The sequence below is a fragment of the Levilactobacillus senmaizukei DSM 21775 = NBRC 103853 genome, from assembly GCF_001592085.1.
Classification (GTDB): Bacteria; Bacillota; Bacilli; order Lactobacillales; family Lactobacillaceae; genus Levilactobacillus; species Levilactobacillus senmaizukei.
This window is the reverse complement of record NZ_BCWD01000009.1, coordinates 1-57,671: the sequence shown is the minus strand read 5'-3', so window position 1 is coordinate 57,671 and position 57,671 is coordinate 1. Positions and strand designations below refer to the sequence as shown.

At 48.0% G+C, this 57,671-nt stretch carries 50 protein-coding genes and 2 tRNA genes (1 of these 52 running past the window's edge); 33 read left to right on the top strand and 19 right to left on the bottom strand.

Annotated features, from left to right (window positions below; translation table 11 throughout):
• Both LSE01S_RS05005 and LSE01S_RS05000 read left to right on the top strand, forming a co-directional pair.
• Positions 1-711 carry the final stretch of an MDR family MFS transporter gene (locus LSE01S_RS05005; RefSeq protein ID WP_061776530.1) on the top strand. 771 nt of this gene lie to the left of the window's left edge, so only the last 711 of its 1,482 coding nucleotides appear in the window; the start codon falls outside the window, past its left edge; it ends in the stop codon at positions 709-711.
• Positions 712-775: 64 nt separating this feature from the next.
• Positions 776-1,099 carry a DUF960 domain-containing protein gene (locus LSE01S_RS05000; protein ID WP_061776529.1) on the top strand — a complete coding sequence of 108 codons (324 nt, stop codon included), beginning with the start codon at positions 776-778 and terminating at the stop codon, positions 1,097-1,099.
• Positions 1,100-1,137: 38 nt separating this feature from the next.
• Here the strand turns inward: LSE01S_RS05000 and LSE01S_RS04995 are convergent, their stop codons facing one another.
• Positions 1,138-1,785, bottom strand: coding sequence for a deoxynucleoside kinase (locus LSE01S_RS04995; protein WP_061776528.1), 648 nt, complete (start codon positions 1,783-1,785; stop codon positions 1,138-1,140).
• Positions 1,786-1,942: 157 nt separating this feature from the next.
• On the opposite strand from LSE01S_RS04995, the gene LSE01S_RS04990 reads away from it, so the two are divergent.
• Positions 1,943-2,713: a Cof-type HAD-IIB family hydrolase gene (locus LSE01S_RS04990; protein ID WP_061776527.1), complete on the top strand. Its 771-nt coding sequence runs from the start codon at positions 1,943-1,945 to the stop codon at positions 2,711-2,713.
• Between the two features lie 57 nt (positions 2,714-2,770).
• Here the strand turns inward: LSE01S_RS04990 and pgmB are convergent, their stop codons facing one another.
• The 3 genes from pgmB to LSE01S_RS04975 form a co-directional block, all read right to left on the bottom strand.
• Entirely contained in the window at positions 2,771-3,445 is a 675-nt protein-coding gene (gene pgmB / locus LSE01S_RS04985; protein ID WP_061776526.1) for a beta-phosphoglucomutase, read from the bottom strand.
• A 13-nt stretch (positions 3,446-3,458) separates the two neighbouring features.
• On the bottom strand, positions 3,459-6,173 hold the full coding sequence (locus tag LSE01S_RS04980; RefSeq protein ID WP_061776525.1) for a glycoside hydrolase family 65 protein: 2,715 nt from the start codon (positions 6,171-6,173) through the stop codon (positions 3,459-3,461).
• A gap of 233 nt (positions 6,174-6,406) precedes the next feature.
• Positions 6,407-7,366, bottom strand: a complete 960-nt coding sequence (locus LSE01S_RS04975) for a 2-hydroxyacid dehydrogenase family protein (RefSeq protein WP_061776524.1) — start codon at positions 7,364-7,366, stop codon at positions 6,407-6,409.
• 149 nt (positions 7,367-7,515) lie between these two features.
• Here LSE01S_RS04975 and LSE01S_RS04970 point away from each other — a divergent pair, with 149 nt between their 5' ends.
• Together LSE01S_RS04970 and LSE01S_RS04965 are read left to right on the top strand one after the other, a co-directional pair.
• Positions 7,516-7,767 carry a hypothetical protein gene (locus LSE01S_RS04970; protein ID WP_061776523.1) on the top strand — a complete coding sequence of 84 codons (252 nt, stop codon included), beginning with the start codon at positions 7,516-7,518 and terminating at the stop codon, positions 7,765-7,767.
• A gap of 306 nt (positions 7,768-8,073) precedes the next feature.
• Positions 8,074-8,760, top strand: a complete 687-nt coding sequence (locus tag LSE01S_RS04965; protein WP_235808302.1) for a CPBP family intramembrane glutamic endopeptidase — start codon at positions 8,074-8,076, stop codon at positions 8,758-8,760.
• 85 nt (positions 8,761-8,845) lie between these two features.
• Here the strand turns inward: LSE01S_RS04965 and LSE01S_RS11125 are convergent, their stop codons facing one another.
• From LSE01S_RS11125 to LSE01S_RS04950, 4 genes are all read right to left on the bottom strand, one after another.
• Complete coding sequence (locus LSE01S_RS11125) at positions 8,846-9,085, bottom strand: integrase core domain-containing protein (RefSeq protein ID WP_235808301.1); 240 nt, start codon at positions 9,083-9,085, stop codon at positions 8,846-8,848.
• 7 nt (positions 9,086-9,092) lie between these two features.
• Entirely contained in the window at positions 9,093-9,743 is a 651-nt protein-coding gene (locus LSE01S_RS04960; RefSeq protein WP_235808300.1) for a hypothetical protein, read from the bottom strand.
• Positions 9,740-10,423 carry a helix-turn-helix domain-containing protein gene (locus tag LSE01S_RS04955; protein ID WP_061776522.1) on the bottom strand — a complete coding sequence of 228 codons (684 nt, stop codon included), beginning with the start codon at positions 10,421-10,423 and terminating at the stop codon, positions 9,740-9,742. Before LSE01S_RS04955 ends, LSE01S_RS04960 begins: the two co-directional genes overlap by 4 nt.
• A 103-nt stretch (positions 10,424-10,526) precedes the next feature.
• Positions 10,527-11,006, bottom strand: a complete 480-nt coding sequence (locus tag LSE01S_RS04950; protein WP_061776521.1) for a MarR family winged helix-turn-helix transcriptional regulator — start codon at positions 11,004-11,006, stop codon at positions 10,527-10,529.
• A 783-nt stretch (positions 11,007-11,789) separates the two neighbouring features.
• Here LSE01S_RS04950 and LSE01S_RS04945 point away from each other — a divergent pair.
• The 4 genes from LSE01S_RS04945 to LSE01S_RS04930 all read left to right on the top strand — a co-directional run bounded on the left by LSE01S_RS04945 (position 11,790) and on the right by LSE01S_RS04930 (position 15,037).
• A complete protein-coding gene (locus LSE01S_RS04945) occupies positions 11,790-13,961 on the top strand; it encodes a MucBP domain-containing protein (RefSeq protein WP_061776520.1) in 2,172 nt (723 codons plus the stop codon).
• 152 nt (positions 13,962-14,113) lie between these two features.
• A complete protein-coding gene (locus tag LSE01S_RS04940; protein ID WP_061776519.1) occupies positions 14,114-14,617 on the top strand; it encodes a VanZ family protein in 504 nt (167 codons plus the stop codon).
• Complete coding sequence (locus LSE01S_RS04935) at positions 14,608-14,901, top strand: heavy metal-binding domain-containing protein (RefSeq protein ID WP_061776518.1); 294 nt, start codon at positions 14,608-14,610, stop codon at positions 14,899-14,901. The genes LSE01S_RS04940 and LSE01S_RS04935 overlap by 10 nt, the downstream gene beginning before the upstream one ends.
• Positions 14,902-14,953: 52 nt before the next feature.
• Positions 14,954-15,037: transfer RNA gene (locus LSE01S_RS04930), tRNA-Leu, on the top strand.
• A 760-nt stretch (positions 15,038-15,797) separates the two neighbouring features.
• On the opposite strand, the gene LSE01S_RS04925 is transcribed toward LSE01S_RS04930, so the two are convergent.
• A complete protein-coding gene (locus tag LSE01S_RS04925) occupies positions 15,798-16,427 on the bottom strand; it encodes a hypothetical protein (RefSeq protein ID WP_061776517.1) in 630 nt (209 codons plus the stop codon).
• A gap of 268 nt (positions 16,428-16,695) precedes the next feature.
• Between LSE01S_RS04925 and LSE01S_RS04920 the strand changes: the two genes are divergently transcribed.
• A complete protein-coding gene (locus LSE01S_RS04920; RefSeq protein ID WP_061776516.1) occupies positions 16,696-19,197 on the top strand; it encodes an excinuclease ABC subunit UvrA in 2,502 nt (833 codons plus the stop codon).
• Positions 19,198-19,241: 44 nt separating this feature from the next.
• On the opposite strand, the gene LSE01S_RS04915 is transcribed toward LSE01S_RS04920, so the two are convergent.
• Both LSE01S_RS04915 and LSE01S_RS04910 read right to left on the bottom strand, forming a co-directional pair.
• Positions 19,242-19,478 (bottom strand): hypothetical protein, encoded by a 237-nt coding sequence (locus LSE01S_RS04915; protein WP_061776515.1) that lies wholly within the window; start codon positions 19,476-19,478, stop codon positions 19,242-19,244.
• 69 nt (positions 19,479-19,547) lie between these two features.
• Positions 19,548-20,957 carry a C69 family dipeptidase gene (locus LSE01S_RS04910; protein ID WP_061776514.1) on the bottom strand — a complete coding sequence of 470 codons (1,410 nt, stop codon included), beginning with the start codon at positions 20,955-20,957 and terminating at the stop codon, positions 19,548-19,550.
• A 133-nt stretch (positions 20,958-21,090) separates the two neighbouring features.
• Here LSE01S_RS04910 and LSE01S_RS04905 point away from each other — a divergent pair, with 133 nt between their 5' ends.
• The 4 genes from LSE01S_RS04905 to LSE01S_RS04890 all read left to right on the top strand — a co-directional run bounded on the left by LSE01S_RS04905 (position 21,091) and on the right by LSE01S_RS04890 (position 25,919).
• Positions 21,091-21,792: a Crp/Fnr family transcriptional regulator gene (locus tag LSE01S_RS04905; protein ID WP_061776513.1), complete on the top strand. Its 702-nt coding sequence runs from the start codon at positions 21,091-21,093 to the stop codon at positions 21,790-21,792.
• Between the two features lie 148 nt (positions 21,793-21,940).
• Entirely contained in the window at positions 21,941-23,821 is a 1,881-nt protein-coding gene (gene asnB / locus LSE01S_RS04900) for an asparagine synthase (glutamine-hydrolyzing) (protein ID WP_061776512.1), read from the top strand.
• A gap of 125 nt (positions 23,822-23,946) precedes the next feature.
• Entirely contained in the window at positions 23,947-25,203 is a 1,257-nt protein-coding gene (locus LSE01S_RS04895; protein ID WP_061776511.1) for a carboxylate--amine ligase, read from the top strand.
• A 5-nt stretch (positions 25,204-25,208) separates the two neighbouring features.
• Entirely contained in the window at positions 25,209-25,919 is a 711-nt protein-coding gene (locus tag LSE01S_RS04890; RefSeq protein ID WP_061776510.1) for an aspartate/glutamate racemase family protein, read from the top strand.
• Positions 25,920-25,962: 43 nt separating this feature from the next.
• On the opposite strand, the gene LSE01S_RS04885 is transcribed toward LSE01S_RS04890, so the two are convergent.
• From LSE01S_RS04885 to LSE01S_RS04875, 3 genes are all read right to left on the bottom strand, one after another.
• A complete protein-coding gene (locus tag LSE01S_RS04885; protein WP_061776509.1) occupies positions 25,963-26,304 on the bottom strand; it encodes a DUF1516 family protein in 342 nt (113 codons plus the stop codon).
• A gap of 70 nt (positions 26,305-26,374) precedes the next feature.
• Positions 26,375-26,899 carry a dihydrofolate reductase family protein gene (locus LSE01S_RS04880; RefSeq protein WP_061776508.1) on the bottom strand — a complete coding sequence of 175 codons (525 nt, stop codon included), beginning with the start codon at positions 26,897-26,899 and terminating at the stop codon, positions 26,375-26,377.
• A 67-nt stretch (positions 26,900-26,966) separates the two neighbouring features.
• On the bottom strand, positions 26,967-28,217 hold the full coding sequence (locus tag LSE01S_RS04875; protein ID WP_061776507.1) for a peptidoglycan recognition protein family protein: 1,251 nt from the start codon (positions 28,215-28,217) through the stop codon (positions 26,967-26,969).
• Between the two features lie 327 nt (positions 28,218-28,544).
• On the opposite strand from LSE01S_RS04875, the gene LSE01S_RS04870 reads away from it, so the two are divergent.
• The 9 genes from LSE01S_RS04870 to LSE01S_RS04830 all read left to right on the top strand — a co-directional run bounded on the left by LSE01S_RS04870 (position 28,545) and on the right by LSE01S_RS04830 (position 39,242).
• A complete protein-coding gene (locus LSE01S_RS04870; protein ID WP_061776506.1) occupies positions 28,545-28,772 on the top strand; it encodes a DUF2187 domain-containing protein in 228 nt (75 codons plus the stop codon).
• A gap of 79 nt (positions 28,773-28,851) precedes the next feature.
• Positions 28,852-28,922, top strand: a tRNA-Gly gene (locus LSE01S_RS04865).
• Positions 28,923-29,232: 310 nt separating this feature from the next.
• Entirely contained in the window at positions 29,233-30,924 is a 1,692-nt protein-coding gene (argS, locus tag LSE01S_RS04860; RefSeq protein WP_061776505.1) for an arginine--tRNA ligase, read from the top strand.
• A gap of 225 nt (positions 30,925-31,149) precedes the next feature.
• On the top strand, positions 31,150-31,617 hold the full coding sequence (locus tag LSE01S_RS04855; RefSeq protein ID WP_061776504.1) for an arginine repressor: 468 nt from the start codon (positions 31,150-31,152) through the stop codon (positions 31,615-31,617).
• A gap of 183 nt (positions 31,618-31,800) precedes the next feature.
• Positions 31,801-33,900, top strand: a complete 2,100-nt coding sequence (locus LSE01S_RS04850; protein ID WP_061776503.1) for a PBP1A family penicillin-binding protein — start codon at positions 31,801-31,803, stop codon at positions 33,898-33,900.
• A gap of 86 nt (positions 33,901-33,986) precedes the next feature.
• Positions 33,987-34,331, top strand: coding sequence for a YlbF family regulator (locus LSE01S_RS04845; protein WP_061776502.1), 345 nt, complete (start codon positions 33,987-33,989; stop codon positions 34,329-34,331).
• Positions 34,332-34,421: 90 nt separating this feature from the next.
• Positions 34,422-35,642 (top strand): metallophosphoesterase family protein, encoded by a 1,221-nt coding sequence (locus LSE01S_RS04840; RefSeq protein ID WP_061776501.1) that lies wholly within the window; start codon positions 34,422-34,424, stop codon positions 35,640-35,642.
• On the top strand, positions 35,632-38,259 hold the full coding sequence (locus LSE01S_RS04835) for an ATP-binding protein (RefSeq protein WP_061776500.1): 2,628 nt from the start codon (positions 35,632-35,634) through the stop codon (positions 38,257-38,259). Before LSE01S_RS04840 ends, LSE01S_RS04835 begins: the two co-directional genes overlap by 11 nt.
• 14 nt (positions 38,260-38,273) lie before the next feature.
• Positions 38,274-39,242 (top strand): 3'-5' exoribonuclease YhaM family protein, encoded by a 969-nt coding sequence (locus LSE01S_RS04830; RefSeq protein ID WP_061776499.1) that lies wholly within the window; start codon positions 38,274-38,276, stop codon positions 39,240-39,242.
• Positions 39,243-39,301: 59 nt separating this feature from the next.
• Here the strand turns inward: LSE01S_RS04830 and LSE01S_RS04825 are convergent, their stop codons facing one another.
• The 3 genes from LSE01S_RS04825 to LSE01S_RS04815 form a co-directional block, all read right to left on the bottom strand.
• Positions 39,302-40,225: a peptidylprolyl isomerase PrsA gene (locus tag LSE01S_RS04825; protein WP_061776498.1), complete on the bottom strand. Its 924-nt coding sequence runs from the start codon at positions 40,223-40,225 to the stop codon at positions 39,302-39,304.
• A 112-nt stretch (positions 40,226-40,337) separates the two neighbouring features.
• Positions 40,338-40,658, bottom strand: a complete 321-nt coding sequence (locus LSE01S_RS04820; protein ID WP_061776497.1) for a hypothetical protein — start codon at positions 40,656-40,658, stop codon at positions 40,338-40,340.
• 2 nt (positions 40,659-40,660) lie between these two features.
• Positions 40,661-41,119, bottom strand: a complete 459-nt coding sequence (locus LSE01S_RS04815; protein WP_156470473.1) for an HIT family protein — start codon at positions 41,117-41,119, stop codon at positions 40,661-40,663.
• 134 nt (positions 41,120-41,253) lie between these two features.
• Here LSE01S_RS04815 and LSE01S_RS04810 point away from each other — a divergent pair, with 134 nt between their 5' ends.
• The 6 genes from LSE01S_RS04810 (at position 41,254) to pepF (ending at position 47,782) form a co-directional block, all read left to right on the top strand.
• A complete protein-coding gene (locus tag LSE01S_RS04810; RefSeq protein WP_061776496.1) occupies positions 41,254-41,988 on the top strand; it encodes an ABC transporter ATP-binding protein in 735 nt (244 codons plus the stop codon).
• Positions 41,985-43,211 (top strand): ABC transporter permease, encoded by a 1,227-nt coding sequence (locus LSE01S_RS04805; RefSeq protein WP_061776495.1) that lies wholly within the window; start codon positions 41,985-41,987, stop codon positions 43,209-43,211. The genes LSE01S_RS04810 and LSE01S_RS04805 overlap by 4 nt, the downstream gene beginning before the upstream one ends.
• A 61-nt stretch (positions 43,212-43,272) precedes the next feature.
• Positions 43,273-44,064, top strand: coding sequence for a phosphotransferase family protein (locus LSE01S_RS04800; RefSeq protein WP_061776494.1), 792 nt, complete (start codon positions 43,273-43,275; stop codon positions 44,062-44,064).
• Positions 44,065-44,122: 58 nt separating this feature from the next.
• Positions 44,123-44,767 (top strand): tRNA (guanosine(46)-N7)-methyltransferase TrmB, encoded by a 645-nt coding sequence (gene trmB / locus LSE01S_RS04795; RefSeq protein WP_061776493.1) that lies wholly within the window; start codon positions 44,123-44,125, stop codon positions 44,765-44,767.
• Positions 44,768-44,852: 85 nt separating this feature from the next.
• Positions 44,853-45,929 carry a competence protein CoiA gene (locus tag LSE01S_RS04790; protein WP_061776492.1) on the top strand — a complete coding sequence of 359 codons (1,077 nt, stop codon included), beginning with the start codon at positions 44,853-44,855 and terminating at the stop codon, positions 45,927-45,929.
• 47 nt (positions 45,930-45,976) lie between these two features.
• Complete coding sequence (pepF, locus tag LSE01S_RS04785; RefSeq protein WP_061776491.1) at positions 45,977-47,782, top strand: oligoendopeptidase F; 1,806 nt, start codon at positions 45,977-45,979, stop codon at positions 47,780-47,782.
• A gap of 58 nt (positions 47,783-47,840) precedes the next feature.
• Here pepF and LSE01S_RS04780 read toward each other — a convergent pair whose 3' ends face one another.
• Positions 47,841-48,707, bottom strand: coding sequence for a DegV family protein (locus tag LSE01S_RS04780; RefSeq protein WP_061776490.1), 867 nt, complete (start codon positions 48,705-48,707; stop codon positions 47,841-47,843).
• 135 nt (positions 48,708-48,842) lie between these two features.
• Positions 48,843-49,490 carry a DsbA family protein gene (locus LSE01S_RS04775; RefSeq protein ID WP_061776489.1) on the bottom strand — a complete coding sequence of 216 codons (648 nt, stop codon included), beginning with the start codon at positions 49,488-49,490 and terminating at the stop codon, positions 48,843-48,845.
• Between the two features lie 322 nt (positions 49,491-49,812).
• Between LSE01S_RS04775 and yjbM the strand changes: the two genes are divergently transcribed.
• From yjbM to LSE01S_RS04755, 4 genes are all read left to right on the top strand, one after another.
• Complete coding sequence (gene yjbM / locus LSE01S_RS04770) at positions 49,813-50,466, top strand: GTP diphosphokinase (RefSeq protein ID WP_061776488.1); 654 nt, start codon at positions 49,813-49,815, stop codon at positions 50,464-50,466.
• A gap of 1 nt (position 50,467) precedes the next feature.
• A complete protein-coding gene (locus LSE01S_RS04765; RefSeq protein WP_061776487.1) occupies positions 50,468-51,271 on the top strand; it encodes an NAD kinase in 804 nt (267 codons plus the stop codon).
• Complete coding sequence (locus LSE01S_RS04760; RefSeq protein WP_061776486.1) at positions 51,268-52,167, top strand: RluA family pseudouridine synthase; 900 nt, start codon at positions 51,268-51,270, stop codon at positions 52,165-52,167. Before LSE01S_RS04765 ends, LSE01S_RS04760 begins: the two co-directional genes overlap by 4 nt.
• A gap of 786 nt (positions 52,168-52,953) precedes the next feature.
• A partial coding sequence (locus LSE01S_RS04755; protein WP_369690094.1) for a KxYKxGKxW signal peptide domain-containing protein occupies positions 52,954-57,671 on the top strand: 4,718 nt, incomplete at its 3' end.

The following is a 57,671-nucleotide window of genomic DNA, read 5'->3' as shown; positions in this document are numbered from 1 at the left end:
TTTACCGATCGCACCTTCGTTATCCAAAACTTGATTGCCGCACTGTTAAGTGGTTTTATCATGGGGTTTGAAGTGTACTTGCCGACTTGGACGCAAGGGTTGCTGGGCCTACCAGCTTCACAAGCGGGATTCGCGATTACGCCAAGTTCTTTGATGTGGATTGTGGGGTCGTTCGTCGCGGGAAAGTTGTTACTGAGTCGATCGCCGTATCAAATTGTGAATATTAGTTTGATACTAGTTACAGTTGGCGCTGTGGCCATGGCGGTTGCACCGGTTAGCACACCGTTCTGGACATTCTTCGTCATCGCCGCGATCTGTGGGACCGGTTTTGGGATCACCATCACCACGACGACAGTGACCGTTCAGAGCCAGGTAGACGTTGATGAAGTGGGGGTGGCTACCTCGTTTAACACGTTAGCCCGAACCCTGGGGCAGACGGTGATGGTCTCAATCTTTGGGATTATTATGAACGTGGCCATGACTCGTGGAGTGGCGGAACATTCCGGGACGACCATGGGGATGATGAATCAGTTGATTAATCCGCAGAAGGCTAAGTCGTTGCCGAGTCACTTATTACCTACGTTGCATGGCATTTTGTATCAAGGTCTGCATGCGATCTTTATCGCGGGAGTTATCCTGATTGCCATTTCCTTTATGGTGAACTGGTTTGATCGTAAGAGCGGCCGTGACCTGAATGAATCAACTGACTAATTTTATACATGGTGCATGTAGATACGTTATAATAGGTTCATGATGAGAAGTGGAGGCGATGGAAATGTTCGAAAGAAATCATGCTCGGTATGCTAGCTACGGAACGGTAGCTGCCTTACCAGGGGAGATGATCGATGCCGTTTGGCGGATCATTGACCATGACCTCCAAGGTTTCTTCCCGTTGAGTAATCTGTTAACCTTTGAGTTGCAGAATAAAGACGGTAAGGCCACTTATGAGTATGTTCAGGCTGACGAATCCGAAGGGACCTTGCGCATTGGGTTCGATACGGAGTTCGCTTTTACGACAACCTTACCGGAAAAGGTGTTGGCCTATGACGATGGTGACAGCCAAATTATCTTGCTACCGTCGGAAACTATTGATGAATAAAAAAATCGCTGGCCAACTGGTCAGCGATTTTTATTTGGTTAAACGGTAGCGTCAGAACGAATGTCCTTCAAGGCATCGTCGATTTGAGCCAAGACAAGTTCAGTGTTACCCGGAACGTCGAGGTCATATTTTTGCAAGTCAATCTTGATCTTAGGACTGATATCGAAGTTTTCGAACCACCCCTGGTAGGCCGTCCACATTTTTTTGTAGTAGGATTCCAATTCTGGATTATCATCGAATTGTTCGTAATCCCGACCACGTTTCTTAATCCGGTGAAGGATTGTATCAAAGTCAGCATCGGCATAAACCAATAAGTCCGGTGCCTTCTTTGGTAGTTCGTCGAGTTCGGTCATCATGTTGTCCAGAAGATTTAAGTAGACTTCCAGTTCGGTATCCGTGATGTTACCTTCGGCGTTGTTCTCACGAGTGAAGAGTGCATCTTCGTAGATGGAACGGTCTAAGACGTTGTTGTCGTCCGCTAGCGCTCGCTTAATCATACTAAAACGCTTGTTCAAAAAATAGATTTGAAGTAAGAATCCATATTGCTTTGGATCCCGGTAGTATAGCGGCAATACCGGGTTGTCACCAACGGGTTCAAAGAATGCTTGAGTACCCAAGTGCGATGCAATCTTTCCAGTTAAGGTCGTTTTACCGACACCGATCATTCCAGCTGTAATTATCACCATGATAGCCCCTCTTTTATTCAAAATACAAGATATAGTGTACCATAAAAAAACCAGCTACCACATCTACTTAGCAGAAAAATATCAGCCCATTTCGTTAACTTTGGCCATTGCGGTATAATGGAGCCATGAGAGACAACGGATTGGGAGGTTATTGCTTATGGAAAATGCAGTTGTTTTTTTTGATTTAGATGGCACGTTGTTCGACGATGAGAAACATGTTTTACCCGCGAGCATTGCGGCCATTCACGAGATGCAACAACATCATATTCTACCAGTTATTGCCACAGGAAGAAACATTTTTGAAATTCAGTATGTCCTCGATGCCACCAATATCGATGCGGTCGTCAGTGCCAATGGTAGCTACGTCCAGTATCAAGGGCAACGGTTATCGGCCGCAGTGCTCGACAAAGATGTCTTAACGGCCGTGACCAAATTCGCCAATGAACAGGGAGACCCGGTTGGCTATTTTAATAATCAAGGCTTTCGATTAAGTCAGGCGAACACTGACACGACCGATAACTTTAAGCTATTACGCTTGAATCCGGTCGTCGATCCGGATTGGTATCTCAACCACGACATTAACTTTTTAAATGTCTTTAATCGCAATAAGGAACAGTTATATCAAGAGAAATTTGCCGGATCGCTGAGCTTTGTTCGTAACAATCCGCGGGCATTGGACACGATGTTAACCGGGATTACTAAACAAACGGGTATTAGAACATTTTTGAAAGAGGCCGGCCTCAGCGGGGCAAAAACATACGCTTTCGGGGATGGCTTCAATGATTTGCAAATGTTTGACGAAGTTGACGTGCCGATCGCAATGGGGAATGGGGTCTTTCAGGCCAAGCATCAAGCGGCCTATGTCACGGGGACGAATACCACTGATGGCATTGTCACCGGTTTGCAGCACTTTGGATTAATTAAATAATTTTAGATATTAAAAAACTTCCGGCGTGCAAACCGGAAGTTTTTTTAGTAACCTGAATTAGTTATCTAACTTGGCCTTGATATTGGCTAGGGTAACGGCAGCGGTGTTACTGAAGACCATGTCAGCAGCGGCCAATTCCGTGGCATCTCCAATACCGACGGATGTTTCACCGGCGGCATTGATCGCAGCCACACCAGCAGCGGCATCTTCCACCCCAATGCATTGTTCCGGCTTCAGATTAAGCAGCGCAGCGCCTTTGGTGTAGATTTCTGGATCGGGCTTGCCATGAGTTAGGCTAGCCGGATCAACGACCTTCGGGAAGTAGTCGGCCAATTCTAGTTTATCCAAGACTCGCGGCGCATTCTTGGACGCAGAAGCCAATGAAAGTTGGTAACCATTGGCCCGCAGGCCGTCGAGAAAGTCTTTCATCCCGGGTAGAATGTTGGCGGGGGTCATTTTGTTCACTTCGGCAATGTAGTTCGTGTTCTTTTGGGTAGCCAGCTTTTCCTTTTCGGCATCGGAAAAGTCGTTTGCCTTACCACCGGCCTTAAGAATCATTTCAAGTGAATCCATGCGGCTAATGCCCTTCAAGGCATTGCCAAGTTTAGTACTCCAGGTAATGTCCAGGGAATCGGCTAATTGGTGCCAAGCATTTCCGTGAAGAATGGAGGTGTCAGTGATGACACCATCGAGGTCGAAAACGAATCCTTTAATATCAGCAAATTTTGTCATAAAAAGCACTCCTTTAATAAGTAATGGTGACGGGCTCATTGGGTTTTAAGTCGACGGATTTCGTCATAACTTTCAGCGTCGTCGCCTGGTCCGCAGTGACGGTGATTTGATGATGAGTGATTTCAAAGGTGTATCGGATTCCCCGGATCAACTGCTTGAAGGCAATTTGATTCCAGCCGTGGGGCAGGTGCGGGGTGATGGTTAACTTAGACGCCAGGCTATCGATCCCAGCGTAGTAGCGGGTGGCCAAGAACGTCACGGCTCCCATGACCCCCAGGTGAATTCCCTCGGCAGTGGTCCCGCCCTGAATGTCGTAATAATCCGACAGTAGGGCTTGGGAGAAGAATTGCCAGGATTGGTCCATGTTACCAGCCATCGCGGTTAGAGCGGCATATACGACCCGTGACAGGGTGGATCCGTGGGTGGTCCGATCAAGATAGAATTGCAGGTTCTTGAGCAGGGCGCCTTTTGGTAATGAATAGCCCAGCTGAGTCATAAGAGATTCAACCTCGGTAGCATCTAAGCTATAGAAAGCCATCAAGGCATCGGCTTGCTTGGCCACTTGATAGGCATCGGGGCTCTTGCCTTCGGCTTTTAAGATGCGGTCCATCCGTGAAATGTCGCCGTACTTTTGGCGATACTTTTGAAAATCAAGGGTTGGTAGCTTGAAGTAGCCCTCAAATTGTCCAATGATAGCATCATCGTTCAGGTCTAATTTAAGATGATGACTGATGTCGTGGACCTGTTTAATGTCGGCCGAGGTGAAGGTAGTCTTAGTATCAATAGCCTTCAGGGCAGCGGTTGGTTGCTGGTCGCGAATAGCTGTCAACTGATTAAATAGCCAGGTTACCATGAGATTGGTGTAGGCGTTGTTGGCGAGGCCCGTCGACGAGGCATTGGGATAGTTTTCATGAAATTCATCTGGTCCCATGACCTCGTCGATGGTGTAGCGCTTCGTCTTACCGTCGTACTTAGCTTTGCTAATCCAGAACTTGGTAATTTCTTGCAGCATTTCTAACCCATACTTTTGCATGAAGTCTTCATCGCCGGAGATTCGGCAATACATGATCACATTGTAGGCAATTGCCAGGGAAACGTGGCGTTGGAGAGAGGAGTAATCCGGGTCCCAGGTGTTGGTTAAGGGATTCAGGTGGACCGTTTGCGATTGTTCATCGCCGGTCGTTCCGGATTGCCACGGGTACATGGCGCCATCGTAGCCGGCGTCAGCCGCATTCTGCTTGGCTGCTGGTAGGCGTCGGTAACGATACAGTAGGAGTTGCCGAGTTAATTCGGGATCGTGAAGTGTGAACACGGGCAGATCAAACATTTCATCCCAGAACACGTGACCACGGTAAGCTTCGCCATCGAGTCCCCGAGCGTTGATCGAGGCATCAATCTTACCCGATGAAATGGCTTGAACCGCCGAGAAGAGATGGTATAAGTTGACCCGCATTAATTTTTGACTCGTCATATCCTGTTCAATTTGGATATCCATGTCAGCCCAGCGACTTTGCCAGTACTTGGTACTGCTGCGAAGCGTGTCTTCAAAACTGGCCAGTTGGCTTTCCTTAGCAGCATGTTCCAGTAGGTCGCCATGAGTTTCTCGGCTTGTGAATAGGACGACAATTTTTTCAAAGGTATAAGTTTGGTTGGCTTGAACGTCAATCGTTCGCATTTGTCGAGCTTGTTGATCGGCATGGGGGAATTGTGCGTCTGGTAGCGTGAGGGCCTGACCGGCACCCGTGAGACGGGAACCTAAGACTAGGTCAACCTTCGAAGACCGTGTTTGGCCTTCAAGAAAGATAGCATCGGCGTTTTGGCTGGTCCCGGTAACCTTGACATGGTGTTGATCGAAGGCCCGGTAGCGTTCGACGTTATCATTAATAACACTGCCATCGATGGCCGAATAGATTTGAACCGTCCCTGAGAAGTTTAATGGCGTGAGGCGGTATTGAATGCCGAGTCGGTGCCAGTGCTTAAAGTCAGCCAACTTTTTGGTTTCAATCTGTAGCGAATGGCCCGTTGAGAGTTGCACCAGCATAGTCGTGGTCAGAACCCCGGTGTGTAGGTCGAGGCTACGATAAATATCTTGAATATCGGCGGCTTTAATTTGAAATGGTGGTTGATGGTCGACACCGAACGACAAGGATTGAGCATTAGGCAAATTAACTAGATCTTCGTTCTTAACGTTGCGGCCGTTTAGATTGGTTGTGAGTTGGTCGTAGAGACCAGCGGTATACATGCCAGGATAGTTGTCCGCATCGGCATGAGCCTCAGTGTATGCACCCCGTAAACCAAAGAAACCGTTGCCAACCGTTAGCATTGCCTCTTGTCCGTAATTGCGTTTGCCGGTGTACTGACCGTAGTAGTCCAAGTGCCAGGTTAAATAGTCTCGCTTGGTATTCAGGGCAGCCTTAATGCCTGCTTTACCGATACTTTGACGACTGACCACGGGAATATTCAGCATATTAGCTATCGCTAGACCAATATCGATGCGTTGGTGATTAATCCCAACGACCGTATCGGAAAAGGGATAACTTAAGGCGTTATCCACGATCCCACCGTCGACATCAAGGCCGGCGAGTTTGGTGCGTAGGTTCTCGAGATTTTCACCAATTGTCTGTTCAGGGTTATACGTAATAATAAATTGCCGCTGCGTGGGACTGTCAGTCGGTTGATAATTAACCTCGAGTGAATCGTCTAAAACATGTAGCGTGATTAATTTCAAACTTCCTCATCATCCTTCCTGCTAACAATTAAAAGTTCATTCATTTCTAATTCTAGGGGACATGACGGTCGAACGCAATTATTCACGTTGAAAATCATAAAAAATTGCTACGTTATAATTGTTGTTATGGCGGAAATGCAACCGATTGCAGAATTGTTAGGCGAGCTCATCGTTTACTAAAAATGAATTTAAAAAAGTGTTCGCCATTTTGTGACGGACACTTGGAAGACAATTTAATTGACGATGTACAAAGGGGCATCGTTGTTGGCAACCCGGACGGCATTGTTGGCAACAATATCGGCCATGGCGTCACGAGCTTCAACGGTTGCGTTGCCAATATGTGGCGTTAGGATCACGTTATCCAAGGCCTTGAAGCCATCGGCAACGTTGGGTTCTGCTTCGTAGACATCCAGTGCCGCACCACTGATAGCGTGAGTATGTAAGGCTGTCAGTAGGGCGGCCTCATCGATGACGGGGCCCCGAGCGGCATTGATCAAGACCGCATTCGATTTCATATCAGCGAAGGCGGTGGCACCAATCAGATGATGAGTGGCCTCATTCAAGGGACAATGTAGGGTGACCACGTCGCTCGTCTTAATCAGTTCGGGTAGATCCACATATTTTGCCGGGATTGCGGCCGCGACGTCATCTGCCAAGGGATGGCGTTGTGTGTAGATGATGTGCATGTCAAACGCCGCCATGCGTTTAGCAACGGCTTGGCCAATCTGGCCCATGCCAACGATCCCTAAGGTTTTTCCAGCCAATTCGTGTCCCAGGAAGAACAGTGGTGACCAACCAGAAAAGCCGACGCCCCGCATCAACCGATCGCCTTCCATCATTCGGTGTGACAAGCTGATGATGAGGCCCGTGGTCACTTCGGCGGTAGAAGTAGTCGAAACTCCCGGTGTATTTGTGACGGGAATCCCTTTTTGGCGGGCATAGACTGTATCGATGTTGTTAAATCCGGCCCCGTAGTTTGCAATCAGCTTCAATTGTGGGTCAGCGTCAATGACTTCTGCGTCGACGTGGGTTGATAGTGGTGTAATTAAGAAGTCCTTGCCGGGAATGCGCTGCAGTAATTCTGTCTTGGTAATCAAGCCCTCGCCAGAATAACTATCAACCGCCAATCCGGCGTCCTTTAGGATGGCTAAGGCCTTCGTCGGGATTGGTGCCGTGACTAATACTTGCTTCATAAACGGTCACTCCTTTAATAGATTTAAACTCAGTTCAATTGTAACCGTTTCCAGAAGTGAACGCACCCATCTCGTCACTTTCCTTCGAATAACGGGGGTAAACGTGGTAAGATTTGACATATGTGATTGACAGGGAAGGAGCATTGCTTGTGAAGATGTTTAAGGCTTGGTTGTGGATGATTCCACTATCTACGTTAATCATCGGCCTAACCATTTGGTTAATGGTGACCTGGGCCAAGTTAATCTGGTTAAAAGTACTGATTGGTCTGGTGGGAATGATCGCGGCGACGGTAGCCGACTTAGCCGCGCTTTGGCTGACTTGGGGACGCTATCGTCCTATGACAACGGAAAAAGATGACCTTGCTGATGAAAAAACGACACAAAAAAAGCCATTACGATAAGTCGCAATGGCCAAAGAGTAAGGTTACAACATAATTGGGGGATTATGTTGTAAAAAATTTCATCTACTTTGGGGGAGTAAAATGAAATCTGTCTGTTGAATGAGGACAGAAACCTCACGAACAAGTAAAAGTTTCCTTAAACATGCCCGCAACCATATAGTACCGCACATTTTATGAAATTGCTATCAAAAAATATATAATAACTGGACGTCAAAGTTACTAACTAATGGAAAGCGCGGGCTGATGGGATCGGCTACTTTGACCATGTTAGTAAGGTTGGACAACAAAAAGGGAAGGAACGAACAATTGAAGACTAAATTATGGAAAATCGGTGGTTTTAGCGGTTGGGGATGGGTCATGATTCTCTTGGTGCTATTAAATTTCGTTCAGCTACCGACGATGTTTCTGAAGCAGGGGTCGACTTGGCAGCTGGTTGGCTGGTGTGTTCTTTATATTGTGGGATTTGTTTTGACTGCATTCATCGGTTTCTGGGCCTGGCGTCATTTTCGTCCTCGGCCGTGGCAACGGCTAACCGGCAAAGACTGGTGGTTGATGGTTCGAGCCTATGGGTTCATCTTATTAGTGGAAGCCGTTTTGGGAATCGTGAATAGCCTGCTTTATCATGAAACGAGTACGGCCAATAACCAGGCCATCTCACAAATCATGGGTCGGAGTTCATTGACCATGATCATGTTAAGCATCACGGTGGTTCTAGCATCACCAGTGGTGGAGGAGCTCACTTTCAGAGGGGTTTTACTTGACGGCTGTTTCTCACAGAAGTCATTTTGGTTGCCAGTCATGATTAGTGGGGCGGTATTCTCGATCCCTCATATGAGTGATAATCCGGTTAGCTGGGTCATCTATGCAGTGATGGGGGGCACCTTTGCCTATGTTTACCGTAAGACGGACAAGCTGCAGAGTACGATTATCCTTCACGCATTTAATAACCTGATCGCAGTAGGGTTGATGCTACTTAGTCTTAAAATCAAATAGGAAGTAATCGAAAAAAGGCTCGCAATTCAATGTACTAGTCCCTGTCAAGTTGACAGATGAAATACTATAATTTTAGCGTCTTTACTCAAGCGGCCTCACCACGGTATTCAACCGCGGTGGAGCCGTTTCTTTGTGCTGTGCGATCGATGTAGTTGAAGTAGTAAATGCCTTCCTCGATGAGCCTAATTAGCTCTTCCCTAGTCTTAGGCAATGGATGGCTGTCCAACCAGTTTGACTTGAATTCGTTCCACCAACGCTCCATTGGAGCGTTATCGTACGGTGTTCCTGGTCGTGACATACTCCGAATAACTTTGTGTTCGGTCATCAGGCTATTAAAGTCCTTGGAAGTGTATGCCGAGCCACGGTCCGTATGGACAAATTGGATGAGCTTCTCCAGCTTTGTTGAAAGCTCGTTTGAAGGTCTCAATCATTGCGTCACTAGTTTCAGTGACGCTCAGATTGTAAGATAAAAGGTACCTGCCATGTAGATCAAGTACCCCACATAAACGGGCCTTGTACTCGCCATTGATACCATAATGAACCTCAGTGGCGTCCGATAGCCACACTTCATTTGGTTTAGTTGTCATATTAAACCGCTGGTTTAATACGTTATCTCGCAATTCTTGTTCAGCTTGCTTCACATGATGATGTTTCTTCACTCTACTTTGACACTTGAGATGGAGGAGGGTCATAAGCCGCTTAACACGCTTAGGGGAGACATAAAAGTTGAGTTCCGTATCATGGTCGAGGTAAATTTTCAGTTTTCCTGCAGCAATTCTTTGCCGATGCTTGTTGAAATGCAGAAGTACCTTTTGTTTGAGTAACGTTTCTTGTTGCTCCCAAGGGGTTTCTTCACGATGAAGCCATTGATTAAATGCTTGGCGAGATAGACCCACTTTTCGAAGGATAATGGCTTGGGCTCCATGAATCAGTGGACCGAGTTCCTGGATCGTCTGGAATACTAATTTATGTTGGGCGTTCACTCCTTGTTCTGTAGTTCTCGGAATTTTTTTGCGAAGAACTCCATTACCTCCTGTTCCTTGAGCTGGGACTTTAGTTGACGATTCTCTAACTTTAGACGTTCAACCTCAGTCATCTCTTCAATTGGTTTAGTGCGTCCACGCCTATCCTTTAATGTCTTATAGCCACCATCTTTAGATTTGAGAACCCAGGATCTTACCTGTTGGTAAGAAACGTTGAAGTGTTCAGCTGCTTGAGAGTACGAATGCTTTCCAGCCGTGACGTACTCCACAATCTTAATTCGTTCTTCGAATGTCGTTTTACGACTCATAATGCGGACCTGCCTTCTTGACGGCGTAGCCGTCAATGATTTATTGGTCCCATTATACTGGAATTTATTGATCCAGTCGCGAAGTTGCTTAGTGCTCCTCAATCCAAAACGATTACGAATTTCAGCTAAACTATCCTTGCCATTTAGATACGTTTCTACGGCTTGTCGTTTGGCCTCTTCACTGTAACGTGTCCAGCTGTGACGTTCTTCTAGGCCGTCGAGGCCTTCACGTTTGTAGTGTTCCTTCCAGGTCCGAATAGTAGAGCGATGAATACCGTGTCGCTCAAGGTATTTGGCTCTGGTTAGGTTGGTCTGTGATAGACCAGTTAAAATATCAAGCTTCTCCATAGCTGTAAATCTAGTTCTAGGCATAGAAAAATCCCCTTAAAGTTAACAGATGAATTATAGTATTTCATCTATCAACCTTAAGGGGACTATTGCACAAGAAGAATTGCGAGCCTTTTATAAAGAAGCCCTAAATACGCTTATCGACTTCCTTAGCAATCTTACGTTGGTTGCTGACGTCATCCAGTTGTTGTTTGACCGTCACCAATTCGGTCATCATAATGTTGATTTCATCATCGGACATGCCTAACAGTGACTGGCACTGACCAATTCGCGTGTAGACTTCGTCACGCTTAGCCGCTGCCATATCAGTAAGATGAATGAGTACTTGACGTTCGTCTGTCCGACTCCGGACCCGTTCAACCCAACCTTGTTTTTCCAAACGTTTTAACAGAGGGGTCAACGTTCCGCTGTCGAGTTCAAGCCGATCGCCCAATTGATGAACGGTGAGTGGGGCATCTTCCCACAAGACTAAGAGGGCAATATATTGAGGGTAAGTTAACCCAAAGGGTGCCAGGGCACTCTGATAAAAGTGATTAAACTTCTTACTAGCAGAATAAATGGAGAAACAGAGTTGTTCGTCCAACAGTACTGGTGAAACTTTTGACATGGCACAGGCCTCCTTTCAATTACTTTCGAGAGTATTGTATACAATTAAATTGCCACTTGCAAGCCAAAGCTTCCATAACCCTGTCGAATAAAAAGACAACAAAATTTGGTTGTGTGACAATTATGACGAATCGTAACCATAGGCTAATTATATAGCAACTACATCTGTAAGTTCAATAATTATTGATAAAATGAGTTTTCATTGCTAGTAACGATTGTTGGGATTAGGCACTTGTCGCCCCTATGATCAATTATGGCCTTGAAACGCAGCCGCGATCTGTCGGTGATCGGAATTACCTGATTTTGTGATTTATACATAAATTATGTGAGTGACAGTTTGACATAAATGGATAAAATGATTTAAAATTTTAAAAGTTTTTTTGATTGGGTCGTTAGTCTTTTAGAAAATCGTCGAGCGGGATTTTCATGTGAAATGATATTGTGAAAACGTATTAGGACAAAGGATTAGGTAGAACATTGTGAGTAATTATCTCTATCGATTACCTTATAATGGGAACAATTATAATCTGTGGTTAATACCAAAAAACGAATCCAGCAAAAATGGTTGCTCCCATGTACATTTTATCTTGATATTTAAATTAAAGGTAGTACAATGAACTTGTAAAGAAGTTATCCACATTTACGAATGTGTGAGGAAACAATTCAACTAGAAAATATGGATGACTAGCGTCACAAACATAAACCGATAGACAAAACTATTAGCAAATCGTTCGGGCTATACACTTACTAGGGAAGCTTCATTATTCAAGAGGAGGAAGCTATCATGACTAACAATTACATCGGAGAAACTAAAACGCATTTCAAGAGTTACAAGGCAGGCAAACGCTGGGTTTTCGCTGGCATCACAGTTTTGGCTGTTAGTTTAGGCTTAGCGGGAGTCGATGTTACGGCAAATGCCGCGACGGTTGATGGCAACACTGTTACTAGTAGCGACGTCATTAACAAGGATGCTAGTGGTCAGAAGCCTGCTGAGAATGGTGACGTTGTGAATGGTGGTGTCAAGGGTGACACTAACACCAAGACTGACACTGATACTGACACTAAGACTAACACTGATACTGGCACCAAGACTGACACTAACACCAAGACTGACACTAATACTGACACTGGTACGAAGATTGATAATCACATCAATACTGATAAAGACGCTGGTAATAAGGGAACTGGTGCTGGGACAACGACGACTGATAATAATGATAAAATGTTGCGTACCACTCGTGAAGCTGCACCAGTTAAGAAGTATACTGCCGATGAAATTGTATGGAAGAATGCTGAAGAATGGATGCCAGATGCTTCCTTACGGCAAGCGGTCGAAGCAAGCTTCTTACAGGCATATTCAAGTAAATACCAAATTGATGATACGACGATTTGGAACTGGACGAATGTTCCGCTAAACTTATACGATGATATGACTACGACCCCAATTAAGAGTCTGGAAGGTCTACAATACTTCACTAATATTACGGGTGTCAGTTTACAAAACTCGAGTATCACTCCAGCTGGAATGATTAGCTTCGCCAACTCTCCACAAATGGGATCCTTTTTCCTCGATGACATTAACGATGCTGGGCTGCTGTCCGATTGGGGCATGACGGCTGACGAGTTTGTGCAAAATTACTTAAGTGGTAACAAAGCCTTGCAAACGCTGCAAGTTAGCGATATTCACTTGACAGGGACCCTGCCTAATCTGCAAGGCTTCGACAAATTACTTTACGCCAACTTTGCAGAAAATGACTTAACTGGTAGCATTCCAGATTACAGTTACTTACCAGTACTGTGGAACTTGAGTGCTTGGACTAACCAATTGAGTGGTAGCATTCCAGATACCCATTCTTGGAAAGAATTTACGACCTTACGGGTTGGTGGCAACAACTTTACTGGAGACTTACCAGATGTTACCAACCTGGATAGCCTACAATACAATAACAACCACATTACGACTGGTCTCGCACCAATGGGTAATGGCATTGCCTTCGATGGTACAGGTCAAGGCTTGACCGGGGACGACATCGTTCTCACGAATAACCACAATAGCTTTAACCCAGTTAGTGGAGTCATCAACGGGGTTAAGGATGCCGCTACGAATGCTCCAGTGACGAATGTGTCCTACACTTTGGGGAATTTAACCGGAAATATGAAGGTGGCATACTCCGCAGACAAGCCAGCCGATAATATCAAAGCCCACGCAACTTGGGCCGCTGGACAAACCGACGCTTCTAACTTGTTCACGGTTTCCAAGGACGCTGATGGGGTGTTGGGCTTCAAGCTCACCGCTAGCAAGGATACGCCAAACGGTTATTACTTAATTAAGCTGGTTTCACCAGATTCCGGCTACTCCGCTTGGGTAACCTTCCAAGTCGACAACAAGATGACGACCAACCCGGTCAATCCAGTTAACCCAGTTGATCCAACACCAGGTACCACGACTGGTACGGTCACGGTTGTCAGTGTTGACCATGATGGCAACGTCATTGGCAAGAAGGTTATGACTGGTGCGCTTGGTGATAGTTTCACCGCCAACGCTGATCCAATCGACGGCTACAAGGTCGATGGCAATGGTTCCGTAACAGGCACTTACAGCAATGATGGTCAAACGATTACTTTTACCTACAGTAAGTTAGAAAATGCTGGGGACGGTGCCACGATTGACACGGGGGCTGACCATGGTGGCGCTGCCGATAAGGTTGTCGCAACTAAAGCTGGTAACAATGGCGGCAAGGCGGTTAACTTGAGTACTGGTGCCGCAGCCGCTAAGGTATCGGTCAAGAGCGATGCTAAGAAGAACACAACGGTTGATTTGAAGAGCGCAGCCGCTAACAAGGCAACCTTGCCACAAACAAACGGTAAGCAATCCATGGGTCTAATTGCCTTAGGATTGAGTCTGTTATTCGCTACTCTCGGCTTGGCAGGGGGGACCTCCAAGCGTCACAATTAATCAAGTTTGAGGCAAGACGAAAGGTTGGGATGATCTTCCAACCTTTTTTTGTTCTCCAAGTGACTTAGGCTGGGAAATAGGTCTAGACGATTGTCACGACTGACAATTGTCGGTATACTAAAATCAGTTCGGCTGACGAGGGGAGTGACGGCATGCGGTGGATACCGTACGTAGGTGTGACGGCCATTTTGGTCGGGCTAGTTGGTCATACTTGGCGGAGGCAGCAGTATGCCAGTATGTCGTGGTGGCTCGGCTGGTGGTTACTGGCCACCTTAACCTGGACGCCGATAACGGTAACGACCGGATCGGTTGCCGGGATCACCACGCATTGGTGGGCCAATGGGGTCTGGGTCGTTCGACCACTTCAAAAGGCCAGTATTGATGCGTCCTTCTGGTTTAACATTGTGATGACGCTCCCACAGGGATGGTTGTGGTATCGGCGTTGGCCACGCTTAAACAGGCTAATATGGCCATTGCTGGGCGTTGTGACCGGTGGGGCCTTAGAAACGGGTCAAACACTGGGAAACTGGCTAGTCGGCCTAGGGCTATGGGTCGATATTAATGATATAATTACCAATGCCTTAGGCGTTGTGCTTGGTTACGGTCTAGCAAAGATTTGGCAAGATAAGTGGAGGGGAGATTCGTCATGTTCATGACTACCGGGGGTCTCAATCGGACCCATGCAATTCAAGGAATTTTAACGGCTACGGCGCATACGATGTTGCGATCGGAGAAGCCGGATCAGTTTGCACTTTTTGATGGCTTATTTGATGAGGTTAAGCAAGCTTTATTGCAGCAGGCCAAGGATGCCGGTGCCGACGGGCTGATTGAGGTTCGATTCAATACCGAAGTGGTGCAAATGAACGTAGCACCTAAGTTTTTAGTTGTTCATGGCTATGGTACCGCGGTTAAATTTCCACAAACAAAAAAATCTGACTAAAAGGGTTCACATTTATACAGAGATAGTGTAATATATTATATGTTGTTGAGTTGCCCCGATGGCGGAACTGGCAGACGCGCAGCGTTCAGGTCGCTGTTTGGGAGACCAAGTACAGGTTCGAATCCTGCTCGGGGCATTTTGAAACAACCCAGATTAAAGAGCCACGTTAGACTTATTGTCTAGCGTGGCTCTTTTTTGTGAGAAAGGCCATAGCTGGGATGATGGATTTACCAGCATGGTGATGATTTGAAAAGTGAGTCGGGTTATTTACGAACAGTATACCGAGACTGGCTGGTCCGATGTCTGACCATAAGCGGCTTTATTAACAGCGGTATGGGGGATTTAGCGGGTGCCGCCTGGTTCGTATCAGAATACCCGTTAAGTACTAATGAATTTTTGAAGCCGGGTATTCAATGGCCAAAGGTTATCGTGTTAAATCTTAGCGGTAACACCAATGGCAGAGTGGCCGGTGATGATGCTTAGACCATTTCCAGGTGACCCGTTTGGTAGACTTAGCGGCATTCAGTCCCCGACAATGTCGTGAATGATGTGATTTGCGGCCATAACGTGGTGCAATGACAACATAGCTCTTGGCCTGAGCGGTGATGGCGGTGGCGCCGGCCCCGGATAGGGTAACGATGATGCCAAGTGTGGCGAAGATTTACTTCATTTTCATGATACTCTCTCCCCGAGATAGTTTTTTGGTACAGACCGATAATAATCCGGAGTAGTTAAGGGGCACAAGTATTTAGATCATTTAAATTGTTATATTTGTGAATATAAAAAAATAAATCTCTGATTTTACGGACAAGGGATGAACTGGCCCAGATAAATAAGGCATCACAGCAACCATCGCGGCTGCTGTGATGCCTTATTGTCTAACCCATAATCAATCTCTAGTGGATATTGAATTCCGTGAAGAACGTCTTCAGGGGTTCCTGGTTGGCCCCAGCCTGCTTACCGGCGAGGGCAGCAATTTTACTCCCATCGGCTTTGGCAAGGGCGGTGTTCAGGTAGTAGCCGTCCGCGTTGGTAAACAGCTTCTTCGGTTCCTTCGTGACCGTCTTGAAGTAGGTCTTGAAAGTCCGCTTATCCAGGTTGGCCCGGGAGTAGTACGCCGCGTAGCTTAACAATTTGGACTGCTTACCTTTCTTAGTCATGTAGGTATCGTTTTGAATGACCGCGACCCCGTTCTTAGCCAGGGGCATCTTGGAAGCGGCCCCGATGTATTCGGCAATGTTGTAAGCCGTGCCGCCATTCATGAAGTTACCATCGAAGCCATAATTCTTCAGTTCGATGGTCATGATACCCTTGGTCACCGTGACATTCTTGAAACGCTTGGTGCTGTCTAAACGGTCTTTGTAGTACTTGTTAGCTTTGTCAGGTGTGGTGACCTTGTTGACCGCGATCGTCTTAATGCCACTAGCAAAGACGGAGCTAGCACTGCTAGATGATTGTGAGGCAGTGCAACCGGTTAAGGTAAAACCGGCTAAGATTGTGAGTCCAATTGCAAACCATTTTTTCATGTTAAGTTCCTCCTGAGGGGGTCGATATCGTCTATCCCGTTTAACGCAAGCCGATTCCATGAGCTGGTGGATAATTTCAACCGGTAGAAAGCGATTACGCATACTCTTAACAGTATAAAACAGGCAGATTAAATTTCAACAATAATTCGTTAATTCAGGAAGAAATCACCCCTGGAAATGGTTGTCAGACGACGAGTTTAAGTTTGAATGACGTATTGAAGAGTGGGAAAATAACCTTAGGAGTTGTTGAGAAAGGGGTCGTGGTAACGTGAAGCGGTCATTACCAACAAAAATTAAGGTCCGGGGGGCCAAGGTCAACAATCTCAAGGACCTAGATGTCGATATTCCCCTCAATGAGTTTGTGGCGATTACGGGACGTAGCGGTTCGGGAAAATCCTCACTAGCCATGGGGGTCTTGTATGCAGAGGGGGCCCGACGTTATCTGAATGCCTTATCAACGTTTACTCGTCGACGCATCAATCAGATGGGTAAGGCGGCTGTGGATTCTGTCGAGTACTTGCCTTCCGCACTGGCTTTGCGGCAACGACCGCAGGTGCCTGGCGTTCGGTCAACGGTTGGAACGATGTCGGAAAGTCTCAATATTTTGCGCCTAGTTTTTTCGCGGTTGGGTTCAATGGTTTGTCCCAATGGTCATCGGCTCGAACCCACATTGGATGTGGCTGAGAATATGGGGAAGCTGGTTTGTCCAGTCTGTGGGGCTCATTTCATGGCACCTGGGGCCGAAAGTTTCGCTTTTAACTCGGACGGGGCCTGTTCGACCTGTGGGGGCCTGGGTGAGGTCCGGCAGCTAGCAGCCGACCGAATTATTGGCGATGAAACCCTTACCTTGGAAGAAGGAGCGGTTGCATCCTGGCATTTACCCGGTCGTAACTTCATGCCGACGGTCGCTAATGCCATTGGCATTCCAACAGATGTACCTTACAAGGATTTGAGTGTGGCGGACAAGGAGCGGGTACTACACGGGGCCAAGCAGACAGTCGCCCTGAATATTCCTAGTAGTAAAGGCAAGATTTTCCATATGGACAATGCCGTTTATGAGAATGCCTTTGCCGCCGTGGAAGACAGTCTTGCCACGACCAAGAATGACCGCACGATTGCCAAACTCAACAAGTTTTATACCTTTGATACGTGTCCAACTTGCCATGGGACCCGCTTAAAACCTGCGTTATTACAGCAATTGGTTAATGGGCATAACATTGCCCAAGTCTGCGATCTGCCGGTCAGTGATCTCCGCAAGTTTGCCACGACGGTGGTTGACTGGCTTCCCGCTAAGATGGCGCATCTGGGAACGGAACTGATTGAGGAACTCGAACAGAGCCTCCAGCCCTTAGTTGACTTAGGATTAGACTACCTAACCCTTAGCCGTCCCGGGGCCACATTGTCGACTGGTGAGTTGCAGCGAATCCAGTTAGGACGCACTTTGCGTAGTGCAACTACCGGTGTGCTGTATGTTCTGGATGAGCCTTCGGTTGGGTTACATCCCGCTAATGTGGCGGGTCTGATCAAGGCCTTTCACGGTCTGGTTGCACAGGGGAATTCCGTGGTCGTGGTTGACCATGACACTCGCATCATTTCTGCGGCGGATTATGTCATTGAGATTGGGCCTGGCGCGGGAAAAAATGGGGGAACAGTTGTCGATGAGGGCCCGGTTTCGCAAGTGGTTAAGAGCAAGAAATCGTTGATAGCGCCCTTTTTGAATGGGACAACTAAACTTCGTGAGCGGCCGGTCCTCGCACCCGATAAGTTATGGGAGAAAGGCCGGCTGGGTGTGACGGTGAATCAGCGGTTTAACATTGACCATGTCCAGGCAAACTTCCCCAAGAATCGGCTAACGACGGTTACGGGGATGAGTGGGGCCGGCAAAACCACCTTGATTTTGGATAGTCTCATTCCGGCAATTGAGGCAGAGGTTGCTCATCGGCCGTTACCGACACACGTGAGCCAACTCGAACGATCCGGTATTCGACGGGTCGTGACGGTTGATTCAGTTCCGGTGGGCAAGAATGTCCGTTCGACGGTGGCCACTTATACGGATATCTTGAATCGGCTACGGAAGCTTTTTGCGGAAACGCCGATGGCCCGGGAACGGGGGTATACGAACAGTCGCTTTTCCTACAATGTGAAGGCGGGTGCCTGTCCAGTTTGCAATGGGACCGGACAGATATCATTGGATGTTCAGTATTTGCCCGACATCACCGAGGTTTGTCCCCAGTGTCATGGACGGCGGTACAATCGCGAAACCTTGGCGGTGAAATGGCATGATGACAGTATTGCGGACATCTTGAACTTGTCAGTCGATGAAGCCTTGCCGATCTTTGCCGGCGAGAATGCCATCGAAAAGACGTTGCAAATTCTGCATGATATGGGTCTGGGCTACCTGTTGTTGGGTGAGAGTACGCCGGCACTATCTGGTGGTGAGGCTCAGCGATTGAAGTTGGTTTCCCGGATTGGCAAACGACAAACAGGGACGTTATTTGTTTTTGATGAACCAACCGTTGGTCTGCATCCTTTGGATATTCAACAACTGGTGCGGGTTTTTGACCAGTTAATCGAACAGGGAGCAACCGTTATTGCCATTGAGCATGATCTGGAGCTCATTGCAAATGCCGACTATATTGTGGACATGGGACCACAGGGTGGCCGTTTAGGTGGCCAGTTGATCGGAACCGGCACGCCAACCGAACTCAGTCACAACGCTCACAGCATCACTGGTAAGTATTTAAAAGACGAACTCGAACGATTTAGTTAGACAAAAAAGCCATCGCGTGGTTTGCGATGGCTTTTGATTTACAATTAGAGTTCTTTAGAGATGGTGTAACGACGAGTGGTTGAAGGTTCCTTAGGATCTTTCAACTGTTGGTCGGCGATAAAGATGTCAAATGAAGGGACACCGCCTTCGCTTTTGACTACCAAGACGTGGCCGGATTCTGTGTGGCGTTCTTGATAAATTTGTGCGGTGCGGACGGCTTCGTTGTAATCGTGGAAGTTACCGATTGAGTCGCCTGGGTTAAAGAGAACCATTTCGTTCATCCTAATCATTCCTTTCGAGGCTAGCTGCTGATTTCATTATAGCTCATTTGTTATGAAAACGACATCATTTTACAGGTTAGCGTCCATGGTAAAGGTGAGGGCAGAGAGCGCTGCGTTGGCCTGCACCAGTTTGCCAATCTGTGTTTGGACAGCCTGATTAAACAGGGTTGCCGTCTCGTGATTAAAGGTGCCTAGGCTGCTGGCAGTGGGCGCTGGCAGTTCATCACCCGTGGCGACTCGCTGGATTCCCAGTGATTGGGTTGACTTTAGAAAATCGTGAATCAACTTGTAGTTTTGATGATGATATTGTTCACTCAGAACGTTTAAGGTCTTTGCGGCCCAGTATGGATTCTGACCATCGTAGTCACGGTTGTCGGCACTGTAGCTGACATCTAATTGCCCAGCTGTTGCGTAGAATGGCACATAGGGACTGTAAGTCGGATTGCCCAAGGCCTGCCAAATGATTCCGGCAAGTGGTGGGACCACATCTCGCTGTAACTGTAGGATGTGGGAGTTCTGGGTGCGTGACAGGCCGACCGCTCGGAATTGATGCTTCTGTGCCGCGGTCCCGTTACCCAACGGATCGTACGGAGTTTCTTCATAGTGAGATCCCAGGAAGGCTTGGACGCCGGCCAGAGTAATTTTCTGCTCGGCATGTTGGATAAATGGGAGCTCCATGCTGGTGGGCTCGATGAAGGCACTCGGCGTAAAACACCGCTGGCCGTACCAGACTCGTGGGGTATTGTAGTGAGCATCGTCGGCTGAGTGGGTGCCAAAGATATGGCGGGAGTTAAAGCGATTCCCGTCTGGATTCAGATGATTCTGCTGGACAAACTGACGAATATGATTAGACGTCAGGAAGTTGTGCGGGTCATCGAAATTGACGTCTTCGATTGCCAACTGGTTGGCGACAACGGCGTAGGCATCGTCCGGGATACGCTGGGCAACCCAGTGATGGCCACTGACAATTTCCATGTACCAGACTTCCTCGACGTCGCTGAATAGGACACCATTGGTCTCGGCTGCTCCAGCGGTTGTGACCATTTCTCCAAGCCGCTTGATTCCAGCGCGGGCAGAATCCACATAGGGTAAGACAACGGTCACCATGGCGTCCTCGGCGATACCGTCGGCAACCAGTGGATCCTTCCCCAATACAAGACTGTTGGTATACGCACTCTCAGTTGCGCTCATGGCGACGTTCTTAGCGTTGATTCCGCTTTCTTCATAGAACCCCGCTTCGGGATTGGTGTCGGGCATCGCGGTGTAATGCTGAGCATGCGCCGGCAAGGTGGTCGTAAAGTGGTTGTTTTTGGAAATAAAAGCCAAATCACGTGGTTCGTCCGCGGCATGAACCACGGCGCGTTTGGGCCAGATGGCCACGAAGTTATCCTCATTACGAGCAATGAGGGTGCTGCCATCGATAGTGGCGTGTTTACCAGCTAGAAATGAGGTGCAAGATTGATGGAGATGACGGGACATATAAAGAGCCTCCTTAGTGGTCTAGTCGTTGTTAGCCATACTATAGCACATTCACGGGAGGCGGAGACGTTGTTTACCGGTTCACCTGATTTATTTGTTAGAATAGACCTATTAGGTAAAAGGAGATGGCGACATGGAACATGGACATCAGCATGGCCATTCGATTGAGCGGGAATTGGAATGTGTTTCTCAGGTCCCAATCTTTCAAAGCCTGGCTGAAGAGCAGCTGTTATCAGTAGCTCAAGTGACCCGACCGATTCATGCAGTTAGGGGCGGCGCGGTCTTTAATGCTGGCGAAGTTTCACAGACGCTATACATTGTTAATACCGGCCAAGTTCGCCTATACCACTTATCGGCGGAAGGCAAGGAACAGGTTTTACGGGTGCTGAATCCGGGCGACTTCGTCGGTGAAATCGCCCTGTTTACCGATGAAATCCACGGATCATATGCTGAGGCAACGATGACTACCGAGTTGTGTACGATCTCACGTGAGTCGTTGACCAATTTAATATCACGGATGCCACCCTTATCGATGCACCTCTTAGGTGCGCTGGCAGATCGGCTGAAGGCGGCCGAACGTCAGGCAACGCTGATGGCAATTCCAGATGCTTTGCCACGGCTGGCCGGTTACCTCCAGGTACTCAGCCATGATCAGTCAGGAGTCGTTGATTTGCCGATGAGCAAACAAGACTTGGCGGCCTACCTAGGGATGACGCCCGAGTCCTTAAGTCGTAAACTCCATCAATTAGTTTCTGATGGGGTCATTGAGACGATTGGGCGCCGGCAAATTAAAGTTTTGGCAGTCAATGATTTGGCGGCTTTGGCACCCCAATAGGAAAAAAGCTTGAGAACCCTTAAGAATCCTTAATAATATGGTATTCACAGCATAAATTTGCTAGAATAATGGTTGTTGTAATTCATTTAATTTTAATGAACGACTAAAAATACTTTTAAACTTTAGATATGAAAAAGGGGATACGCACATGTGTGGATTCGTTGGTTACGTAAACCAAAAGGATGTCCCGACTACCACGATTAATGCTATGGCTGATCGGATCAAACACCGGGGACCTGATGATGAGGCTTTCTTCCATGATGAGAACGCCGTTATGGGGTTCCGTCGGCTCTCAATTATTGACTTGGCCCACGGGAAGCAACCGATGTTCAACAATGACCAAACCAAGGTCTTGACGTTCAACGGTGAAATTTACAACTACCAAGAAATTCGAGCAGAACTGCAAAAGATGGGGTACAAGTTCCAAACGGAAGTTGACTCCGAAGTCTTGATTCACGGGTATGATGCCTGGGGTCCAGATCTGTTAGGTCATTTGCGGGGAATGTACGCTTTCGTTATTTATGACAGTGTGACCAATGAAGTCTTTGGTGCCCGGGACCACTTTGGGATCAAGCCACTCTACTATTACGATGATGGCGATACCTTCTTATGGGCCTCCGAAATCAAGGCATTCTTGGAACATCCTAACTTCAAGAAGGAATTTAACGAAGCCTTATTACCCATTCACTTGAGTTTTGAATTCATTCCTTCACGGGACACGATGTTCAAGAACGTCTACAAGTTGCTGCCTGGCCAATACTTCCTGCACAAGGACGGTAAGACCGAGACGCACCGTTACTTTAAATTTAACTACGACCACATCGATAATTCACAGACCGTTGAGGGTGACGCTGAAAAGATTCGGGGAATCGTGGACGAATCTGTAAAGGCACACATGATTGCCGACGTTGAAGTGGGTAGTTTCCTTTCCAGTGGGATTGATTCCTCATACGTCTTGAATGAGGCTTCCAAGTTGAAGCCAATTCAGTCCTTCTCCTTAGGGTTTAAGAATTCTAAGTACAGTGAATTAAGCTGGTCTTCAGAGTTTGCTAAGGAAATTAACCAGAAGAATACGCCAATCTACATGACCGGGGACGATTACTTCGATATTCTGCCAACCATCATGTACTACATGGACGAACCCTTATCAAACCCTTCGGCCATGCAACTCTTCTACCTCTCTAAGGGGACGCGGAAGGCGGTGAAGGTGGCGTTGTCTGGTGAAGGTGCCGATGAATTCTTCGGTGGGTATAACACTTATCTGGAAGCCATTCCGTTCGAGCGTTACCAGAAGTGGGTTGCTAAGCCAATCCGTAAGATGTTAGGCTCAATTGCCGAAAAGATGCCACGGTTCCATGGACGGCGGTTCTTGGTTCGGGGTGCGCAACCTCTGAGCGAACGGTATTACCGGGTTAACTATGTCTTTGACTATCATGATCGGAATCAAATTCTGAAGAACCCTAAACTTAACCGGGATGCCGGTGCCTACACGAAGCATCTCTTCGATGATGTTAAGGGCCTAGATGAAATGACGCAAATGCAATACTTCGACATCAATACCTGGTTGCCTTATGATATTCTGCACAAGGCCGACCGGATGAGCATGGCGAACTCCTTGGAATTACGGACACCACTGGTTGACCGTGAAGTTGCAAAGTTTGCCGCTACGATGCCAGTCAAGACGCGGATTCGTCCAGATGAAACGAAGATTTCCCTGCGGACCGCGGCGACGTCGGAATTACCTGAAAAGATCGCGAAGAAGGAGAAGCTGGGCTTCCCATCGCCAATTGCTAGCTGGATCAAGGAAGAACCTTACAAGTCACGGATTATTGAAGCCTTCAATTCTGATGTGGCTCACAAGTTCTTTAACACCGAGGCCTTGATGGATATCTTAAATGAACACATCAACGGTAAGTCCAGCATGCAAAAAATCTTTACGATTTACACATTTATCTTGTGGTATGAAGTTTATTTCCCAGAAGACACGACGGCCAAGACGATTGACCAAGTGCATCTGACCCAAGCGTAAATATAAGCCGGCAGCCGTATCTGGTGCGCCGATAACGATCAAGGTTGTTAGCGGACGACTCCAATAACAACCTTGATCGTCTTTGTATATAGAAATAAGTAGTTGTGAAGGGACTTTAATTCGTTATGGAAACCAATGGAAAGCAGTTCACCCCCATTCTGTTGGGGAGTGACTTTAACGTTTATGGTATGGCCCGGTCATTTTATGACCTGTATCACGAACCCGTACAGGCTTTTGCTAGCATTCAGTTAGCACCGACCCGTTACACGAAGGTGGTTAACGTGGAGCTGATTCCCGGCTTCGATGAGGATCCCGTATGGATTGAAACCATGCGGAAGCTGAAGGAACGTTACGCTGATCATCCCGAACCAGTCATTTTGATTGGGTGCGGAGATGGCTATGCCGAGTTAATCAGTAAGCATAAAGCCGAGCTGGAAGATGTCTTCATCTGTCCATACATCGACTATGACAAGTTGAAGCAACTTAATAACAAGGAAAACTTTTACAAGGTTTGTGACAAGTACGGGTTGCCATATCCGGCAACGCGGACGATCAGCAAGGCCCAAGCCACGGCGGATGACCCCGTTGAACAGCCATTTGACTATCCGGTAGCCTTGAAGCCAGCCAATAGTGTAGAATGGTTAGACGTGCATTTTGAGGGCCGGAAGAAAGCCTTTCGGATTCAATCCGAAGCAGAATTTCGGGATGTCCTGAAGAAAATTTACGACAATGGCTACCAATCCGATCTGATTCTCCAAGACTTTGTGCCGGGCGATGATAGCAACATGCGAGTGCTGAATGCCTATGTGGACCAGCACCATCATGTAAAGATGATGTGTTTGGGTCATCCGTTACTGGAAGACCCAGCACCATCCGCTATCGGAAATTATGTGGCAATCATTCCGGAATATAATAACAAGATCTACGACCAAATTCAGAAATTCTTGGAAGCCATCGAATTTACGGGTTACGCTAATTTCGATATGAAATATGATTCGCGTGACCAGTCGTTCAAGTTATTTGAAATCAATTTACGTCAAGGTCGGAGTAGTTTCTTTGTGACTCTCAATGGCTACAACTTGGCTGACTGGGTGGTTAAGGACTATGTGAAGGGTGAGTTGAAGGATGCCCCAACGGTCCGGGCCAACAAGAATGACAGTCAACACGCCTTGTGGCTAGGCGTGCCAGTTAAGGTTTTCAAGCAGTACACGCGGGAAAATGCCGACAAGGAACGGGCGCTCAAGTTAATTTCCGAAGGTCGGTACGGCACCACGTATCGCTACGACCAGGACATGAATTTAAAGCGTTGGGCTTTGATTCAATGGATGCAACACAACTATACCGTTAACTTTAAGAAGTATTTCGCCGAAAATAAGGGGTAAGACTTATGAAAAAGTTCTTTACGATTATCGGTGGCATGGGAACCATGGCAACCGAAAGTTACCTTCATCAATTGAATTTACGGACGCCGGCACATAACGACCAGGATTACTTGAACTATATCCTGGTTAATCATGCGACGGTTCCCGACCGCACCACGTATATCATGGATCACAGTCAACCCAATCCGTTGCCGGATTTATTAGAAGATATTAAGCAACAGAGTGCTTTGGGTCCGGCGTTCTTTGCGCTCCCATGTAATACGGCTCATTACTTCTATGATGATCTGCAAGCAACCACTGATATTCCCATCTTGCATATGCCAAGAGAAGCTGTGAAGGAAATTAAGCGGCGGTTTCCTGAGGCAAAGCGGATTGGGATTACGGGGACTCAGGGCACCATTACCGACCATGTTATCGAAAACGAAGTCGTTAATGCTGGTCTAGAACCGGTTCTTCCGACGGCGGATATCGAAGCGGAAACCATGGAATTGATTTATGATAACATTAAGGAAAATAATCATGTTGATCGTGCGCTGTATCACCGAATCTTGAAACGGATGATGACCGAACAAAAGGCCGACCTAGTTATTCTGGGTTGTACTGAGTTGTCATTGGCCCAAGAGCGCGAGCCAGAAACGGAGTTGCCGTTGATTGATGCGCAGTCCGTGCTCGTTGATCGTTCCTTGGAATTGGCGTTGAAGCAGCGAAAATCCTAGCAAAAACGAGTTACCCGGTAAATGGGGTAACTCGTTTTTTTGATTAAAGATAGACTAGAGTGAGGCCCAATCCAACCGTGATGAGGGCGACAACGCCCAAAATCCAATAGATTAGGTGATGGGTATCTCGTTCAAGCTTTCGGCCATAGCTGATTTCAATCAGTGCGATCGTGGCAATTCCTAGAATAAACTTGAGAGAGATTATTAAGGGATTATGACTGAAGGTCCGAATGGTGAGCACCACGCCACTAATAATCATGACCAGGTAGCCCAGGCGCGATAGAATTAAAAACTGGTTGACCCGTTTTTCGGCGTGACGAGTCAGACCAAGAATGACCAAGATGGTCAGGACAATACAAGTCCCGAGATGAAGTGCTAACCACATACTTATCGCTCCTTAGCAAATGTACTAGATAGGTCTAGATTACCATAATCTTGGAGTGACGAATACTAATTTAGTGACGGGTGAAGACCAACTCGGCCAGGGGACCATATTGATGGGTGGCCTGTAGGTTAAACTGCTGGGCACTCGCCAAGTTACCGAAGAGACGTTTGCCATCTCCCAGCAAGGTGGGGGCGATTTGCAAGTAAAGTTCATCGACTAAGTCGGCGGCCAACAATGAGGTGAGGATCGCGCCGCCACCGACGATCCAAACGATGCCGCGAATTTGAAGTTCTTGGGCTAGGTCGATGACATCGGCATCGCTAAAGGCCACATTGTGGCGGCTGGGCAATGGTCGGTGGGTGAGAACGTAACTAATGATCTCTAAGTTAAAGGGGTTTAGGGGGCGATCTGGCGCGGTCGTTTGCAGATAATCATAGGTTGTGCGACCAAGAATGGCGGTGGTCATGTTGCCTAGGACCTCGGCCCCGATGTTTTTGGGTAGCCCGGTCAAGCCAGTTAACCAGTCAATTTGATCGTTTCGTGTGGCCAAGTAGCCGTCGAGTGAAGTTGCCCCATAAAAGATTATCTTTCCCATTAAGTATCATCCTTTCCAATTGTCAGGAACAAAAAGGTCCGGAGAATTCCGGACCGATAGTTGAATATTAGGCTTGACCGGCCAAATTGGTGTTTTGGATCCAGTAAGATTTATTGTTAAGTGTAATCCGGAACCAAGTTGATCCGTCGCTAGCCTTGTCGCCTTTTTTGTTAATGGTCACCTTAGTGCCGGCGGGAAAGCTGTTTGTGTAGGCTACTTTTTTGGAAAGATAATTCGAGTTTAATACGTGATTATAGAGTGGGGCGTGGGTCGGCGCCAGGGTTGCTGAACCGGAAGCGTTTGAGTAGGTGACTTTAGGAAAAGTCAGGACGCCACTGTAAACCCAGTACTTGGTCTTGGTATTCTTGCTGAAACGAATCCGATACCAAGTCCCACTCCAGCCACCTTTCTTAACGGCACGGTTATCGACGTAAACCTTGGCCCCCCGATGGTCGGCGCTTAGACGACCCCAGCCAATCTTGGCAGCACCCTTGGTACCCTTGACGTGGTTGTAAACCGACCACTTGGTATAATTGGTGCTCAGGGTGGCTGTTTCATTATTCGTGGCCTTATTGTAGGTTACCGTCTTTGGCTTAGGGGCAACGGGAGCCGTGGTATGTTGATTTTCATCCGTGGTGGTGTCGGTGGTCGTTGATGATCCAGTTAACTTGGCATACTGCATCTTAACCAACGCCACGAAGTCGGTCATGGTGTAGGTTGTGCCGAAATAGTTTTTGGCGCTGTTTGACCAGTAGGCATCCGGATCGGAATGATTGGTACCACCGAGATTGTTGGAAACGTCGTGGTGAGACAGGACAGTTGTGTAACGCTTAGGTGTAAGCCCAGATTGTTTCAGGATGTAAGCCGTGTAGTAAGCCGCGTTGTTCAGTTCGCTAGCAAAAGCGGCCTTTGAATGGACTTCAACCTGTTCAAATTGAACATAACGGTTGTTGGCAATCGGACCAGCTCCCCAACAAAGGTACTTGGTGTTGGCGATATTGACGATGCTGCTAGCATCCACGAAGGTGTGCACGAAGGCGTTTTGATAGTTATTCTTCATACAGGTAACTTCGTTGGTCAAGGTGGAGTGAGGGTTAGCTGTTTCGTGGACAACCACCCCTTCAGGCTTGTTATGCCGATAATTATACTTAGGAAATCCACTCCAAATGGCCTTGGTAATCTTAGGCGTTGAATACCCTTGATTACTGATATAAGTATTGATTGAGTTAGCGCTGGCGGTGGTGGTACCCCAAGCCAGACCAATAATCCCCGTGGTCATGGCGAGTCCCCGTAGCATCCAATGATGCCATGCTTTCATAATAAAAATTCCTCCTCTAGAATTTCTTAAAAAATCGATGACGCAACGACTAGAGTATAACTTATTTTTCCTGGAAATAATACGGATCTGCCTTGGCGATATTGGACAGGATAGTTCGGAATATTCGCTTGAAATGTCCAGATTGAACCGTGACCTTCGGTTTTTTCGGCTGTGGATGGGTTAGCAAGGATACCAGTCACCAAAGATTCGGTTTTCCCGCTTTGTTGCAGAATTCTTACAATTGAATTGCAGGTAAAAGGTGTTTACTTGCTAAGGCTGGTCAATATGACTATAATTGAAGTTTGCAGATGAAGGGAGCGACGGCTGATGGCTGAAGTTGAAATTAAAATTGGTGACATGATCGCGGCTAAGAAATTTGGCCCATTGGAACACGACTTCACGGGTGAAGTGACTAAAGTGTATGATAATTCAGTTTTAGTTGAGATTCGCGATTTCGATCCCGCTGATAAAACGGCAGTTGGGGATATGAATAACCGTGCGGTGGTACGGAAATCTGCGGCAAAAATTATCGAGGCAAAATCTGACGAAGATTAGTATTCATGAAATTCTTTGCATGTAATTGCAAAAAAGTAATGACAACCTCTTAGAGGTATGCTATACTTTTTTGTGTTGTGCGGGTGTAGTTTAGTGGTAAAATTCAAGCTTCCCAAGCTTGCGTCGCGGGTCCGATTCCCGTCACCCGCTTTCGAATGGGGCGGCCGTTAGGGTCGTCTTTCTTATTATTCGAAAGTTTTTAACCATTGTTGAATGAGTACCATCACCAAGCCTCACAGCAAGTCCGGGACAATGGAAGCCGGATAGGATTAAGGGTGGGAACGGAGCAACAGTGACACTATCAAATAAATCATTTAAGTGGACTTTTAAGTCAAACAGAGTGGTACCGCGGGTAATCTCGTCTCTTACAAATTAATTTGTAAGAGACTTTTTTTATCCCGTTTGCCAGATGGTGTAAACTTACCGTAGAACGTCATTGAAGAATACAGGAGGAACGCACATGGATTACAAGCAAAAAGTTACGGCAGCATTAGTGAAGGCCTTGGACGGTCAGCTGACCGCTGAAGAAATTGCCAGCAAGTTGGAACGGCCAAAGACGTCGGACAAAGGGGACTTGGCTTTCCCAACGTTCACCTTGGCCAAAGTATTGCATCGTGCACCGCAACAAATTGCCCAGGATTTAGCCGACAAGTTGGCGACAACTGACTTTGAAAAAGTTGAAGTCGTTGGTCCTTACCTGAACTTCTTCTTTGATAAGTCGACGTACAGTGAAGCCACACTAGAAACAGTTTTAACGGCGGGAGCTAGCTATGGTCAAAACGAAGACGGCGAGGGCGGTAATGTTCCTATCGATATGTCTTCCCCTAACATTGCGAAGCCCATGTCCATGGGCCACTTGCGGTCAACGGTGATTGGTAATTCCATTGCTGAGATCTTGACGAAGAATGGTTACCATCCAATTAAGGATAACCACCTGGGCGACTGGGGGACCCAATTTGGGAAGTTGATCACCGCCTACAAGTTGTGGGGTAACGAGGCCGATGTTAAGGCTGACCCGATCAATAAACTGGTGGAATATTATGTGCGTTTCCATAAGGAAGATGTCGACAAGCCAGAATTAGACGACACCGCTCGGGAATGGTTCAAGAAGTTGGAAGATGGCGACGAAGAAGCCCACCACTTGTGGGAATGGTTCCGTGAGGCCTCACTTCAAGAATTTAATGACGTTTATAAAGAATTGGGCGTTAAATTTGATACCTATAATGGGGAAGCTTTTTACAATGATAAGTTAGCTGAAGTTGTCCAAATCCTAAAGGACAAGCACTTGCTGGTTGAATCACAGGGGGCTCAAGTGGTTGACTTGAGCAAGTACGATTTGAACCCCGCGCTGATCTTAAAGAGCGATGGGGCATCCCTTTACATTACTCGGGATATTGCGACGGCCCTGTACCGTGATCGGACCTACGCCCCAGCCAAGAATCTTTATGTGGTTGGTTCTGAACAGACTTACTACTTCAAGCAATTGAAGGCGGTCTTGAAAGAAATGGGCGTCAAATCTGCAGATAACCTGCAACACGTCCCATTCGGCTTGATCACGGTTGACGGTAAGAAGTTGTCAACGCGTTCCGGTCGGATTATCCTGTTGGCTAAGGTCTTGGAAGAATCTGTGAAATTAGCTGGTGAAGAAATCAACGAGAAGAACCCGGATCTAAAGAACAGGCAAGTCGTTGCCCAACAAGTTGGGGTCGGTGCCATTGTCTTCGGTGACTTGAAGAATGAACGGACGAATAACATTGACTTTGTTCTGGCCGATCAACTGAAGTTCGAAGGTGAAACGGGGCCTTATGTTCAATATTCCCATGCCCGGGCCGAAAGTATTCTGCGGAAGGCCGGAGACGTCGAGGTTGCTGCCACTGGCAACCAGGTTGCCGATCCCGAAGCTTGGGATACGATTAAGGCGTTGGCTGACTTTCCAGCGATCGTCAAGATGGCTTGCGACGAGTTGGAACCTTCCGTCGTGGCTAAATATGCGATCCGGTTGGCCAAGACGTTCAATAAGTATTATGCACATTCTAAGATTTTGACGAAGGACGCCGATCTACCAGCCCGTTTGGCACTGGTCAAGGCGGTCTCCACGGTCTTGAAGGAAAGCCTACGCCTGTTAGGTGTTCAAGCACCGGATGAAATGTAATTAAGCGTTGCGTAAAGGGCTGTCGAGAAGTTTCTCTCGGCGGCTTTTTTTCGTGGATGGCGTTATTGACGGCTAGCTTGGTAAAGTTTGTGTGGAAGTGAACGGTTCCTTTTGCGTTAAAAACGAATATTTGTTACACTGGCTTTATAAATATGCAGAGCAAGTGACCATCGTTGCCGGTCCTCTGTACTAATGAATGAAATATTATGCGGGAGGGTCGTTGCAATGAAGAAAAGTATTCGTCAAGCTCGAATTGAGCAATTAATCAATCAATATCCAATTGGTACGCAAGAGGAACTAATGGAACATCTGGATGAGGTTGGCATTCAAGCGACGCAAGCGACGATCTCCCGAGACATTCGTGAGATGCAGATCGTTAAGGCCCAGGACGGTCATGGTCACTTGCGTTACACGATCTTTAAGGCCGGTAATCGAAGTGAAGAGGAACATCTTCGCGAGACCATTAATGAAGTGGTCACTGGGTTGACCCGGGTCGAATTTGTTAATATCTTGAAGACCTTACCAAGTAATGGGAATCTGTTGGCCGCAATTTTCGACGATCTAAACCTGCCGGAAGTTGCCGGAACCTTGGCTGGTCACGACACAATCTTTATCATGAGTCCCAACACGGAGGTCGCGGTGAAGTTGCATGATGAGATCGCGGCAGAGATGAATCCGGATATTATTCATTAAGTATTGAATGCGGGGGATCCGACCACGGTCGGATCCCTTTTATTTTGGCAAAGTTGGCGGAAAACTTCGATTACAGCTGGTTAAGCTATTTTAAAGCTTCATAAAATTTACCGGTTTCGCCGGTATGATTGGCGGACTATGCTAAAATGGTCCTATTACAATTGAGATAGAAGAGGCTATTTTATGGATAACCAAGAACCTAAGCAGACCTTCTGGTCAGACTTTCGGGCTCGCTTCCGGCGGTTCCGGCAACGCTATCAGCTGATTCGGTGGTTGATTGTCATTGTGTTGACCATGATGCTTTTAATGAGTGGCTATTTAACTTTCAAGGCCAAGACGGCCAATGTTGGCGATTTGAAGGCCGCTCTGGAGAATCCCACGAAGATCTATGATCGTAAGAATAATAAGGCGGGAACGCTATATTCCCAAAAGGGGACTTACGTTCCTTTGACGAAGATTTCCACTCACGTCCAAGATGCCGTCATCTCTACCGAAGACCGCAATTTCTACCATGAGCATGGGTTCTCGGTTAAAGGGATTGGTCGGGCGTTACTTTTGTATGCCAAAAACAAGATTTTACGTCAGAACTATATCAGTGGTGGGGGGAGTACCTTGACCCAGCAACTGGTTAAGAATGCCTACCTGACACAAGAGCAGACCTTTACCCGTAAATTTAAGGAACTGTTCTTGTCGATTGAGGTCGAGAATGTTTATACCAAACAAGACATCCTATCCATGTATCTGAACAACGCCTACTTCGGCAATGGTGTCTGGGGCGTTCAGGATGCCGCTGAACGGTACTTTGGCACGACTGCGGCCAATCTGACGGTGCCTCAGTCGGCGGTGCTGGCGGGGATGTTAACGTCGCCTAACACTTACAACCCAATCGACCATCCTCAGGCTTCGCGTAGCCGTCGGAACGTTGTCCTGGGATTGATGGGTGAGAATAATAAGTTGACGAGCGGCCAGGTCAGTCAATACCAGGCTACGGCGTTGACCACCAGCGACAATTATACGTATAAGAATAGTTATAAGTACCCTTATTTCTTTGATGCGGTGATCAATGAGGCCATTAATAAGTATGGTTTGACCGAATCGGAGATCATGAATAAAGGGTATAAGATCTATACCACGCTGGATCAAGGCAATCAGCAGCAGATGCAGACACTGTTTAAGAATCCCAGTTACTTCCCAGCCAACGCCAGTGATGGAACCAAGGTTCAAGCTGCTAGTATCGCAATTGACCCGAACACCGGTGGGGTCGAGGCGGTTGTGGGTGGCCGCGGTAAGCATGCCTTTCGCGGGTATAATCGGGCGACCCAAATGCGGCGTCAACCGGGGTCTACCATCAAGCCTCTAGCGGTGTATACGCCGGCTTTGGAAAATGGCTACTACTATGACTCCGAGCTAACGGACAAGAAGAAGTCCTACGGGACGAATCATTATTCGCCGCACAACTATGGTAACCAATACAGTGGGAAGGTACCAATGTATCAGGCGTTGGCGCAAAGTAAGAATGCACCGGCCGTATGGTTACTGAATAAGATTGGTGTCGATAAGGGTTACGAGTCCGTTAAAAAGTTTGGCCTGCCGGTGACCAAGTCCGATAAGAACCTTGCGTTAGCGCTGGGAGGGTTGAAGACCGGGGTGTCACCACAACAGTTGGGCCAAGCTTACACGGCGTATGCCAATAACGGGACCATGTCCTCGGCCCATTACATTCGAAAGATTGTGGACGCTTCAGGAAACGTGGTCGTCGATACACAGGACTCGGCTGCCAAGACCAAGCAAGTCATGTCGAGCAAGACCGCCAAGCAAATGACCAGTATGATGATGGGTGTCTTCAACTATGGGACTGGGACCAGTGCCAAGCCATACGGCTATACGATCGCTGGTAAAACAGGGAGCACCGAGGCCGATGGCGATAATGATGCCACCCGAGACAAGTGGATCGTGGGGTACACGCCAGATATCGTCGTGACGACTTGGGAAGGCTTCGATAACACCAGCTCAGCCCATCACTTGGAAGACGTTAGCGGGACCGGTGAAGGTCCATTGTATCAAGCAGAAATGCAGGGAATTCTACCGAACACTAAGGGAACGTCATTCGATACGAAGGACGCATCGACAATTGCCAACGGGGAAAATAATGCCGCCGGTTCTGGCAGTACCGATGTCTGGGATCAGGTGCAAAAGGGCATCAATAATGCAGGCAAGCAATTTGATAATGCCGCCGATCAGGTAAAGGATTGGTGGGAAAAGGCTAAATCCTGGGTGAATTAAACAAATGGCCTAGGGCCGAGAGTTAAAGCATGTTACAATAGTAATTGACAATTTTAACGGAACGATATTTGTTAGGAGGAAGCAGCATGGCTGAAAAAATGAAGACCTTGGGTACCGAAGTTGCCCAGGCGCTCCAAGAGACATCAGAATTTCAAGGGTTACAGGACGCTTTCGAAGCAATGAAGGCGGACGAAGCAACGTATACGCTCTTCAAGCAATTCCAACAAATCCAAATGGACCTCCAACAAAAGCAAATGGCAGGTCAACAATTAACGGATGACGAAATGAAACACGCTCGCGAGGTTGCCGATCAAGTTGCTAAGATCGACGTCATCAAGACCTTGATGGACAAGGAACGCGACGTGAATAATTTGTTGTCAGACTTGAATAAGATGATTACTCAACCCATCGAAGATATTTATCAAGGGTAATGAGATCGTAAATCGTCGGCGCAACCACTCAATTTGGAGGGTCGGTGCCGGCGGTTTTTTGTTTTGAAACAGGAAAGGGGGCGTACCATCATGAAGTTTATTCACGCAGCCGATTTGCATTTAGATAGTCCCTTTCTGGGACTGACCAACCTGCCGAATACGGTGCTCAGCACGGTGCGACAGGCAACTTTCACGGCAGCAACTAAGGTGTTTGACCGGGCACTGACCGATCAGGTCGACTTTGTCTTGCTCGCGGGGGACCTGTTTGACCGGGCAGAACAGAGTGTCGCCGCTCAGGCCTACCTGTTCCACCAGTTTGAGCGTCTCAATCAGGCAAAGATACCGGTGATCATTAGCTTTGGTAATCATGACTTTGCGGCAGACCAGCACCAGTCGGTTGCTTATCCGGATAATGTGACAATTCTTGGGGCCATGGGGACCACCAAGACGTTGACGCTTCAAAGCGGTGAAACGGTTGCGGTGAGTGGGTTTAGCTATCCGGAACGTTGGGTGACGCAGGACCCAGTCGCCACATTTCCAGACCGGTCGGCCGCCGATTGGCAGATTGGCCTGCTCCATGGGGCGCTTGCGACCGGCAGTGATGACCACTATGCACCGTTTAAGCTTAGTGAATTGTTAGCCAAGCGGTACGACTATTGGGCTTTGGGCCACATCCACCACCGTCAATTGCTGAATGAACAGCCGCCGGTACTCTATGCTGGCAATACCCAAGGACGTTCGGTGAATGAGACCGGGGTTAAGGGCGCTTATTTGGTGTCTAGCCAGGCGGGTAAGTTGGTGCCAAGTTTCTTTCCAACCAGTGCCGTCTTATGGGAAAATTTGACTGTGGTCTTTGATCACGTGACGGATTTAAAGGCGCTGGGGTTGGCCCTGACAACTTGGTTGGAGGCTCACGTTACTTCACAGCTTACGCTGACCGCCTTAACCGTCACCTTAGCGCAACCGCTAGATGCCGTCGAGCTGGCTCAAATCACCAGCGGTGACTGGCTTTCTCTTTATTTGCGAACACATCAGCGATACTTGGTTGCGGCCAATCGAACGCTGATTAAGTTACAAGTGAGCCAGGCAGCAACCAAAATAACAGCCCCGCAGATTGATCAGCAGTATTGGGAACGGGGGCAAGCTCAAGTCTTTGAATCCGCAAATGAACGGGCAACGTTTGGCAAGCTCCTGCAGGACACCTCACTGGCAGAATGGTTTATGCAGCCCACTACCACCGTGCAGCTTAAGCAACAAGCTGAGCAAGAGTTGACTAAATTAATGGGAGGGGAGGACAATCATGCAACTTAAACGCTTGACTATTTATGGCTATGGTAAATTTCATGATCGGACCTTCGATCTCACGCCGGGCCTGAATGTTTTAGTGGGGCCAAATGAAGCGGGAAAGTCGACAATTACCCAGTTTATTACGGCAATTTTGTTTGGTTTTCCAACCAAGAAGCATCCAGAGTTGCGGTATGAACCCCTCGACGGTAGCCAGTTTGGTGGCGAAATGGTGTTGTGTCAAGCCGGGGTGGATTATCTGGTTCGTCGAGTTGATGGCCCCAAGGGCGGGAAGGTGACGCTGACCAACCTCACGACAGACAGCCCGCTACCACCCGAGAATTTGAATCGGTTACTGGCCCCAGTCGATGAGCAATTATTTAGTCAGGTTTATAGCATTAATGAGCCACGACTCAGTGAGGTTTTTGCTGCCTCTAAACAGGTCATGGTTGAGCGGCTTCGACACGTGGGTGCGGTGGGGAGTGATTATTGGCTTCAGCAGGCTGCCCAACAGGAAAAAGCAGCGGAGGCGCTTTATAAGCCTTTGGGACGTAATCCGCGGTTAAATCAACAGCTACGTGAGCATGCGGAGCTGTCAGCCAAATTGGCGAAGGCCAATGCGGCCTATGATACGTACTGGTCTTTACTCCAGGAACGTCAGTCGTTGCTGCAGCGTCAGAAACAGCAACGAGTTAAGTTGGACCAACAACGACAAGTCAGTGAACAATTAGCCCATTTAGCCAGTTTGTGGCCCACCTTTGATCAGTGGCAGCGCCTTCAGAAAACAACGGTCCAGCCCACCAGTGGTTTCGGCCAGACCGATCTGACCGAATTGGAGCGGCTGACGGGACAGGTGAAGGCGGCCACCACGGGTAATGCGACTCTACAGCATTCCCTGGAAAAGGCCCAGGTTCAGGCTGACTTACCGGCTAATTTTCAACAATATGTCACAGTTGCGACTCGGGCGGATCCCCTGTTAGCCCAGTTACCGCAACAACGACAGCTTGTGACGGCGCATGAGCAGTTGCGGCAAACTCAGCAGGGGCTTCAGCAGCGGATGGCGGTGATTGAACAACAGGTGGCCAATGCCGATGGCACAATGCCCCGAAGTTTCCCGTTATCAGTGGCCCATGACGTGACCCGTTGGCAGGCAGAACTGGTTAAGGCCACCCAGAAACGGCGTCGACTGCAACAAGAATTAAATCAGCTTAATGAACAGTTTCGTCAAGTTCAGCCGACGAGTCGCAAGCGGACCAATCCGTTGGCAGATAAGCAAGTCGGGTGGTTGGCGGCTGGATTAATTATTTTGGTAGGGGCCATGCTGTTACCAGCTGCGCCATTTAAGTTAGCCGGAGCCTTGTTGGGTATGGCGATTGGCTATTACGGGGTCTTCATTGTCGATAGCGCAACGCCGGCCAGTCGCCAACTACAAGGGATTACGGATGATATTCGAGATACCCAGGCTCAGCTTCGTGAGGGGGGGCAACGGATCGATCAGTTGACGAGTCAGCTAGATGAAATCGGGTCGACCTATGGCTTGGATAATTTGCCCGTTGAACAGTGGGATGCCGCGCAAGCCGCGATTCACGAATGGGATCAGCTGACCGAACAGTTGGAAACGGTCACGGATCAGTTAACGACTGGTACCGATCAACAGATGGCTTTTCAGCAGTCAGTCGGGACCTTATTTCCCGATCTGATTCACCGACCCACAGCAGCCGTTTTAGATGAGTTAACCGCGATTGACCAGACGCGCCATCAGCTCAGTACTCGTGATGATGAGCTCACCAGCCTGATGAACCAACTCAAACAATCGCAAACGGCTTTGCAGGCCGCAGAACGCGATCAGCAGGTCTTCTTGCAGACGCGTAACGTCCGGAGCCCGCAGGCATTTTATGAACGGTACGAGGCCAATCGAGAGTTTCATAATCAACAGGTCCAACAGATGGCGCTGGCTCACCAGCTGGGGACGGCGGCTATAACCCAGTTACAACATTATCAGAGTCAGACCAGCCTTCAGACGGCTGTGCAGGCGGCACAGACGGAACTACAGGGGGCCCAACAGGCCCTAGATGCCAGTACTAGTCAATTGGCGACCATTGCGGGACAGCTGGATCATTTGACGGCGAGTGGCACGCAGTCGACGCTACGGCAAAAACTAGCCAATCTGGAAGCGCAGATGCAGGTTAATGCCCAGAGTTGGCTGGTTCACCAGCTGGTAAGCCAGTGGATTAAGGCAACTTTGGCGGCGGCTTCTGGTGATCGGTTGCCCCAAATTCTGCAACGAGCCAGTGTTTTTTATGGTAAACTAACTTCAAATAGATATACTGAGATCTCTTTGACTGAAAGTGATTTGCGCGTGCGCTTGGCTACGGGTGAGTGGCGCCAAGTTAGTCAACTTTCGCGGGGGACTGCCGAGCAGCTGGATCTGGCCGTTAAGTTGGCCTTTGCGGTGGTCATGAATGAGCGGGTTCAGATGCCGTTAGTCATTGATGATGGACTCGTTAATTTTGATGCCCAGCGGCGGCAAGCGGCGATTCAGGTGTTAATCGATCTCAGCGATCAATTACAAATATTATTATTAACGGCGGATGAGCCCGCAATTCGATCAGTGTCGGGTAATATCATTCGTTTGATGGACTAGTAGGAGGGATCTTGATGGCGGCAACAAAACAGTTAATGGACTATGCGGTGGACGAAGCGGTAGACGCCTTTGTCCTGTTGAAATCAGCAGATGTGCGTACGGCCAAGAATGGCAAACAGTACATTGCGTTGGTGTTCGAAGACCGTTCGGGTGAAATTTCCGGAAAGTACTGGGATGCCTCACCAGAGGACATCGAGAACTATGTGGCTGGCATCGTGGTGCACTTGCAAGGAAAACGGGAGAATTATCAAACACATCCCCAAATTAAGATTTTCCACCTGCGTTTGACGACGGTCGGGGAACCAGATGATCCGAACCAATATATCGAAAAGGCACCGATGTCGCGAGCCGATATGGAGGATTACATTAATCAAACAGTCTTTGAAATTACCCAGCCAACCTGGAATCGGCTGGTGCGTAAGCTGTTGGCGGAATACCAGGAGGCATTTTTTACGTTTCCAGCAGCCAAAACCAACCACCATGCCTTCCAAGGTGGCTTGGCCTTTCATACGATTTCCATTCTGAAATTGGCCCATTCGGTGGTCAAACAGTATCCGGATCTGAATGCGCCATTGCTATTTGCCGGAGCTATTCTGCATGACTTAGGTAAGACCATTGAACTGTCCGGACCGAAGTCGACGACGTATACGTTAGCTGGAAATTTAGTGGGACATATCGTCCTTATCGATGGGGAGCTGGTCCGGGCCTGTGAGCCATTGAAGCTAGATCCTCAGGCGGAAGATGTTTTGTTGTTGCGGCACATGATTTTAAGTCACCATGGTCTGTTGGAATATGGGTCACCCGTCCGACCGGCATTACGGGAGGCGGACGTCTTGCATCAACTGGACGAGTTGGATGCCTCAATCATGATGCTCGATACGGTGGTGGAACATACCGCGCCAGGGGAGTTCTCCGAACGCGTCTTCGCCATGGACGGTCGGCGGTTCTACCGGCCATCCGAGCCGAAACCAAAGGAATCCTAGCCACAGAAAAAAGGCAGCAACCAAATTAATTGGTCGCTGCCTTTTATGTTAGTTGTAAATTACTTGGATGAGGATGAAGCAGAGGTCTTAGAACTTGATGATGTTGACAAGTAGTCAGACAAGATGTTCTTAAGATCGCTATCCTTGATGGAGACGTCACCCTTCTTCAAGACCTTGGCAACCACGTTGTGCAGAGTCGTGCTGTCATTCATATCGTTATCAATGACTTGCTTCGTTAATTCTGCCTTGTGTTCCTTGATCGTGCCCTTACCAGGATTCTTTAACATTAAGATGACGTGGTAACCGTATTGCGTCTTAACGGGCGTTGCGGTGTATTCGTCAGTCTTAAGCTTGAAAGCAGCCTTCTTAAAGGTTGAGTCAAGGGAAGTATCGGTGCTATCGAAGGCACTCAACTTACCACCCTTGTTCTTGGTAGCCGTATCAGTCGAGTACTTCTTGGCGTCCTTGGTGAATTCGCTAGTCAAGTCACTCTTCTTGGTATCCTTGAGGTCGCTAATAACCTTTTCGGCCGTGGACTTCTTGGAAACTAAGATGTGCGCAACAGTAACCTTAGGTTGGTAACTCTTGAATTGCTTTTCGAGTTGCTTGTCGGATACCTTAACGTTGTCCTTAACGGCTTCCTTCAACAGTAAGTTGGAACGGATTTCCGTCTTAAGACTTGATTGCGTCATCCCACTTTGAGATAAGACGCTGCTAAATGATGACCCGTATTGCGCCTTGTAGGTGTTGAATTGCTTGGTAACTTCTTTCTTGCTTACCTTGCTACCGTATTGCTTTTCCAAGACCTTGTTCAGGATCATTTGTTGCAGAACTTGCTTACCAGAGGAAGTTCCCTTTAAGCTGCTGTAGTAAGCACTTTCGGTAATCTTGCCACCGTCAGTGGTAGCAACGGTTTTGTTCCCACAACCGGCAAGCGTTACAGTAAGTAACAAACCAGCGAGGGCGATAAACCATTTCTTCATATTAATCAACACATCCATTCATCAAGATTGGTGTAAACACCATACTCAGACATCATAACACAAAAATAGGCAAACCTAAAAAGGTCGATGAAGCTTTACAAAAAGTTCAAACTTACCGATTATTCATCTGGTCAAGCGTGGATTCGATGGTCTCTAATCGAGGGGCAATTTTAAAGGAAAACTTGTCGACTGCGGACTGAATTTCATCAAAAGCCGGCTGGGCATCTTCGATCGCTGTGGCCAGATTACGGGCGCTCTGATTCAATTGCTCCTTGGCATCCTTGACGGTATTAATATTCTTAGTGGTCAGTTTGGCTTGCTGTTTGACGTGGCGCCCCCAGGTCAAGGGGTCCTGTTTTGAGATGGTTAAATAGGTTGCCAAACCAACGCCGGCAGCCAATACGGTTCCGGTTATTAAGTGACTTAAACGCATCGTTAATCCTCCAATTGGGCTTTGATTTTTGCTTGGATGGCTTGGTAATCTGCAGGGGAGTAATTATCAGAATTATCCTTGAAAATCATCTTAAAGTCATCATGATCCGTGTACCGCGGGACTAAGTGGAAGTGTGAGTGGAAGACGGATTGGTAAGCCACTTCACCATTGTTATTGACAATATTCATTCCGGTAATGTCGGGATTAGCTGCCTTGACGGCCCGAGCAATCTTGGGAATCCGCGAGAAAACGACTGCTGCCAGATCAGTATCGTAAGCAAAGATGTCGGCTACATGGGTTTTAGGGATGACTAACGTATGACCTGGGGTTCCTTGCGAGATGTCGAGGAAGGCTTTGACCACATTGTCTTCGTACACAGTGTAGCTGGGAATATCACCTTTCAAAATCTTACAAAAAATACAGTCATCATCATAGTGGGGGTCGAGGGTCATTTTATCCATACGAACTCCTTCTTTCCTTCAAGTTTCATCCATTATACACCATCAAACCCTGTCGGTTCACCGCAGACTATTCGATTCCCGGGTGAGCTATGGTATAATGAGACGGTTAAATTCGATGAAATGAAGGGATGTTTATGGCATTAGAAGTTAGCCATGTCGTGGGTGGGTACTCACAAATTCCCGTCTTAAAAGATATTAGTTTTGATGTTCAAGACGGTGAATTAGTTGGCCTGATCGGACTCAACGGTGCTGGCAAGTCCACAACTATTAACCATGTGATTGGCTTATTGACGCCTCACAAGGGAACGATTACGTTAAATGGCGTGACCATTGCTCAAGATAGTCAGGCTTACAAGCAGCAGATTGCCTATATTCCAGAAACACCCGTGCTATATCAAGAATTAACCTTACGGGAACATTTGGAACTCACCATGATGGCCTATGATCTGGATCATGACGTGGCATGGGCCACGGCGCATGAACTTTTGAAGACCTTCAGATTAGATAACAAGCTTGACTGGTTTCCGGCCAACTTTTCAAAAGGGATGAAACAAAAGGTGATGATTGTCTGTGCCTTCTTGACGCAGGCCAAACTATTCATCATTGATGAACCATTCTTGGGCCTCGATCCCTTAGCGGTCAATGATCTTCTTCAGCTGATTGAGAAGCGTAAGCAAGCAGGGGCCAGCATTCTGATGTCGACCCACGTGCTGGATACGGCGCAACGATATTGTGACCGGTTTGTCTTGTTGCACGATGGTCAGGTGAAGACCGAAGGCACGTTGAGTGAACTACAGGCCGCGCTACCGGAAGCGGGGGAGTCACTCAATGATATTTATCTTTCGATGACGAAGGTCGACCGCTCATGACCGAGCTATTTCATGAGCGACTGCAACGTCATCTCCGGGAAATGGCGAAGTACTTGCGGTTAGTTTTTAACGACTTCTTTGTTTTCGCACTGTTATTTTTCTTGGGCGGGCTTGGCCTGGGATATTCCAATATTTTAAAAAACCTCAAGGCCGATCAATGGTGGGCACCGTTTGTAGCCCTGTTAGTCTTGATTATTACCGCTCAGTTTGGCCGGTATGCGACCTTGATTGAAGATGCCGACCGGGTCTTCTTGTTGCCTAAAGAGCGGGCGATGCACGCTTACTTTGTTCAGGCACGCAAGTACAGCCTAGTTTTGGCAGAAATTGCACAGGTGATTGTGATGTTTATCCTAACACCATTTCTGCGGGTTGCTTTGGGCTGGTCACTGATGGAAGTTATTCTATTAGTGGTGGCGCAGTTGGTTTTGAAGGATGCCTTGTTAAGGCTGGACATCTCTAGTGCCTATCAGGTCACTGGCCAACGACGAATGAACCATTGGGCCGTGAAATGGCTGGTTAGTATCATTGTTTTGGTGCCGGGTCTTTGGTTAACGCCGTTTTTGTCATTCGTCTTGATCTTGTTCATTGACGTGTTTACTTGGCTTTGGTTAGAGGAACGGTGGCCCAAACAGCAAATTCGTTGGCGAGAACAGATTAAGATTGAAGATAATCGAATGCTGGGCATCTATCGTTTCTTTAACCTGTTCACTGAGGTACCAATGGTGGCGGGGACGATCAAGCGTCGACGCTATCTCGATGGTATTTTGCGACTCGTCAAACCGACGCATTCACAAACCTATCTTTACCTATATAGTCGTGGAATGTTGCGTGGGACGGAGTTCAGTGGCCTCGTGGTTCGGCTGACGGTGATCGGCATGCTGTTATTGTACTTTGTTCGGGGTGAATGGTTGCCAATTTTCTTGGCCGCCTTATTTATTTACCTGATTGGGTTCCAATTGTTGCCGTTCTTCCAGCAGTACGACGACGTGGTTTTCACCCATGTCTACCCATTGACGGAACAACAACAGGTGAAGAGCTTTGTTAAGCTGGTCACAATAATCTTAGCAGTGGCGGCAGCCCTGTTATGGGTAATTATTTTAATTGCTAACCCAACCGTTAAGACGGCCGGGGGAAGTCTAGTCGTTGAGCTGATTGAAGTCTGGTACCTTGCTCGGATTTATACACCGCGAAGACTTGCCCGGGCAATCAAAAATAGGGGTTGACGTGTCCAACATTTCCCAATAGAATTGATTGTAGCTGACAAATCAAGGAGGGGTGGCAAGCATGGCGTTGGATATTAGTGACGGCTGGAGTCTTTATCCGTTAGGTGGCAACACCGGAACGGCCTTTATGGGGACTAAGGCTTCACAGAAAGTCTTTCTCAAGCAGAATGCTTCACCCTTCCTTGCGGCGTTGTCGATGGAAGGCATCACGCCGCGGCTAGTCTGGACGAAACGGCTGGCTTCGGGCGACGTGATGACTGCTCAAGAGTGGCTGAATGGTCGAACGTTACGTCGCAGTGAAATGCGGGAGCAACGGGTTGCCCGGCTACTCCATCGGGTTCATCATTCAAATTTACTTCATGATATGTTATTAAAAGTCGGCGGGCGATTTACAACGCCTGCCCAGTTGTTAACGCGACTTCAGCCAGCCTTGGCTTCGGATTTACGGCAACATCCGTTAATCCAGTCGGCCTTTGTTGCCTTACAGAACGAACAACCACAACTGCCCAAGACCGATTATGAAGTTTGTCACGGTGACCTCAACCATAAGAATTGGCTGTTGTCCGATCGGCGACGTCTCTACTTAGTAGACTGGGATTCAGCGAGTTTTGCCGATCCCGCTTACGACCTCGGGGCTTTGCTCTGTGAGTACGTACCGTTAGAAGAGTGGCAACGTTGGCTCCAGGACTATGGGGAACGATTGACGCCGGACCTATTGGCGCGGGTGAATTGGTATGCTCGGATTCACTGCTTGACAGTGATCGCCGATAGCTTCCATCAACAACGTTTTCAAATTATGAATCAACACTTAATCTTATTAGAAAAATTGACACGAGAATCGGTGACGGATTAGCCGTCGACGGGAGTGGGGATTTCCTCACTCCCGTTCTTGTCATATAGGAGGACTTACAATGCGGGTGCGCAATAAACCTTGGGCCAAGGATTATATGGCCGAACATACAGAACGAATGGTGGTTGAACCAGAACCCTTACGTGGTGACTGGCAGAGTCGTTTTCCCAGCGATCAACCGTTGTACGTCGAGATTGGGACCGGAAAAGGGCAATTCATCGTTGAAATGGCTCGTCGTCATCCCGACCACAATTTCATCGGGATTGAAATTCAAATGTCTGTGATTGCGGCGGCCTTGAAGCTAGTCGTTGCCAGTGGCTTGACCAATATTCAGTTGGTTCATACCGATGGCGTGGCCGTTAATACGATTTTTGCACCCGCTGAGGTTGCCGGAATCTTCCTTAACTTCTCCGACCCGTGGCCAAAGAAACGACACATCAAGCGGCGGTTAACATCACCCGTTTTCCTCTCCCACTATCAAGACATTTTGCAGCCTAAGGGGCAATTGCAGTTTAAAACGGATAACCGAGGACTGTTCGAATATTCTCTGACGAGCTTGAGTAACTTTCCCATGGTGTTTGAAGGGGTCTGGCTCGACCTACATGCTGCGACCGATGGTGTAGAAGATGTCGAGACCGAGTACGAGCAGAAGTTCTCGTCTAAGGGTCCAATTTATCAAGTGATCGCGCACTTTCCAGAAGAATAGGTCAACCAGGTGGCTCTGAAAAGAGTCACTTTTTTTGCAAAATTTTAGCTGGACTCACCGGAGTTTCCTTAAAGGAGCTGAGGGGATGTTAATAGCAGAAGTCGATCACTGTTTGGTGGATGCACAGGCGGCGATCAGGGGGGCAAACTTCATGTGTCCGGCATGTAAGGAACGGGTCAAGCTATGTCATGGACGGCGAGTTCCGCCGTATTTCTCCCATTTCCCGCATACACAGTGCCGGTTCGTCAGTGAGAATGAAAGCAGACAGCATTTACTGGGAAAGCGACAACTAGCCACCTTTTTCCAGGGATGGGGTCCCGTACGCTTTGAAGAAATTCTGCCGGCAATTCAGCAACGAGCCGATGTGTGGGTGGCCCATGAAACCCAGCCACTGGTACTGGAATTTCAATGCAGTCCCATCAACGATCTCCAGGTCCAGATGCGGACGCGAGGCTACGTAAAGCTCGGTATCCAGGTATGTTGGGTCCTGGGAAAACGGTTCGCGCGGCAGACGATCTCGTTATCATTAATTCAACGGTTTGCAGCCTTGCGGGGCCAATGGGGATTGTGTTTATTTTTCTGGGATGTGGACCGGTGCCAGTTGCGGGTAGTCCATCACCTGCATCAAGAGGTTGGGGGGCATTGTGGTGGCGAGACGTCCTGGTTCTCAAGTCTGGACCAATTTTGTCAAATTCAGCCAGTGGTAACCTCCGCAGTAACGCCGGATTGGCTGCAATTTCGGCGTCGGTTGCAGCAACGCTTATGGCGGGCCGATAGTCATCTGCGACCGCTACAAGAGGAGCTTTATTTGCGGGGACAGCATTTAGCTACATTTCCCATTGCGTTGATGGATACTCAGCCGACGTGGCCGCTGTTTGGTTTAGGGGAGGCCTACTGGCGAATATTGATGATCTCGCGGCTATTTGGTGGTGCTGTGATCACCTGGGCGGCTGCTTTGGCGGAAGGCCAGCAGGTTTTCACTAAGATTGGCGGGAGACTGACGGCAGCTGGATTTGCAGTCCCGGACCTGCTTGAAACGGCGGTTCGGGCGTTCTTACAAACGGGGATCGACGCGGGGTATTTACTCTTGGTGGCCGACGGTTGGCGAATAGTCCGTCAACCAACCTGGACCACGGAAGTCGCTGGATCAGGTGGAAATTAACGAAAGTGTTAAACTATTCCTATGGAAATTGAAGGAGGACGAGTGCAATGAAACAATTACCTCAACGTTCGGCGGTGCCGGAAAATCTAACTTGGGATCTGACCTCGATTTATCCGGATGACGCGAACTTCAGAACGGCGGTTCAACAGGTCAAGGCGGCTGCCGATCAGATTAATTCGCTGTCGGGCCAGCTTAGCAAAAGCGGGGCAGACCTCTATCGGGTGACAATGGCCATCCTAGATCTGAATCGACAGCTCGAGCGGCTTTACGTTTACGCCTCATTGAAAAATGATCAGGATACCAGTAATGCGGTTTATCAAGATCTGGCGGACCAAGCAGAGAGTTTGGTGGCCACGGTTGCCAGTGCGACGGCTTGGTATGAGCCAGAAGTCCTGGCACTCAGTGCAACGGATTTGCAAAATCTAATTGATAGTGAGCCCAAGCTGGCAGACTTCCAGCACTTCTTCGATGTGCTGGCGGAACAGCGGGAACATACGTTATCCACCAGCGAGGAAAAGCTGTTGGCCGGTGCGCAGGACATCTTTGGCGCTTCGGCTAAGACTTATAGCGTCCTGAGTGATGCGGACTTGAAGTTCCCAGTGGTTCAGGATGCTGAGGGGAAGGATGTCCGGCTGTCAGAGGGCCTGTATGGCGTTTTGTTACAGTCCACGACACCACGAGTTCGTGAGCAGGCGTTTAAGGGCCTCTATAGCGTTTATCAGCAGTTCCGGCATACCTTTGCCGCAACGTTATCCAGCGAGGTTAAAACGCATAATTTCATGGCTAAAACGCGACATTATACCAGTGCCCGTGAGGCGGCGATGGCCGACAATCAAATTCCCGCCAAAGTTTACGATAATTTAGTTACAACCGTGAACAATCATCTGGACTCCTTGCATGACTATGTTCGCTTGCGTCGGGGGATTCTGGGGTTACCCGAACTGCATATGTACGACCTCTATACGCCAATCACGGGGGAGCCTAGTCTGACCTACACTTATGAGGAAGCACAACAAGAGGCACTCAAGGCCCTTAGCGTGCTGGGTCCAGACTATATTGATCAGGTGCAGGCCATGTTTACGGGTCGTGCCATCGATGTCGTAGAGAACCAGGGGAAGCGGACTGGTGCCTATTCTGGTGGGGCATATGATACGAAGCCTTACATTCTCCTTAATTGGCAGGACAGCCTAGAGAGCCTCTTCACCTTGGTGCATGAGATGGGGCACAGCATGCACAGCCATTACACCCGGAGTAATCAGCCGTTTCAATACGGAGATTACTCAATCTTTGTAGCGGAAATTGCGTCGACGACTAACGAGAACCTGTTGACGGATTACTTATTGAAGACGCAAACAGATCCAAAGGTGCGGGCATATGTCCTGAATCATTATCTGGATGGCTTCAAGGGGACGGTCTATCGGCAGACCCAGTTTGCTGAGTTTGAGGACTTCATTCACCAGCAAGCGGCGGCTGGGCAGTCATTGACGGCTGATTTCATGAGTGATTTTTATGGCAAGCTCAATCAACGGTATTACGGGGATGCGGTCGTCTCCGATCCGGAAATTGCTGATGAGTGGACCCGAATCCCACATTTTTACTATAACTATTATGTTTATCAGTACGCGACAGGTTTTGCTGCGGCAACAACCCTGGCCCAACGCATCTTGAGCGGCGATCCCACCAAACGAGAGGCTTACTTGGGGTACTTGAAGGCTGGTAATTCGGCGGCGCCATTAGATGTGATGCGGTCGGCTGGAGTGGATATGACCAAGCCCGATTACTTGGAAACGGCATTCGCCACATTCGATAAACGATTGGCGGAGTTTAAGGGATTGGCTAAACAACTGAAGTAGAAGACACAAAGAAACGCCATCAGCGATTGCTGATGGCGTTTCTTATTCATGATGAAGCTCAGATAGTTTTCCAGTCGCGTTGCCAGATTAGTCCCATGGTCTTTTCGCCAGTATGAACACTAATGACGGGCCCCAGTTCGCTAAAGACTACCCGAACTTCGGGAAAGTCCTCGGCAATTTTTTGGACCCATTGGTTGGCAAGGTTGGGATTGTTAGCCGCGATCACAGTGACTAAAATTGGATAGTCGACGGACTGTAATGTTGCTTTGAGATGCATTTCCATAAAGTGAAAGGCCTTTTTCATCGTCCGTTCTTTATCGATGGCGATGATTTGTCCCGCCGAATTGAATGTCAGGATGGGCTTGATATTGAAAAGGTCACCAATGATGGCGGAACGATTGCTTAGGCGACCAGTTCGAGCCAAATGGCTGAGGCTATTCACGGCGAAGTACACCTGCATGGTGGTCCGCAGGTCTTTCAGTTCCGGAACAATGGTGTCTGCGTGATCGCCGTTAGCGACCATTTGTCCCGCCAGGAGGCAGAGGTTAGCCTCGCCGGCACTGGCTACAAGGGAGTCGATCGGGTAGACCTTGGCCCGCGGATAGTCTTTTGCAAAAATTTGCAGGTTATCCATGAATGATGTGATGCCGCTAGAGAGATGAATCGAAATAATTTCATCAATCCCCTGATCTGCCAGTTTATCGTACGCTTCTTTGACAGCGCCCAACGACGTTTGCGAGGTGGTTGGCAGGTCTGGGTTGGTCCGCAAATAGTCGTAAAACATTTGTGGTTGTTCTTCTAATTCTGATTCTGGATATTGTTGCTCACCTAAGATCACTGTGATTGGTAACACGGTGATGTGATACTGCGCAAGTTGCGTTGGGGTTAGATAAGCAGCAGTGTCAGTCACGATAGCGGTAGTCATAAAATTAGCACCCCTTTAATTGAGAATCAATTAATTGGCTTCATCATAACATACTGTAATTATTTTTCATATCTGACCCAATAAAAAAGCCCGACCAAACGCCGGTCGGGCAAGGGTAAAACGATTCAGCGCCGTTTACAAGACGTGCAGATGGGGATGTAGATCGCCACCTGCTGAAGCGGCTTGGTTATTTTGTGGGTAAGTTGGTTCTGTCATTAACATTTCTTTAGTCGCAACACCCTGGCTTTCACAAACATCACAGAGTGATTCGTAGGTGACATCATTGAGTAACAAGCCACACTGAGAGGCGCTACAATTAAAGATGACCGCTGATGAGGATTGCTGAACCTTCATCTCGGCAGCGAGTTTTTGATCAGTTTGGAAGGCCTGTTTGGCCAAGTCAGAATCGCAGTCTTCCACGAACATATCGAGATCTAACTGGCAGTCTTTGGCGAGTTCCAGTGCTAGATCTTGTGAGAATGTCCGGTGGTGGTCAACGACAGCAGATTGCATATTGAGTAGGAATGACCGACCCTTACGCTTCCCTTGGAAAAGGGCTGCCTTATAGGCCAGGATTGCTTGATAATACACATTAAACCGGTCGTTCCGTTCCGCTAAGGTTGGACGCGCCGTGAGCGACTGTTCAATGATCTGTTGATTGAGCAGCGGCACAAATTGAAAGGACACCTTGCTATTCAAATGGTCAGCCAACTTCATAATATTACGCTCGGAACGCATACAGCGAGCGCCCAATGGGTTGACGAACAAATAGACTTCTAACACATTGCTTCCTCCTATACCTGTCTAATTGGCAATCAGCAAGGTCGCCAAAACAAAAACTAATAACACTACACTACCAAAAAAAATAAAAATAGCAATCGGAACGTTTGTTTGAGGTGAAGACCGTCCATTTAAAACGCAACCTAATCATGCAACATTTTTACGGTCAGGTAAAGCTAAACGCCTCGTAACCCCACTAGTTTGTTGGACGTAATCGAGGCTGTGAAAAGTCGCACAGGTGTGATCGGTAATTTCTCTCGGTTATGGTCAAAGTATGGTAAAATCGGATAGGACATCTGTATCAAATGATAGGGGGAACGTGATTATGATAGCAAATTGGGACCAATTTTTATTACCCTATCAGCAGGCTGTTAGCGAGCTGAAAGTTAAGCTCCGTGGGATTCGTAAACAATTTGAGAATCGTAATGAACGGCCACCGATAGAGTTTGTAACTGGCCGAGTGAAACCGGTTGCTAGTATTAAGGAAAAAATGTTGCGACGGCATGTCGCCGAAGAGCGTCTCGAACAAGATATGCAAGACATTGCGGGTCTACGCATCATGTGCCAATTTGTTGAGGACATTTATGATGTTGTTGACCTTTTGCGGCGGCGTACGGACCTGACAATTCTGGAAGAACGCGATTATATTCACAATGAAAAGCCGAGTGGTTACCGCTCCTATCACATTGTTATTGAGTATCCAGTCCAGTTAGTTTCTGGTGAAAAGAAAATTTTGGCAGAAATTCAAGTGCGGACACTAGCAATGAACTTTTGGGCAACGATTGAGCACTCTTTAAATTACAAATATCAAGGCGACTTTCCGGAAGAATTAAGTGGCCGGCTACAGCGGGCAGCGGAGGCGGCCTTCAAGTTGGACACCGAAATGTCGGAAATTCGTGAAGAAATTCAAGAGGCACAGCAGTACATGACGCCTCAACACCATGACTCGTCTTCGACGGGGCAAAGCAAGGAAGAATGATATGAAGGTTTCCATTTTTAGTAACAATGGACCAGAATCTAAGGCAGTGGCGACAGCGCTCCATGAAGGCCTCGTAGCCGGTGGTGTAACCATCGATAGCCTGGACCCCGACATCGTGGTCACGGTCGGTGGTGATGGGACGCTTTTGTCTGCTGTTCATCACTATAACGACCGGTTAGATCAGGTTCGTTTCGTTGGAATTCATACTGGTCATCTCGGATTTTATACCGATTGGCGCGACTATGAGGTCGATGAATTGGTGGCTAGTCTCATTGAAGACAACGGTCAAAGTATTAGTTATCCGATGCTGGCGATTCGCGTTGAGTACGCGGATGGGACCCATGCGGATGAAGCGTTGGCCCTGAATGAATCGACGATTAAAAAGGTTTCGGGAACCATGGTTGCCGATGTTTACATCAAGGATGAGTTGTTCGAAAGCTTTCGAGGAGATGGTCTGTGTATTTCCACTCCGACAGGCTCGACGGCTTACAATAAATCTGTCGGCGGCGCGGTCCTTGATCCCCGTTTCAATGCAATTCAAATGGCAGAAATTGGGTCGATTAATAATATTGTTTTTCGAACGCTGGGCTCACCCCTTGTTATCCCTGCGGATGAGTGGATTCGGATTGAACCGACTAGTTCGGTCGATAATGTTTTGATGTGTGATCAGCTCAGCATCGAAGGCCGACCGATCAAGGCAATTACCTATCGAATTGCTCCGCAGCGAATCCAATTTGCCGAGTACCGGCACACACACTTTTGGCAACGTGTTGAGGCGTCCTTCATCGGACGAGAACGCTCATGACGGCTTTTGAATGGTTGGTGGGTGGCGAAAGCCCGGTGCACGTTCGGACAGTCCTGATGGCGCATGGCGTCACCAGGACTTTTCTAAAACAGATCAAATTCCATGGGGGCATTGTGACATTGGATGGCCAACCCGTCCGGGTGATCGTGATGGCCCAACCTGGCCAACGCGTGGGACTGGTGTTGCCTCCGGAACCGACGAATGCTCACGTGAGCATTTCGACCCACCCGCTAGATATTCTATATGAAGACGAACATTTTTTGGTGGTGAATAAGCCAGCTGGAATGGCCTCTGTCCCATCTCACCTTTATCCAGATGATACATTAGCCAATCGAGTGAAGGGCCATCTCCGGGCCATCCAGGCCGATAGTGATGTGACACACATCGTGACCAGGTTAGATCGGGATACGAGTGGTTGTGTCCTGTTTGCTAAGCATCACTTTGCCCATTCGGTTCTGGATAAACAGTTGAAGTTAGGTCAGCTGGACAAGCGTTACATTGCCGTTGCCCGCGGATCGGTCACTCCCGACCATTTTGAAGTGAATCAACCCATCGGTCGGGCAGAAGGGTCCTTTGTCAAACGGGCCGTCCGACCCGATGGCAAGGCCGCCAGAACGGAAATTTGGGTTCGTCGCCGTTCAAAAATGGCTAGTTTATTAGCCATTAAGCTTCATACTGGAAAGACTCATCAGGTTCGGGTGCATTGTGAATCCTTGGGACACCCATTGCTAGGGGACTGGTTATACAGTCAACCAACGGATCCGTGGATTCATCGGCAAGCTTTACACTGTGCTCGGCTTAAATTTTATCAACCTTTTATGGAGCAGTGGATCACTTGCTACGCTCAACTTCCTAACGACCTAGCCGAGGTCATTAGGCAAGAAATCATGATTTAATTAGGAAAGCTCGCTAACCAAGTTCGGTTAGCAAGCTTTTTTTGTGCCTCCCCTTAACTGTCAGTTATCAAGTGTTAGTTAAGTAGAAAAATAGTGATAAGGCTTGATATAAAAGCTTTTGTGAAAAATATTGTGAATTATAATGAGATGACTTAGATTACCAGCGTTACACATTTGATGTATTGTGAGGAAAACGCTCCCGTGAACCTTAAAGAAAACTAAACTGATCCCTTGATTTTTGGCAAGAATGTGTGCTGAAAGTAGTGCCTCAGAACGGCAAAAGTGGTCAAAATTTTAACGAAAATGTAATATTACTTAGTCAAATAGTAAGCATTGAAATGACAGTAATGAATAGTCTTGACTATCAGGCAAAAAGGTTTGAAATCCTGCTAAAGAGTGACATTCGTGAAAACCGCGGTAACATAAGGTTTGTAAACTGATCACGATCGTTAATTACTGAAGAAGTATAAAGCGTTTTCATTGATTAACAGGGCTGAAAATCTCGATTGATTTTACTGAGAAACTTTTAAGAAAGGAATCATATTTATGAAATCACTTGTTTGACGTTAGTAATTTAACTTTAAAAATAGTACGTATAGTGAAATTGTGCTAGAATGAACACCATCAGGGGATTGGTTTATAGGGGAGACCCTATGGTGGGGGAAGCGTATAGACCATTCAACTTTTGAACGCTATCATTTCAAAAAGTTAGGTAATTTTGGGGGTAGTGATTGTTTATTTATTGGAATCTCTTTTATAAAGGAGGGCGTAACGACAGTGAAATTCATGCGGAACAAGGCATTCAACGGTGATCCAAAATTGCGATACAAGATGTTCAAGTCAGGGAAGACCTGGGTCTTCGCGGCGTTAGCATCCTTTACGCTTTTGGGTGCCGGTAATTTGACTGCCAAGGCCGACACGGCTAGTCAGGCTGATGAGTCCAGCGACAAAGCAAGTAGTACTTCGTCTGCTGCCTCTTCGGCAAGTTCTTCGTCAACCATTAAGCTGCGAAATAGCTCAGCGGCTGACAGTTCATCAGCATCATCTACTGCTAGTTCAGCAGGTGATGAGTCAGGCTCCACAGCATCTTCTTCAGCTGATCACATCTCATCAGCATCGGCAGAATTAAGTTCTGCTGCAGAGAAGAGTTCGGGTGCTTCTGACTCAAGTTCAGCAAATTCTTCATCTGATAGTTCAGCGATCACGACTATTTCAGCCTCAGACGCTGCAACGAATGATACGAATAAGAAGGTTGCGAGCTTAGCTGCTAATACAGATGCCGATGTCACCTTGACAACTAATGTCACTAAGACTGTGACTAAAGTTGCGATGACCCGACAGGCTGTTGTGATGCCAGTGGCCGAAAGTGCTTCATTAGTCACGACCACAGGTAATACAAACAGTGCTTCAACGGGGGATAGTAGTGCTGCAGATGCGGCTTCAGCCGCAGCATCATCCGCAGCAATTGCTGCCAGTGCAGCAAGTAGTTATGCATCTTTAGTTAATACGTTAGATACTCAGGCGGCCTACAAGACTGCCTCCAGTGCTTATCAGGAAACTCTCCAGGCTTATGATTTTGCTAAACACTACAATAGCTTGGCTAACATGTACTTGGACTCTTTAAACGTCACCAGTGATGCTTCAGAGATGACCAAGAATTACGCTACTGCATCTAGTGCAGCGGCCTCCTATGCCGCTGCGGCCGTTTCCTATGCTGATATTACTTCCAGTGCCGCCTCGGCTGCTCAATTAGCAGCAGCTCAAGGAATGGCAAGCTTGGTAAGTAGTGCCGGTGTGGATGTTCACTCGGCAGCTAGTGCCGCAGCGATTGCAGCCGCTGAAGCTGCAGCCGCTGCCAGCAGCGCGTACACAGCAACACAATATGCTAAACAAAATTCAGCAGCCATGGCGGAATATTCAACGGCAACTAGTGCCGCAACCGTGGCCTCTAGTGCCGCTGCGACCTTAAGTGATTTAGCCAGTCAGGCTGACGCCGCCTATGCTGCAGCCAGTGCGGCTGGTGTAAATGGTGATTACGCCGCAGCCAGCAATGCTAATGTCAGCATGAATAGTGTTGCCAGTGCCGCTGCAATCGCCAGCACAACTGTCACGGATGCTAACAGTGTTGCCCAATCAGCAGGGTCAAAAGCCTCGACCTTATCCATTCAGGACTTGGCTAGCTCTGCTGCTTCCAGTGCTTCATTGGCGGCTTCGTCAGCAAACTTGGCAAGTACGGCAGCCTCTGAAGCTGCTGGTTACAAAGGGACGCAATCGGCCAACTATGCTTCTAGCGCTTCCAGTGCCTCTGTGATCGCCAGTTCAGCAGCTGCTAAGACCAGTGCTGCTGCCTCAAATGCTGCCGCTGCTTTAACGGCTCAGGACGCAACGTCTTATGCACGTGAAGCTGCAGCCGCAGCAATTTTGGCTTCTTCAGCCGCAGCGGATGCTTCAAATGCTGCCACGCTAGCTAAGGCATTCAATACCTCGGTTACTGGCCAAGATTCGACGGCCAGTGGGGCTAGCCTTACTGCTAGTGCAGCCAAGACCCAATACAACGTTGGTGAACAAATCTCCATTACGACCAATATTAGTAACTTGGGTTACTACTTGATTGTCAATAGTTATGACGTTAAGACAGCAGATTATGTTTGGTACGTTTCAACCGATGGACGTACTTGGTCACCTGTGAGTGGCCAAACTTCTGCGATATTTGCGCCAACGGCCACGACGGCCGGGACTTATTATTACCAAGCGGTTGTTACTGGAACGAAGTCAGCATTACTGTCGACCGCTAAATTTAAGGCTGGTTCGAATGTCATCACCGTGGTGGTCACTGATGCCAAGGGAAATTACACGGATCAGTCAACACAGTCAGCTAGCGAAGCAGCTGGGTATGCAAAGGCAGCTGAAGCCGCTGCTGCCGCTGCCAGCTCAGCAATCGCCAATATGAATTCGATCGTGGATGTGTCCGCAGACAACACGGCCAGTTACAACGCTTCTTTAGCAACTAAGAGTAGTGAAACGGCAACTTCGTATGCCGCATTGGCCAGTGAAGCTGCCAGCATTGCTGCTGTGTCGAAGAGTGCGGCCGCGTTAACTGAAGCAACCAAAGACTATGCCGCTGCTAGTTCAGCTGCTAGTGTTGCTGCAGATCAAGCCTTCAAAGCTAGCTCTTACGGTGTTTTAGCTAGTTCAGCTGCATCATCTGCATTAGCTAGCGTCGACCTAGCTTTGTCCGCCGCAGAGGAAGCTTCTTCTGATAAAGATACGGCTGACTATTTGGGTGCCAGTTATGCAGCAATCGCTGCTGCGACGGCTTCAAGTGCAGCTAGTGTTGCTTCAGTAGCAGGCTCAAATGCTGCCGCGGCTAACAACGCGTGGTCTTCATCGCCTGAGTTCAACTCAGCTGCGACCGAAGCCAATAGTTTAGCAACATCTGCAGCATCTGCCGCTTCAAACTTCGCTGCATTAGCAAGTAGTGCCGCTTCAACGGCTGCCAGTTATGGTGCGGATGGGAATTACAAGGCGGCCTCTAATGCCGCTGTCTCTACTAGTACGTACTTGAAGCAGACGATTGAACAACAAAGTTATGCAGCAAGCGCTGCAAACGCCGCCACAACAACTATTGTGACAGCGCAATCATCGTATGCCTCATCAGTTGCTACAGATATGACGGCAGCAACTTCAGCCGCAAATGCGTCTGCAATTAGTGCTTCTTCTGCAGCAACGTCACTCGCGGCGAAGTACAAGTCAAACACGAGTCTTGGAGCATCGTTCATCAGCCAAGCTTCTAGTTTAGCCCAACAGGCACAACTGGCTGCCGCTCAAGGTGACGATGCGGCATCTAATGCTAATAGCTATATGACTTTGGCTTCGTCTGCTGTTGCTGCTGGTGACTTTAACGCCGCTAGTGGTTTCGCAGCTGATGCTAATCAAGCATTGGAAGACGCAAAGGCGTATGCAACGGCGGCAACATCCGCTGCAAGTAATGCAGCGATCGCTGTTGTTAATGCTACCAATTATTCTAACAAGACCAATACCTCTCAAGCATCAATTACTGGGGATGCAAGTCAATTCCTTGGGATGACCTTGAAAGCTGGTTTTACCACTCAACCATCGGCGATTACCTCTACTGTTTCTGGGAACACATTCACTTTGAGTGCCACTTCCTACATTAACACGGTGAACTTGTACGCCAACAACACTGTTTCAAATTGGTATGTCCAGATCAATGGTTCGTGGATGAAATTGTCTGCGGCTCAGGATGCTGGATACCTGACGTACTCTGAACAGAAGACCGACCAATACAACATTCTGCCAGTATTGACCAACGTTTCGAACACGGTAACCGTTCAGACGGCCTCCGACTTTACTGGAACGATGATGTTCCAGATGGTGGCACAGTATCAAGATGCACTGACGGTTACGCATATCACTCACGGTAGTAATATTGCTGAAGTTGATGTGTATGATTCTGATGTACCAGCAACAAGTATTGAAATTAGTGGACCGGACTATGTCCTGAATACCCAATCATCGAAGTTTACAACGACAACGAACCCAGGTAATGCTACTGGTGAAATCAAGTGGACGAGTAGTGATACCAGCATCGTTACGGTAGATAACGGCGGTTTGGTTAGTGCCGTTTCCGATAAATCAGAAGGAAAAGTCACCATTACAGCTACGATTACCAACGCGGACGGTTCAAGTTATTCTTCATCTAAGACGGTCACGGTGGGTAATGGGTTAGTCGATCAGTCTGTTAATGCGGGTGACAATGTCATTTGGTTACCAGACTCAAGTTTGACAACAACTAATGACGATACCTCTGAAGTTACTTACCAATGGTATTACTCTGCAACCGATAGTAGTACTGGTGGTACTGCCATTGACGGAGCAACTAGTGCACAACTGGATTTGACCGATGTAAAGACGAGCCAAGCGGGTTACTACTACTTGGTTGTTACTGATGGCGATTTGACCATGACGTTGGGGCCAGCCGAATTGACGGTTGACGGAGTTAGTGCTGATAATGCTTCATCTGCAGCCCTATCAGCATCCGAAGCCGCTGCTGCCGCTGGGGAATATGCTAGCCTAGCAAACTCTTACGCTAATGTTGCCGATCAATATGGTGGTGACAAGTACTCTGCATCCACGTCATATGCTGAACAAGCACAAGCTGCAGCTTCTACTGCAGCGTCTGCCGCGGCTGAGGCTTCATCTGCCGCATCCGCAGCGCAGGCCGCTCAATCGAATGCTGATTCCGCTACTGCAGCTGGGGACAACTCAACGGCATCTAGTGCCGCTGAAACGGCCAAGCAGGCAGCATCATCTGCTGCAGCCGCAAAGGATAAGGCTACTAGTGCCGCCAACGATGCCAATAATTATGCAAGTTTGGCCTCTGAAGCGCACAGCGAGGCCGATTCAGAAAGCGACTCAGAGTCTGATAGTGAGTCTGAGTCTGAATCCGAAGCAGCAAGTGAATCTGAAGCAGCATCTGAATC

Coding starts and splice junctions, on each gene's coding strand:
- LSE01S_RS05000 (WP_061776529.1), top strand. CDS start 776: ATGTTCGAAAGAAATCATGCTCGGTATGCTAGCTACGGAACGGTAGCT.
- LSE01S_RS04995 (WP_061776528.1), bottom strand. CDS start 1,785: ATGGTGATAATTACAGCTGGAATGATCGGTGTCGGTAAAACGACCTTA.
- LSE01S_RS04990 (WP_061776527.1), top strand. CDS start 1,943: ATGGAAAATGCAGTTGTTTTTTTTGATTTAGATGGCACGTTGTTCGAC.
- pgmB (WP_061776526.1), bottom strand. CDS start 3,445: ATGACAAAATTTGCTGATATTAAAGGATTCGTTTTCGACCTCGATGGT.
- LSE01S_RS04975 (WP_061776524.1), bottom strand. CDS start 7,366: ATGAAGCAAGTATTAGTCACGGCACCAATCCCGACGAAGGCCTTAGCC.
- LSE01S_RS11125 (WP_235808301.1), bottom strand. CDS start 9,085: ATGACCGAACACAAAGTTATTCGGAGTATGTCACGACCAGGAACACCG.
- LSE01S_RS04955 (WP_061776522.1), bottom strand. CDS start 10,423: ATGCCTAGAACTAGATTTACAGCTATGGAGAAGCTTGATATTTTAACT.
- LSE01S_RS04950 (WP_061776521.1), bottom strand. CDS start 11,006: ATGTCAAAAGTTTCACCAGTACTGTTGGACGAACAACTCTGTTTCTCC.
- LSE01S_RS04945 (WP_061776520.1), top strand. CDS start 11,790: ATGACTAACAATTACATCGGAGAAACTAAAACGCATTTCAAGAGTTAC.
- LSE01S_RS04940 (WP_061776519.1), top strand. CDS start 14,114: ATGCGGTGGATACCGTACGTAGGTGTGACGGCCATTTTGGTCGGGCTA.
- LSE01S_RS04935 (WP_061776518.1), top strand. CDS start 14,608: ATGTTCATGACTACCGGGGGTCTCAATCGGACCCATGCAATTCAAGGA.
- LSE01S_RS04925 (WP_061776517.1), bottom strand. CDS start 16,427: ATGAAAAAATGGTTTGCAATTGGACTCACAATCTTAGCCGGTTTTACC.
- LSE01S_RS04915 (WP_061776515.1), bottom strand. CDS start 19,478: ATGAACGAAATGGTTCTCTTTAACCCAGGCGACTCAATCGGTAACTTC.
- LSE01S_RS04910 (WP_061776514.1), bottom strand. CDS start 20,957: ATGTCCCGTCATCTCCATCAATCTTGCACCTCATTTCTAGCTGGTAAA.
- LSE01S_RS04905 (WP_061776513.1), top strand. CDS start 21,091: ATGGAACATGGACATCAGCATGGCCATTCGATTGAGCGGGAATTGGAA.
- asnB (WP_061776512.1), top strand. CDS start 21,941: ATGTGTGGATTCGTTGGTTACGTAAACCAAAAGGATGTCCCGACTACC.
- LSE01S_RS04895 (WP_061776511.1), top strand. CDS start 23,947: ATGGAAACCAATGGAAAGCAGTTCACCCCCATTCTGTTGGGGAGTGAC.
- LSE01S_RS04890 (WP_061776510.1), top strand. CDS start 25,209: ATGAAAAAGTTCTTTACGATTATCGGTGGCATGGGAACCATGGCAACC.
- LSE01S_RS04885 (WP_061776509.1), bottom strand. CDS start 26,304: ATGTGGTTAGCACTTCATCTCGGGACTTGTATTGTCCTGACCATCTTG.
- LSE01S_RS04880 (WP_061776508.1), bottom strand. CDS start 26,899: ATGGGAAAGATAATCTTTTATGGGGCAACTTCACTCGACGGCTACTTG.
- LSE01S_RS04875 (WP_061776507.1), bottom strand. CDS start 28,217: ATGAAAGCATGGCATCATTGGATGCTACGGGGACTCGCCATGACCACG.
- LSE01S_RS04870 (WP_061776506.1), top strand. CDS start 28,545: ATGGCTGAAGTTGAAATTAAAATTGGTGACATGATCGCGGCTAAGAAA.
- argS (WP_061776505.1), top strand. CDS start 29,233: ATGGATTACAAGCAAAAAGTTACGGCAGCATTAGTGAAGGCCTTGGAC.
- LSE01S_RS04855 (WP_061776504.1), top strand. CDS start 31,150: ATGAAGAAAAGTATTCGTCAAGCTCGAATTGAGCAATTAATCAATCAA.
- LSE01S_RS04850 (WP_061776503.1), top strand. CDS start 31,801: ATGGATAACCAAGAACCTAAGCAGACCTTCTGGTCAGACTTTCGGGCT.
- LSE01S_RS04845 (WP_061776502.1), top strand. CDS start 33,987: ATGGCTGAAAAAATGAAGACCTTGGGTACCGAAGTTGCCCAGGCGCTC.
- LSE01S_RS04840 (WP_061776501.1), top strand. CDS start 34,422: ATGAAGTTTATTCACGCAGCCGATTTGCATTTAGATAGTCCCTTTCTG.
- LSE01S_RS04835 (WP_061776500.1), top strand. CDS start 35,632: ATGCAACTTAAACGCTTGACTATTTATGGCTATGGTAAATTTCATGAT.
- LSE01S_RS04830 (WP_061776499.1), top strand. CDS start 38,274: ATGGCGGCAACAAAACAGTTAATGGACTATGCGGTGGACGAAGCGGTA.
- LSE01S_RS04825 (WP_061776498.1), bottom strand. CDS start 40,225: ATGAAGAAATGGTTTATCGCCCTCGCTGGTTTGTTACTTACTGTAACG.
- LSE01S_RS04820 (WP_061776497.1), bottom strand. CDS start 40,658: ATGCGTTTAAGTCACTTAATAACCGGAACCGTATTGGCTGCCGGCGTT.
- LSE01S_RS04815 (WP_156470473.1), bottom strand. CDS start 41,119: ATGGATAAAATGACCCTCGACCCCCACTATGATGATGACTGTATTTTT.
- LSE01S_RS04810 (WP_061776496.1), top strand. CDS start 41,254: ATGGCATTAGAAGTTAGCCATGTCGTGGGTGGGTACTCACAAATTCCC.
- LSE01S_RS04805 (WP_061776495.1), top strand. CDS start 41,985: ATGACCGAGCTATTTCATGAGCGACTGCAACGTCATCTCCGGGAAATG.
- LSE01S_RS04800 (WP_061776494.1), top strand. CDS start 43,273: ATGGCGTTGGATATTAGTGACGGCTGGAGTCTTTATCCGTTAGGTGGC.
- trmB (WP_061776493.1), top strand. CDS start 44,123: ATGCGGGTGCGCAATAAACCTTGGGCCAAGGATTATATGGCCGAACAT.
- LSE01S_RS04790 (WP_061776492.1), top strand. CDS start 44,853: ATGTTAATAGCAGAAGTCGATCACTGTTTGGTGGATGCACAGGCGGCG.
- pepF (WP_061776491.1), top strand. CDS start 45,977: ATGAAACAATTACCTCAACGTTCGGCGGTGCCGGAAAATCTAACTTGG.
- LSE01S_RS04780 (WP_061776490.1), bottom strand. CDS start 48,707: ATGACTACCGCTATCGTGACTGACACTGCTGCTTATCTAACCCCAACG.
- yjbM (WP_061776488.1), top strand. CDS start 49,813: ATGATAGCAAATTGGGACCAATTTTTATTACCCTATCAGCAGGCTGTT.
- LSE01S_RS04765 (WP_061776487.1), top strand. CDS start 50,468: ATGAAGGTTTCCATTTTTAGTAACAATGGACCAGAATCTAAGGCAGTG.
- LSE01S_RS04760 (WP_061776486.1), top strand. CDS start 51,268: ATGACGGCTTTTGAATGGTTGGTGGGTGGCGAAAGCCCGGTGCACGTT.